Consider the following 57,671-nt stretch of genomic DNA (forward strand, 5'->3'; position numbering starts at 1 on the left):
AGTTAGGCAACGGCTTATTTAAAAGTAAGAGGATGAACGATAGAACGTTTGACAAATAAATAATACAAACGGTATGAGTATTACAATCTGATAGTTACATACACACTGAGGGATAGATTAATTTGTGTCTCTATTTTTATTTTATACAAATTATCCCTTAAATGCCATATAATATTTACACAAGAGGATAAGTAATACAAACTATTGAATAATCCAAGGTGTTACCTGAGGAATTTCAGTGGCTGTCTTAGCGTCAATTATAAGCTATGAAGTACATTGGAAGACTAAACAGGTCATTAACAGCCTAACTAGGTGTGCATTTGTATCTGAATAAAATGGTATGGAATGAAAAATATATATTATTAAAGATGCATTTTTTAATGGTTTTTTATTTATTCTTTTAACATTTGTCCTTATGGGTAGCAAACGCAAAGCATAATGAGGTATTGGCGGATGAGTTAGAAAGGGTTGATAATACATGAACATGTAGTAATGAGAACATGACGCTTATTTAAGATTTTACGATAATGTAGAAATGCTTTTTAAACAAATTGATGATTAAATCCAAATAGTTGTGAACGAAAGTATTTAGTAAGAAAGATTTATTCCAGGTACTCGAAAAAATGAGACTTGGTCTTTTTCAATTTCTTTAATTTAGAGGGGTTTTTATGCATAGAGAGCTAAAACAAAGAATAGTAAGTGAACCATCTGAATTCACTTCTTATGTGGAGAAACTAATTAGTACAAATAGATTTGACGATGGTGAAGTGTTGGAAATATCGATACTTGCCATAAAAAACGGACCGGGAAGATTATCAGATGAACAATGGCATGTCTTTATAGAAAATGGTTTATTACCTTATTGTTATGATAAATGTGAAAGATGTACAGATGATATTCCATGGTCATTTATGTTCAGTGCTATTTTTATAAATAGAGATCATCTTTGTCCTTTCTGTAATTATTTAGAAAATAAAAAATAAGTCTTTTGCCTTCCGTGTTGAGGAGGGCTTTGCTTCTATTTTACAAGAAATACAGACATGTCATTGGTGGGAGTGATTTGGTGTATTCAGAAGTAATGGAATTAGATTTATTTGGTGGCAAACGGACAGTAATAACTAACTATGTATCAAAAGCTTGATCATGAAGGAGGTAGATAGCTTTGCGATAGAACACATACATTTACACATTTGTCCTTTTAAATGCGTTCATACCTTCTATTAGATTATGATATATCGTATAAAATGATAATTTATTGAACTACACCAATTTCGCTTCTCTTAGAAGGGGGAGATTCCAAAGCACACCTTCTTAATCGAAGGTTTTCATTATCTTACTGCCCTTTATATTCCTTGAAATGGAGATTTCTGTCGGAAAATGAAAAAACAATCATAAAGACCTACAACAATTTAATAGGTTGTAGTTGCTTCATTGCTACAATATCGCTAGAATGATTATGTATCTTTTTTTGTTTTAGATTATACATACATATTTATTGTTGCATATGCGTTAAATGCATTTGGTTAGTTCTTAAAGTTGATATTCTGCTGCTATTCCAACCCCAAAGATTTACCACTACGAATATCAGTATAGGTAACTGTCAGTAGATGACTATTATTTCATCATATTTTCATGCCGTGCCGTCCAAAAATGGTACCACTTGTTATAGAAAATGAAAAACCTTGAACTCACCAAGGTAAGTTATGTTAGTGGGATTCAATTTTATCTACTGTATGAAAAACTATTTTGATAAGTACCTAGACTGTAAAGACCTGTTAGGTTTGCTACGAACTCACGTTGAAATGTAAAACAGTTAATAACTATATAAATATGTCATGTCAACTTTTTCAAAAGGTGATCATGATTATAAACAAGAGATGCATATGGAAAATTTATCTATCGGAGGTATGTTATGGGTAAGGGCTTGATAAGATCAGCCATATTAATAGTAGTAATTGTACTAGGTATAGGAAGTTATTATTTTATAACAGATATTAGAAGTGAAATGGCACATAAAAAACTTGTGAAAAACTATGAAAAACCAATTCCGAAAACGATAAATGACGAATATGATGTAATTGTCATTGGTGGAGAGCCAGAAGGAGTTGCTGCTGCAGTTTCAGCAGCTCGTAATGGTGCAAAAACACTTTTAGTAGAAAAGCGTGAGGAATTAGGTGGGTTATTTACGTATGGAATGCTCAATTTCCTTGATATACCTCGAAATGACTCTAAACGACCAGTCAGTATGGGTATTTTTAAAGAATGGCACGACCTAGTTAGAGGGAAAGATGCCTTTGGAATTTTAGATGCGAAAGCTGCCTTTAAAAAGCTTGTCGATGAAGAACCGAATTTAACGCTTTCTGTTCAAACCGAAGTTGTTAATGCCGGCCTTGATTCAAATCAGCTAACATCAGTAGAATTAAAAAATAAATATGGTACGTATATTGTAAAAGGCAAGACATTCATTGATGCTACACAAGATGCTGATTTTGCTACAATGTCAAAAGTTCCATTTTTCATGGGTGGAGAAGATATTGGTATTAAGGATAAGAGAATGGCTGTTACCTTGATGCTACATTTAAAAAATGTTGATTGGGATAAGGTGAAAAAAGAAGCAAACTCAAATACTTTTGGTGGTGCTCACCTAAATGATTCAGTTATGTGGGGCTTTACAAAGCTTCATGATGACTATAAGCCAGTACAAGAAGGTACGAGATTACGAGGCTTGAATTTAGCAAAAGTAGATGATGAATATTATATTAATGCTTTACAAATTTTCGGAATCGATGGTTTGAATGAACTTTCCAAACAGGAAGCAATTGAAAAAGGAAAGAAAGAGACTGAACATATTTTAAAATATTTACATGAGAAGTTTCCTGGTTTTGAAAATGCAGAAGTTGTAAGTTATCCGGAGGAACTATACGTCCGCGAAACAAGACATATTTGGGCAGAATACCAATTACCGATGTCTGATGTTTGGAAGAACAGTGATCATTGGGATAGCATTGGCGTAGCTGCGTATCCAGTTGATGTACAAGCGCAAACGCCTCATGATTATGGATATGTTATTTCAGCTCCAAAACAATATGCCATTCCTTTCCGTTCTTTAGTGCCGAAAGAAATCGATGGCTTGCTTGTTGTAGGTCGTTCTGCAGGTTATTCATCACTTGCAGCGGGGAGTGCACGTGTCGTTCCAACGGGTATGGTGACAGGTGAAGCAGCGGGAGCAGCAGCAGCATTAGCGATTAAAGAAGACGTAACCTTTAGAGCATTGAGCAAGGACAAAAAACTCATCAATACTTTACGGGAAGATTTGAAGAACCAAGGAGCCTTTGTAGATTCTTTTGAAATGGATTATCCTTATAAAGATGAATGGTATGATAAATCTATTCAAACTTTAATCAATTACGGTCTTGTTGTCGGTGGTTATTCGAATAACTTAAATGTTGAAGATATGGCAACAAAGATTAAGTTTGCGAAAATGCTAAAAGAGGGCGTTCAACGTGTTAGTCCAGAGAAAATGAACGAGCTAAAGGATAAGCTGGATGTCGTTATCTATAAAGTAGCTAAAAAAGAAAAAAGCCCAATTAAAAGAGATGAAGTTGCAGAATTCTTGACGGAAGTATTAGTAGGCAAGTCAAGTGATAATAACTGGGATGTATTGCTTGAAAAAGGGATTATCAGTGAAAAATTAGCAAAAAGATTAACAGAAAACAAGGAACTAAAATTAAAAGAGTTGTATGCCATAATGGCTGATGTCATCCATTATTCAGAAAAGGAACATACCCACTAATTAGTGGGGAATGTTCCTTTTCCTTATAGTTATCGCATTCATGTATTCGTAATATGCTCTATCACTTTAAGTGCTCCATTGGAATCGATTCAATTATTTAAAAATGAAAAGACGGTTGACTAAAAAAAAGAACTCCTGTAAAATATTTTGAAATTACAGATAAATTCGACGATAAAGAGAGTAGTTTATGGAGTTACTGGAAAGCGAATTAGGGATGGTGTGAGCCTAATGCAGAAGCCATAAATGAAACGCACTTTGGAGAAGGTTCTCGAATTAGTAGTAGAGAATATCGGGGAGTCACCCCGTTAACAATGGAAAGTGGTCATATTATATGGCAACTAGAGTGGTACCACGGGATAACTATGCTCTCGTCTCTATTTTAGAGACGAGGGCTTTTTTTATCTTCATTTAGTATGAATTGTGCGCACAATTCAAAATCCGGACACTTTGTTTGTCTACAAGAAAACGGGAGGAGAATGAATATGAATACACAAATTGCAAAAAGTATAGCTGTGGCATTAAATAATGTGCTGTCAGTTATTGAAATTCAAAATTTACTGGAGAAACCAAAAAAATTGGAATTAGGGGATTTGGCATTCCCGTGCTTTACATTAGCCAAAAAACTAAGAAAATCCCCTCACACTATCGCGTCCGACATAAAAAATAATATAAGCTGCGATTTCATACAAGAAATTCAAGTAGTAGGTGGTTATGTCAATATTTTTTATCATCAGCCAACGATTACTCAACAAGTTCTTTGCAAAATTGTAAAAGAGAAAAATTTATACGGGACTCAACAAGAGTCAAAAGGGAATATAGTACTGGATTTTTCTTCACCTAATATAGCGAAGCCTTTTTCTATGGGCCATTTACGTTCAACAGTAATCGGTAATGCTTTGGCTAATATTGCCGAGAAAAACGGCTACAAAGCAATTCGCATTAATCATTTGGGTGACTGGGGAACGCAATTTGGTAAATTAATCGTCGCATATCAAAAGTGGGGAGATCAAAAGACGATTGAAGCTGCCCCAATAGAGGAACTGCTAGAAATTTATGTAAAATTCCATGAAGAAGCGGAGCAGGATAATTCACTGAATGAACAGGCACGTACTGCGTTTAAAGCATTAGAAGATGGGGATGAAAAGACGTTAGCTCTTTGGCAATGGTTTAGAGATGCATCACTCGAAGAATTCAAAAACATTTACGAATTGCTTGGAATTGGCTTTGATTCATTCGCTGGAGAAGCGTTCTATAATGACAAAATGGCTGCTGTTGTTAAGGAGTTGGAAGAAAAAGAACTGCTTGTGAAATCCGAGGGTGCTCATGTCGTTGAAATAGACAATATGCCTCCATGCTTAATAACCAAAACTGATGGTGCTACGCTTTACGCTACACGTGATTTAGCAGCTGCTTTTTATCGTAAACAACAATATGGCCCTAAAAAATCATTTTATGTTGTAGGGCATGAACAGTCACTTCATTTTAGCCAATTATTTAAGGTCATTGAGAAGATGGGGTATGAATGGGCAAAAGACTTGCAACATGTGCCTTTTGGGATGATTTTAAAAGAGGGTAAAAAAATGTCGACGCGTAAAGGAAAGATCGTTCTATTAACAGATGTACTAACAGAAGCAATAGCTACGGCGAAGCGAAATATCGAGGAAAAAAATCCAAATCTAATGCATAAAGAGAGTATCGCACAACAGGTTGGTGTAGGAGCGGTCATTTTTAATGATTTGAAAAATGATCGTGTTCATGATATTGAGTTTTCTATTGAGCACATGATGAATTTTGAAGGTGAAACAGGGCCATATATTCAATATACGTATGCACGTATTGCATCTCTTTTGGTAAAAGCAGATGCACAAAGTTATGAAGTATCACTCGAACCATTAGGTGAGCAAGCATGGCCTGTTATTTTATTACTCGAACAGTTTCCGAAAGTAATTGCTAACGCCTTTGAACTAGCAGATCCATCACAAATTGCTAAATACGCTTTACAATTAGCGCGTCAATTTAATAAATATTATGCGCAAAATAAAGTATTGGTCAATGACAGCCAATTAAAATTAAGATTAGCATTTTGTCTATGTGTATCCATTGTGTTAAAAGAGTCGTTGGCATTATTAGGCATTGCCACACCTAAAAATATGTAAGTATGATTAGTGTGTCTACAACATCGTGCTAGCTATATCCTGCAACTAGTAATAGCTGTGGAAATTGACCATTACTAGAAAAAATGGTAAAAGAGTATAGTGAGAATTCAAAGGTCTTATCAAATTTCGTTGAATTTTTAACCGCATAATTAGAGAGAAGGTTTTTAGAAAGTATGGAGAAAAAGCAAAGGCGTGTTTCCATGGTACTTGTGGTTGTTTGTATTTTCTTAGTTGCGCTCAATATGCGCCCAGCAGTCACAGGAATAGGACCACTATTTAATGTACTTTTAGAATCACTCCATATATCAAATACGAAAATGAGCTTTTTAACATCTATTCCGGTGTTTTGTATGGGACTCTTTGCACCATTCGCAGTCCCATTACAAAGAAAACTTGGAACAAAAACAGCTATTACGCTCTTAATAATCATCCTAACAATAGCAAATGGTCTACGCTTTTTAAAAGAAAGTTATGTACTACTTGTAGTCACAAGCTTTGCGGCAGGATTTGCCATTGCACTGATAGGACCTATATTAAATGCCTATATTAAGAAAAAATTCCCGAGTCGTTTTACTACGGTGGTTGGTATTTATTCATTTGGAATAGGAACAGGTGCAACATTGAGTGCGGCACTAACATTACCATTTTATAATCATTTTCATGAGAGCTGGACGATGGCACTTGGCTCTTGGGCAATACTTGCTATTATTGCTCTATGTATATGGATCCTGACAATACAAAATCAAGAACTACCAGAGACAGCTGTATTTACAGAAAAAGTAGCACGGAATCCGTGGAAAAATGTCCGTGCTTGGACCATTTTAATTTACTTTGGCTTACAAACATCTTTGTTCTTCTCTATGATGTCCTGGTTAGCACCAATGTTACAGGATAAAGGCTTTTCCCTTGGCGCTGCAAGTACTATGCTAACATTTATGTCTATTGTACAAATGATTGGGAATATTTTGGTCCCTATATTAATGGAAAAATGGTCGAGTCGAATCGGCTGGCTCTTCTCCTTGGGGGTCTTTGGTATTTTTGGCTTTGTGTTGCTATGGGTAGGCTCAGGGGCTTTATTATGGATTGCGGTATTCATAATTGGTATTGTCTTAAGCGGCTTATTTCCAATCGGTCTATTACTACCATTGGATGAGGCAAGAAATGACGAGGAAGCAAATAGCTGGTCATCTATGGTGCTTTCAGGCGGCTTCATGATAAGCGCCATTATCCCTATACTGATTGGCTATTGCTATGATGTGACGGGTAATCATACATTTACTTATGCAATTTTTATCACTTTAATGCTAGGCATTATAGCTACTATCATTTTTCTTAAGAAAAAATAATGTGGACACATGCGCAAATGTACGCGCATGTTTTTTTATGCTGTTTTCATGATTGATTTTGCCAAATAGGAACTATTGTTCTATAATGTGGAAGAAGTGAAATGGAGGACTATTTTATGAGACCTAAACTAACGAAAGATATAAGTGTAGATAGTTTTAACGATTTTTATTGGTTAAAGGAAGAATTGCAATCTTTTTGTAGAAAGAACGGAATAAGTGCTTCTGGTTCTAAAATAGAGATTGCCAATAGGATTGAAACATTTCTGCAGACAGGGGAGATTAAGAAGCCTGTCAGAAAATCAAAAGCGAAAAAAATAGAACAGCAAGTAGACTTAAGTCTTGATACAGTCATTACCGAAAGTCATCGTTGTAGTCAAAATGTAAGGGCGTTTTTTAAGACAGTACTCCCAAAATTTCATTTTTCAACCTATATCCAAAACTATTTTAAAAACAATATCGGAAAAACTTATCGAGATGTCGTAGATGCTTGGAATAAAGAGGAGGAACGAAAGAAAGACCCTTCATACAAGAAAAACATTGCACCCCAATTTGAATATAATCAATTCATCCGTGACTTTTTTTCTGACCCGGAAAACCAAGGGAAAAGTCGTGAAGAAGCGATTGAAGCATGGAATACAATCAAGAAACTACCTGGAAACAATAAATATAAAAACAAATAATTAGTTTACGATGTTCATTATTATAGTGGTGTAATAATTAGTAAACAAGGTAGGTTGTTCTAACATGATTCGATGTTCAGCATATGGAATGATACATAATTTTTTAAGGGAAGCCTACCATTTATTTTCTAGAAGGGGACTGGGACCACCGTGTAAATAAAGTAATAGCGGGTTATCATAGTTAGTACCAGAATGAAAGATAGATACTATTAAACAAGACAAACTCCACAATAGTAATTACCTTCTTGGATTTATTTTAATCGACCATTCTCCCTAATTATGATTACTTCATATTTCAAACTATTTAAAGATCTTCAACTGAAACGTCATTTTGGTTTTAATCCATATCTAATTGAGGTGTCTTCTTCAAAACCACCTTTACATCAACATGAAAACGATATAACATCTTTTAAGACCCACTACATTGTCTCCAATTCACTTGTCGAAAAAACTTTAAATAGATCTACTAAAAATAAGTTCTTTTTTCAGCTACCTTGAACTCAACATGTCTTCCAAGCTCAGTAATTGAAGCGGGAGGCATCTTTTTTTATATCATTTTAACTGCAAACGATAAGTTATTTTCTATAGCAAAGATAATAAAGAGTCGTTTTTTATAGGTAGAACGAATTGAACATAAGACAAGAGCTTTATTTTAATATTAAATTTAAAATAATAATATTATTATGTAAACTTGAAACGTAGCGTAACCTTGTTTATGATAGAATAGAAAGATGTTTAACTTACTTTCAGTAATGAAACTTGCCACCTCTATAGGTGATGAGATGAATACGGGTTGAAGTTATTTTTCAGCACGTCCACTGAAAGAAGTTAAAGCCTTCGGACGCAATTATGCCAAGGCATAGTTGAATGATAGAAAGTTTTGGTGAACGTATGTGGAAAAAGATGCTCATTCTTGGAGCGACAACTTTACTTTTAACCGGCTGTGGCAATGAAACATTGGCAGAGGTAGTTCAAAGTAAAAAGAGTGATGTGAAATCGGAAAAGGCTGTGACGAAGCAGCAAGAAAAAATTGTTCCGGAAGTAAAAGTAGTTGGGGAGAACGGAATCGGTGCAGGGATTATTGTAAAAAAAGAGGATGGTAAACTTTATATTGTGACAAATGGGGCGCTCGTCGCTTCAAAGCCAACTGCGCTTGTACAATTTAATAATGATAAACTGAAGGAAGCCGAAGTTCACTATTTATCGACAGCTTATAATATAGCCATTTTAGAAGTTTCCTATAACGTATCGGTAAAGGTACCGACCGTTTATAATGGGGAATTAGATCAGTTAGCTGTTTATGTCGATAGCTTACCACACACTATTCAAAAATATAGTGACAGTGTAGCAGCTTATTACATAGATGCAAATCAAAATACACGTTTAGGGAGTCCTGTTCTAGAAGCAGAGAATGGCAAACTTGTGGGCATCTATTTTAAACGTAAGGAAAACGGTGGGTCACAGCCGTATATATTGCCATTTAAAGATATTGTGATGTTATTGGATGAATGGTGTGAAAGTGGCATGAAGCCAAGTAATAGACTAACTCAAGCCAAAAACTTGTATCCTTATATAGAACAGGGTAATAAGGAAGCCGTCCAGCAAGCAATTGATCAATATGGAAAGAACATTTTTGCTTTTAATACCGATGAAATAAAGCTATTTTTAGATACATTTCATAAGCAATTAAGAGCAGCTGTTGAGGTTCAAGATGCAAGTGTCATGAATTCTTTCGTAGGGTCAAACGATTTACAAAGCACCCTGGATAATATGGTTGCCTATTACGCTTCCAAAAAAGCGCAAATATATTTTTCCGATACGACGATAACAAATATCAGCATGGAAGGACAAAATATGATTGTTCGTGCCAAAACAGAATATGTCCTAACAAATTCTGCTGGTCAAGAGGCACTTGCAAACTCTATGATGGTATATGAAATAAATAAAAATGAACAGGGCGAGTATAAGCTTATTCGTCTAACAACTGAGGAGTGAAAAGTTGGATGGAGCAAGCAAGACAAATGCTACAACATCATTTTGGCTATGATTCATTTCGCAATGGACAAGAACCAATTATTGAACAAACATTACGAGGTCAATCAAGTCTTTGTGTGATGCCAACTGGCGGAGGTAAATCAATTTGCTATCAAATTCCGGCGCTCATGCTAGATGGCCTTACAGTCGTCATATCCCCTTTGATTTCTTTGATGCAAGATCAGGTAGAAGCATTACGTGCTGCAAATATTCCAGCGGCGTATATTAATAGTACATTAACCGTGCAAGAAGTGAATGAAACGATCCAGCTCGCTAGTGCGGGATATTTAAAGCTTCTTTATATAGCGCCAGAGCGATTAGAAAGTGCAAGTTTTTTACAAGTATTATCGAATTTATCTGTACCTTTGATTGCTGTGGATGAAGCACATTGTATATCTCAGTGGGGGCATGATTTTAGACCAAGCTACCGAGCAATCCAAAAATTATTTACGTTGTGGCCGCAAAAACCAACTGTCTTAGCACTTACTGCCACAGCAACACCAGCTGTTTGTGATGATATTAGACAATTATTAGACATTGACGAGCAATCAACTGTCATTACTGGTTTTTCTCGCGACAATTTATCATTTTCTGTGTTAATCGGTGAAAACAAAGAGCGCTACATTAAAAATTACTTAATGAAAAATAAAAATGAAGCGGGCATTATTTATGCGGCTACACGAAAGGCTGTAGACGCGATCTATGAGCTGTTAAGTCGTTCGGGCGAAGCTGTTGCAAAATACCATGCGGGATTATCAGAGGACATGCGTATGTCAGAGCAAGAGCGCTTTTTAAAAGATGAGGCGCGCATTATGGTAGCTACCAATGCATTTGGAATGGGTATTGATAAGAGTAATGTCCGCTTTGTTATTCATTATCAAATGCCACGCAATATGGAGAGCTATTATCAGGAAGCCGGACGTGCGGGGCGTGACGGCTTACCAAGTGCTTGTATTTTACTGTATGCATCAGGTGATGTTCAAACGCAGCGCTTTTTAATTGAACAGACGCAGGATGAAACACGGATTGCACAGGAATTAGGAAAGCTGCAAACGATGGTGGATTATTGCCATACAGAAGGCTGTTTACAAAATGCCATCTTAACGTATTTTGGAGAAGTACCAGGGGAGCCTTGTAGTCGTTGTAGTAACTGTAATGATGGACGAGAAGTGAAAGATGTGACGGTAGATGCACAAAAGGTGTTAGCCTGCGTCGTAAGGATGGGGCAAAAATTCGGTAAGACGATGGTAGCCCAAGTATTAATTGGCTCCAAAAATCAAAAGGTCATAGAATTTGGCTTTGCAAGGCTGTCTACCTATGGCATTTTAAAAGGACAATATTCCTCAAAGGATGTCTCAACCTTTATTGAGTTTTTAATTGCTGAGGGCGTTCTTGCCGTTAAACATGGCACGTTTCCAACCATTTATGTTTCAGAGGAAGGCAAAGAAGTTCTACTCGGAAATCAACAAGTCATGAGAAAAGAAGCTGTTACTGTGCGTAAGCTTGTAGACAATGATCCGTTATTTGAGCATTTACGATTATTACGTAAAGAGATCGCAGATGAGGAAAAGGTACCACCATTTGTTGTGTTCTCTGATAAAACATTACGTGATTTATGTGACAAAAAACCAAATGAGCTAGAAGATTTACGACATGTTAGCGGTATTGGTGAAGTAAAATTCGAAAAATATGGCGAGCGGTTCTTCGAGGCACTGCAGTCTTTTTTGAAAACAGTTTAAAGAGAAAAAGGAAAGTGCTTAATTCAACAGAATTAGGCACTTCCTTTATATTTGCAAAGTATTACAACCTGCTATTTCTCCCAAAGTTCGATTAGTCGACCTTCAGGATCTTTAATCCAAATAAACTTTCCAAATTCACTTATTTCTTTTTCCTTCTCAAGTGGAATACCAATTTGTTCGAGATGCTTAATTGTTTCGTCTATATCATGTACTTGGAAATTTAACATTACTTGTTGTTCAGTTGGAAAATAACTGTCATCTTCGGTAAAGAAAGAAAAGATCGTCTCATTTCCTAATTGAGGTTTAATCACTGCCCCATTCCAATTTTCCATTTCAATCTTCAACACTTCACTGTACCATTTTTTTACTACATCAAGATTGTTAGTTCTCCAAAATATTCCCCCGAAACCTTTTATCATTGTATCTAGCTCCTGTCTGACTTTCAATTTTTTCATTTTTCGAATTTAGGTATAGTTCCTTCTTCACTATACCGCTTGAATTGTTTAAGTACAATTTTTCACAATAGCGTAAATATCCATTAAATAAATTACCATAACGAATAACTAAAGAGGTGGTTTGTCGAACCTACAGTACCAAAATAAAAAAACCCGGAATATACATATTCCGGGCTTGATTCTCACTTACTTATAGTGCTCCATGACACACTGCCTCGCTTCCGCATTGATCTTAAATTTTTAAGACAACTGTGCTTTAGCTTCATTCAGTTTTGATGGTCCTTCTGAGTTACCGGTCAATCCCACTCATCGGGTTAACCCTCCTTGTCATTGGATTTGAAAGTGAAATCTTAAATAGTATAGACCGTTCATCATTTTCTATACACGTTTTTAAAAAGGAATAAGATCCAACGGCTAAATTTATACCCCTGCATAAATGCGTCCTGAATTACCTTAGAGTCGCATTTGTTCTTTTGCGTGAAAGCGAAGCGACAGTGCGACAGCAACAACATGTTTTCGTCTGTGCGAAAGGGAAGCGCAAGTAAACAACGTTTTGTCAGTTAGCTGTTATCGTATGAAGAATAACTAGAGAGGGGATAAAACAAAAAAATAACCCGGAATATAAATATTCCGGGCTTGATTCACTTACTTATAGTGCTCCATGACACACTGCCTCGCTTCCGCATTGATCTTAAAATTTTTAAGAAACTGTGCTTTAGCTTCATTCAGCTTTGATGGTCCTTCTGAGTTACCGGTCAGCCCCACTCATCGGGTTAACCCTCCTTGTCATTGGATTTGAAAGTGAAATCTTTAATAGTATAGACCGTTCATTATTTTTTATACACGTAAACAAAAAAAAAAATCCATTTCGAAAACGGCTAAACCTTGAGTTAAATAGGGGATTTGTCCATCAAAATGGAATTTCATAAAAGTTATTTCTCCCAATGCTCAGTGATGAACTGATCTCGGCCAGAAAGTGCTCGGTCTTTCTGATAATGCTCCGACTCTTTTTGATAATAGTCCTGATGATAATCTTCTGCAGGGTAGAAGTATTTAGCATCGCGAATTGTGGTTACAATAGGTTTATCAAAGCGACCACTGTTTTCTAGCTTTTCCTTAGAGGCTTCTGCAATGCGTTTTTGTTCATCTGAATAAGTAAAGATAGCCGTCGTATATGATTCACCACGGTCATGGAATTGACCAAAAGCATCTGTAGGGTCTATTTGCATCCAGTAAATATCAAGTAGCTGCTCATAACTAAAAACGCTAGGGTCAAATTCAATTTCGACTACTTCTAAATGCCCAGAAGTACCTTTTTTGACATCCTCATAAGTAGGATTGTCTATATGACCACCCATGTAGCCAGAAGTGACCTTATGTATACCATCCCATTCAACAAATGGCTTTACCATGCACCAAAAACAACCGCCAGCAAACGTAGCTTTCTCGATCATGTTCATCATCCTTTCTGTCGTGAAAATATTATAGCATTATTTGGTTCATTCCTGGCAAAAAGGGTGTAAAATAACCTTAAAATAGTTATTGAAAGGATTCGCAACATACTATAAAATGAACCTTTCTTAGATTGAATCGTTACATTACTATAAAAAATAGAGGAGTTAACAGTTATGGAAGAGCAAGATTATTCAAGACGCTCGCAGCGGCCACAAAAACGCCGCTTGCGTAAAGGGCGAGCATTGTTCACATTGTTATTACTTTTAGTCATCGTGATTGCAGGTTATTCCGTAATGCAATATCGAAGTGGACTTAAATTGGCAAGTGATACAAAGGTAGCCCAAGAGGCTTTCAAAGGCGATACAGTAAATGGCGATGTAGAAAACTATTTATTATTAGGGATCGATACTCGTGGTGAAGAAAAATCACGTACAGATACAATGATGGTATTATCGTGGAATAAGAAAACAAATGATATGAAGCTCGTGTCACTCATGCGAGATATTTATGCAGAAATTCCTGGTTATAAATCCTATAAGCTTAACACGGCCTACTATTTAGACGGTGTTCAATTATTAAAAGATACGATTACTAATATGTTTGGCCTACCGATTCATCATTATGCCATTATTGATTTTAAAAATTTCGAATCACTTGTAGATATTTTAGCGCCAAATGGTGTTGAAATCGATGTAGATAAAGATATGTCTGAAAATATCGGGGTTTCATTAAAACAAGGTGTTCATAACTTAAACGGTCAAGAATTACTTGGCTTTGCCCGATTCCGTCACGATGCTGAAGGGGATTTTGGTCGAGTAGCACGTCAGCAAAAGGTGATCGAAGCCTTAAAAAATGAAGTTTTATCACCTCAAAATATGATGAACTTACCAAAATTCGTTGGAGCAGCGCAAGGATATATAACGACGGACTATTCATCAGCAGAAGAGGTTCAACAAGTGCTGAAAATGGTGTCGAAAGGTAAAGTCAGTATAGAAAAAGCAACAGTTCCAATTGAAGGTAGTTATAATTTCCAAAGCTTTAGAGGTGTCGGGGATTCAATTGTTATGGATGTGGAGAAAAACAAAGAATTTTTACGTAAATTTTTAGGAATTCCTTTAGAGTGATTTTTCGCAAAATCCAACATCATCTTGTAAAATAAGGATATAGGATTGGTATTGGGGTGATTAGATGGAAAAAGACAGATCAGATGAGCGTTCAAATTTCTTTTCAACGAAGTTTATTCGCTTTATCGGTGGTAAAAACTTATTTTTTACACTGATTGTATTATTATTATTAGCATGCGTTATTTTTATGTTCCAAAAAGTTTCCTTTATATTTACCCCGTTAAAAGTTTTATTTGAGGTAGTTATTCTACCAGGGGTATTAGCCATTATTGGGTATTATTTACTTCGTCCAATATTGGGACTTTTCGAAAGATGGCGGATCCCAAGGGTTTGGGGTATCTTTCTTCTATATATTATTCTGATCGGCATCATTACGTTATTAGTAGTACTTGTCTATCCGTTTTTACGAGACCAGTTTACTAATTTAGCACAGGAATTCCCGGGATATTTTATGGCATTTACACAAAATATCGCTGAGTTTCTCAATAATGCACGCCTCAACGAGTACTTAGATAAAGTTAATTTAAATTATGATTCAATGGTAGAGAATTTTACTACAGATATGGTGGACACGGTAAAAGATACGGCTGCGAATTTAGCACAAGGTGTAGCCTCTGGAATTACTGGATTCGTATCAGCGTTAACTGGAATTGTTCTATCATTAGTGACGGTTCCATTTATATTATTTTACTTACTTAAAGATGGTAAAAAACTACCTAGTTTTATTATAAAAATTTGTCCGCCACGTATGCGTAAAGAAGTAACAGAAATCTTACAAGACATGGACAAGCAAATTAGTTCCTACATTCAAGGACAAATTTTAGTGTCCATGTGCATAGGTGCAATGGTGACTATCGGATTTTTAATTATCGGTATGAAATATGCCTTATTGCTTGGCTTCCTTGCTATGATTACGAGCGTGGTTCCATACTTAGGGCCTGTCATCGCCATTACGCCAGCGGTCATTATCGCTCTTGTTACATCGCCATTCATGCTTATTAAACTAGCCATTGTATGGACGGTTGTACAGCTCATTGAAGGGAAATTTATTTCTCCACAAATTATGGGGAAATCACTGAGTATCCATCCAATTACAATTATTTTCGTGTTATTAACGGCTGGTTCTTTATTTGGCGTACCAGGTGTCATTTTAGGGATTCCGGGTTATGCCATTTTAAAAGTGCTAGTAACACATTTATTTAAACTATATAAAAAGCGTTATAATCGTTATACGGATGATATGCATCAAAAATATGATGTATAAGAAGAGACAGCTACTGCGAACATGCAGTAGCTGTTTTTTATGGTTCTATAATATTTGTTGGGGTATTCACACAATTACACGCATAAAAAAAGCACAGATTCACCGATTTATATATACTTGAATTGTCGAGAAACAAGTAATAGAAAGGTGAACTGTGCAAATGAATTTTAACATGAATATCCCAGGATTAAAAGATGTAGAGATTACGAAAGTAGAAGAAGTAGGCGATCGAATCGCATTGTATGTACAATTGCCTAAATGTACGCATCAATGTCCAGTTTGTAAAAAAGAAACTTCGAAGGTTCACGATTATCGTATACAAAAGATCAATCATTTAAAGTGGTTTGAACGTTTAACTATTCTTTTCTATAAACGTCGTCGTTATGTTTGTAATTGTGGAAAGCGTTTCTCTGAAAAATCCCCCTTTGTAGATAAATATCAACGTTATTCAAAAGAATGGAATCAAGTAGTTAGTATACGTGCTATTAAAGCCAAAACATTTAAAGAAGCTGCAGAAGTACTGGGCACATCAACTACGACGGTCATTCGCCGTTTTAAAAAGGTAGCGAATAAACAATTAGTAGAGGGTGTACGTTTACCAAAAGCGATTGCGATTGATGAGTATAAAGGCGATACAGATGCAGGTACGTATCAGCTAATAATTGCGAATGCGGAGACGCGCGAACCGATTGATATTTTACCGAATCGTAAAAAAGAAACTATAAAAAATTACTTAAGTCAGTATGGAGCAGATGTTGAAATAGTGGTCATGGATATGAATCCAAGTTATAAAGCAGCTGTTCGTCAAGCGCTAGGTCGACCTGTTATTGTGGCAGATCGCTTTCATTTTAGCCGTTATATCTATTGGGCAATGGATGAAGTGCGCCGACAAGTACAAAAAGAATGGGACAAATACAATCGCACAAAGTGTAAACGTATGCGTCATGTGTTTTATAAACGTACATCTAAATTATCACCAAAACAACAGTGGTACTTACAGCGCTATACAGAAATGTCTGAAACATTAAAAGTAGCTCATGAATTAAAGGAAGCCTATTGTGAATGGTTTGATTGGGCAAAAACAAAGAATGATGTCGTAGAAGTAAAGAAGCGATTACTAGCTTTTTACCGTAAGGTAGAAGAGACAAGATTACCAGCTTTCTTAAAAGCAATTCAAACATTTAAAAACTGGCAAGTAGAAATCTTAAATAGCTTTAGTTTTGGTTATTCTAACGGCTTCTTGGAAGGTATTAATAATAAAACAAAAGTGATGAAACGGAATGCATATGGCTTTCGACGTTTCGATCACTTTCGAGCAAAAATCTTATTAAATTTAAAGTATAAAGAAATCGGGGTTCATCTGGGTTAATGTGCTAAAAGATCACACACCCCAACATTTGACTTAGAACCAAAATGATGCTACACAATAAAAATGGGTACGTGGCAAGCTATATATCATTATTCGTAGCGATTATTTCATGTTTAACTTGTTTAGAAGAAGGTAGGACTTGTTGTAGCTTATGAAGTTTATTTATGCGTTCTCGTTTCTAGAAGAGATTGAAGCTACATAATTGCCACTAGATAGGAGATGGGGAATTGTTATTTTTCGAAGGGGAAAACATACAAAATATTATATTTCAATCTTGGTCGATAGAATCAAGTTCTAGTTGGACTATAAAGAATCCTGCAAAAGGGCAATGTGGTGTAACAGCACTAGTGATAAATGATTTATTTGGAGGAGAAATAGTAAAGACAGAACTTGAAGATGGATGGCATTTTTATAATGAAATAAATGGAAAACGTTATGATTTTACAGAAAGCCAATTTCCTTGTTCTATTGAATATATGGATGTTCCTTCTAATAGAGAAGAAGCTTTTGCAGACACAAATGACAAACAATATAATCATTTAAAGCAAAGAGTAAACGAAAAAATAACAAATGAATAGAAATTACCTTCCTTCGAATATTTTTTTCGAAGGTTTTTTTGCAAGGCTATTCGTCGTATCCTGATTCATTTTTAAAATCAATAAAATTATGACTTAAAATACATCCATGCCTTTTACTAACGTCATGACTCACATTTACAATAGGAGGATTTATAGAAAAGCAATTATAGAATTAATAAATGATTCCAAGTAAACCACCCTAGACAACCTAGATTTTAAACAGTAATATTAAATGTTGATCATATTTGATAGCATAGAATAAATAGAAAAGGTGTTATTTTTGAAAATCAATAAAAAATTCGAACCATTAATTTTTAGTATCTTTATGATTTTAGGTATATCCTGTATTATCTCTTTCGTTATGACTTCAATGAATGTTGGATATACAGCTTTTTTCCTTAAATCATGGATGAGAGCATGGGGGATTGCTTTTGTAGTTGCATTTTTAGCTTCTAACTTACTACCTTTCGTAGTTAAAAGAATAATGAGAATATTTATATTTGTTGAGCATAAAGCTTAATAAAAAAGTGAAATACTACGTCGGATATAGTACCAGATATACTGTACAACCCCCATTAGTCGCCCCAATCTTTGAAAAGAACAACATATGCGTGTAAATCGGTTCCACGTATCAATTTCTTTTATGCTACTTTCATAGATCTGCACAAATTGTTGATCCATGAAAGTCTGCTTATTCTTCCGCACCCAACATATTAAAATCAATTTATCTATTGTTCGAAAGTGTATGAGAATAGGCTTTATAGATTATGAACAAGAAAAAATTCTTTTAAAAAAATATGATAAATGTTGCTATATAAGCTTTCTACAAGAAAATCCCTCTATTTTGAACGACATCGGAAAGAAAGATATGCTGAAGCAGTATCTATTCAATTTAAGTCTGCTGTAAAATAGGAGAGAGAAGTTGTTTATGGATATTTGTAGAAAGAGGTGTTTTATGAAAAAGATGTTATTAACAATCGGAATAATCATTTTCCTTGTTGGAGCATTCGTATTTTACAACAAACTTTATCTCCCTCCACTCCCAATAGAAAATATAAGTAAAAAGACAGTTATAGAAAAAATAAAGGATTCCAACATACAAATGGTTAAATTGTCGAAAGAAAATGGTCAAGAATGGTATGTAGTCAAGGAAAGAGATACATCTGTAGCTGATGAAATGATTAGAGAAATGCTTGATCAAAATGGATGGACTTTTAAACAAAAAGAGGGGAATGGACTCTTCTTTGAAAGACATGGCGAAAACTTGATTGTGTCGACACAAATGTGGACTGGAGACTATTTGTTAGTGAAAATTCCCGTCAATTTTAACGAATAAGAGCTTCATGAAATAAAGGAGAACTTTATAGGATATATAAAGGATTCAAACTAAGGCACAATGCTACAGTTTTTATTAGTTCTCCTGATAGGGGTAGCGTCAGGAAAATGGGGATTTACAACGATAAGGAAATTCCAAATTAAAAAGCCCAACTTCTCTGCAAAACAAAATAGAGAAAGTGAGCTTTTCAGTTACTTCATTATTTTTTTCGAACTAATAAAAAACTGCTAAGTTGATTTTTTAGCTCAGTTATTTATTGAATTCATTAACTGGAAGAAGTATTCAGGTTGATGAGTCTTATTTAGGTTATACCATGAATGTAATGTGTCGGGTGCAAATACATCTAATTTTTTCAGAATTTCCGTCGTAAATTCTAGAGGTGCTACTCCTGATGCAGTAATCAAATTTTCACCAGATACCGCAGGTCTCATCTCATAAAATTTTTCTCCTTTATAATTAGGACAGACCGTTTTAATATACTCTAAGTCATTGCTTGTGTGTTTTCTAGAATCTAAGTATCCCATATTTGCAAGGGCCTCAGTTGCACCACAAATTGCGGCAACAATAGTACCAAGCTTTAAAGCTTCGCCAATTTTTTTTAAGATAGGTTGATGAATATCTTCTCTCCAAGTAGTCCCTCCAGGTAAAATTAAAAGATCCTTACTTTCAAGTGTACATTCATCAGGAGAAATATCTGGTTTTATGCTCAGTCCTCCCATCGTAGTAATAATTTCTTTATTGGCTCCTACTGTAACTACTTTTAAAGGTGCTAAATCTTTTTTGAAATATCTTCCTGAGTTTAGTTCAGCAATTAAATATCCATATTCCCAGTCTGACATTGTATTAAAAACATAAAGATAAACTTTTTTTGTTTGCATCCAATAACACTCCAATCACAATTGATATAGCCTATTATAAGATAACTTCCCTGACAGTTAACGTCAGGGAAGTTATCATACTTGATGAAATTTTATTAATTCCGACAGCACTTCAATAAGTCTTTTCTTAAGACTTATTGGCTCAATAACTTTAATAGATTTACCGTACGATAAAAGTAAATAAGGTACATATGTATGTATCATATCTTTTTCAAGAAGAAAAACTGCTTGATTTGAAGTCCGTTCTTGTAAATAATGTCCTAAAAACCAATGTTGGCAAATGTCATCCAACGTCCTTTTATTTCCATTAATAACTAAAGAAATAATCCCTTCCTTATCTTCTATAGTTGGAAGGAGGTTTTTCATAAAAAAGTCACGAGCTGAAAAATTTTCTGGACGGTTAAACTTATTTTTGGTTAGCTTTAGACTTTCAATTCGATCTACTCTAAAACTACGGATATCGTTCCTAAGATGACAAAATCCAATCACATACCACTTATTATTCCAATAAATAATTCTGTACGGATCAACCAATCTATACTTTGATTGATCTTCGCCACTTTTATGGTAAAGAATTTTTAAAGAGTATCCGTCAGCTACGGCCTGCTCCAACTCCTTCAAGAAAGGTTCCATAGAGAGGGAACTTAATCGACTTATTACTTCAAGACTGGTCAAATGTTGGTTTATTTTTGTTTCCTGCTCTTGATTTGAATATTTGCTTAGCTTTGAAATAGCCCTATTTAGTGCTTCACCACCATAATATCCAGCTTCTTCTGCAAAAACAGCAGCATGATAAATTGAAGTTTGCTCCTCAAAATCAAAAAAAAGAGGAGCCTCAATAAAATTGTTCAATAAAGTGTATCCACCGTTATGCCCTGGTTCTGAAATTATAGGTACGCCACTTGTTGAAATTGTATCAATATAACGATACACAGTCCTTATATTCATCTCTAACTTTTCCGAAATTTGTTTTGCAGTAATTTTTTCACCTGAACGAAGCATCCATAGAATTGCTAACATATTGTCAATCTTAGGCATATAATTCCACCTCTATATGAAATTTATTTTCTATTATATATTTCCGATTTTTGGTATAACTCATCAACTGTTCTTTTCCGATAGCTTTCTATATAATGAGGCCCTAGACACATTTGTAATTTGACAAACTTGATTTACAGTCATATCTCCTTCTTTATAAAGCTTTACTGCATAATTCATTCCTACATGTTTTTTATGGTACTTCTTTAACCGACCTTTAAACTTTCCTTCTTTTTTAGCCAGTTCAATCCCTTCACGCTGCCGCATACGAATAAGATCACGTTCTAATTGGTTTACACCCGCCATTTAGCGTTGTAAATCCGCATTTTCCTGACGGTACCCCTGATAGACCAATACTTAAGAATTACATAATAATCTATAAAAACCCTTCCAACGATTAAAGTTAGAAGGGCTTTCATGTTGTTTAGCTCATGATTTTTGTGGTGCTAGTTGCACTTGTGCTAAGCGATCAACAGCTTCTTGCAACATTTCTTTCGGTTGTACTAACGCTAAACGTAAATAGCCTTGTCCAGCCGAGCCAAATACTGTACCAGGAACTGTCACGATGCCAGCTTGTTCAATTAGTTTAAAGGCTAGCTCTGTACAATCAATATCGTACGGATATTTTGCCCAGACGAACATACCACCTTCAGAAGGAGCGGCATCCCATCCTAAAGTATGTAAGCCATTCATTAATGTTTTATGGCGCTCAGAGAAAGTTGCGCGTAGGTCTGCAGTAATTTCCTCTGCATTATCAAGTGCTACGACCGCAGCATCTTGAATTGGTTCGAAAATACCGAAATCTAAATTTGATTTTAATTGTTTTAAAATCGAAATCATCTCAGCGTTACCCGCGATATAAGCGATACGTGTACCAGCAAGGCTAAAGCTTTTCGATAATGAGTTAATTTCCATCCCAACTTCTTTTGCGCCAGGAGTGGCTAGGAAGCTAATTGGGCCATCACCAGTAAAGTAGAACTCAGAGTATGCCGCATCATGTAGAATGATAATGTTGTATTTTTTTGCAAAGGCAATGACTTTTTCAAAATAAGCGATTGAAGGCATTGCAGGTACAGGATTACCTGGTAAGTTTAAAATTAATAGTTTTGCTTTTTGCGCAATCTCTTCGGGAACAGCATCTAGGTCTGGTAAATAATCGTTGTCAGCTGTTTGAGGCATATAGTAAGGTGTTGCGCCTGCTAGGTGAATTCCTGCATCATAGGCTACGTAAGCTGGGTTTGTAGATAGTACGATATCACCTGGATCACAAAAGGCGATTGGTAAATGCACTAATCCCTCTTGAGAGCCGATCGTTTGAATGATTTCAGAAGCGGGATCTAAATCTACATTACTACGACGTTTATAGTAGCGACTAACAGCTTCATAAAAACGTTGCGTGCCTGTTAATGTATAGCCGTAGGATTCTGCTAAACCCGCTCTATACGATAAATGCTCGCGAATTTTAGCATGAGGAGGAAGGTCAGGACTACCTAAGCTTAAATCAATCATTTTCATGCCTTTTGCTTCCTGTTGCTTAGCATGATTTTTTAAATCTCCGAAAATTGCTGGTGTAAATAAAGACATTTTTTTAGATGGTACGATTTTCAAACTAGTACACTCCTTATAGTTGTATAACAGAATAGTAGTTCACATTTTATCATACTAAAGCATATAAAGGGAAAGATATTCTGAAAAAAGAATATATTTTTATAATGGAGAAATTGTATGCGTAGACTAGCAGGAATAAATTAACTTCTTTCAGCTGTAGTCTCCCATCTTGATAGGTGATGTGATGTAATGTAACGAAAAGAATTTTCAGTTATTTTTCAGTGAGTGTGTAAAAACCAGCTGAAATAGAGGAACTCTGTCTAATAACGCCACGTCCTGTGGCATTATCGAAATGACCGACATCGTGTCGGCCCTCGTGCAGGCCTAAATACAAAGCCGATTCCGGACGCAATTATGCCGAGGCATAATTGATCTAATGCTGGAAACAATAATTTTGACGGAAAAAATGTACTGTTTCTGCTATCATAAAATGGAAAGGAGCTGTCAGTCATGGATGTTTATTCTTTGAGTGGTCCAAGTGGAACAGGGAAAAGTACAAGCGCACTAGTTTTCGCCCATAAAATCGGGGTAGAGGCTCTTATTGATGATGGTCTTCTTATTGTAAATGGAGTGAAAGTAGCTGGAATTTCCGCAAAATTTGAGAAGAATACGATTACAGCCGTTCGTCGAGCCATTTTTACAGATGATACACATCGTAATGAAGTAAAAAAAGCACTTGATACATATAAAGTACAGTCGATTTTGCTAATTGGTACGTCCAATAAAATGACTAAAACAATCGCTCGTCAACTTGAGCTAGGTCCTATCAATACATATTACTATGTTGAGGATGTACGTTCTCAAAAAGAAATTGCAAAAGCTCGCTTTATTCGACAGACGCAGGGGAAGCATGTGATGCCAATCCCGTACCGACAAGTCGAACAAAACTTTTTTAAACGACTCGTTCAAAAAGGGAAGGAGATTTTCTCTACAAAGCGTGAAAAAATAGGGGAGACGACGATTGTTCGTCCTGATTTTCAACAAGAGTATATTGAAATTGGTAAGCATGTTTATGTGCAGCTACTAACGTATTGCTGTGTAAAGCAAGATATCGTGCACAAAGTTGAGCACGTACAATTCGTGTTAGGCGACCTAGTACAAGCAACGATTACTTTACAGCTAAAGTTACCTATTACTTATTCCATACCAAATCGATTGTATGCATTACAAACATCGATTCAGGAGGAATTCTACCAGCATTTTGGGTATGAATTAGATGCGATTCATCTTCAAATTAAGTCGGTAGTACAAAAACGAAAATCCTAAAAACAGGTACTCCATTCGCAAGAGGGCGAGCGGAGTACCTATTTTCTATTTCGATTGACGTGTAAATTGCGGCTGACGTTTTTCTACAAAGGCACGGCAACCTTCTGCAAAATCCTTTCCGACAAACGGTGTTGAGCCTTGCCATAATGAAGGTACACTGTCCACACATTCTTGAACAGATTGTTTCACAGCTAGTAAAGATTCAGGTGACATGCCTGCAACAAGCTTACCCATGCGAATCATGTATTTATTTAAGTCTTTTTCAGTTACTAAATAGTTAAGCATGCCAAGCTTAAAGGCTTCTTCAGCTTTAAACATGCGACCCGTAAATACTAAATCCTTTGTTGTAGAAGGACCTACTAATTGAACTAAACGTTGTGCAAATTTGTTATTCAACGTGATGCCTAATTTACCGACAGGAATACCGAGCTTTGCTTTTTCAGAGCCGATGCGGATATCACAGGCTAATGCAAGCTCTAAACCAGCACCCATTGCGGGACCATTAATGACGCCAATTGTTGGAATTGGTAAACGCTCAATTGTGGAAATCGTTTTTTCCATATGTACAAACGCTTCTTCGGCTTTTTCAAGAGAAATGGCGTTGAATTCTTTAATATCTGAGCCAGCTGTAAAGTTTTCACCAGAGCCGCGTAAAATCAATACTTTATTTTTCGGATTATCTAATACTTGTAAGGCAATTTTAGCTAATTGATCCCACATATTTGCTGTAAGCGCGTTTTTAGCCTGTGGGCGATGGATCGTAATGATTGCCAGTCCAGCTGTTTCTTGATAAATAATTTTTGCGTCTTCTGCTTCAAGTCGAGTTGTTTTTACTTGCATACTTGAAAAGCCCCCTACATGTTATAGTTGTTACTCTTATTATATAACACAAACGGACATAAACACTAAATTATACGAATTTTCATGTAAATCAGCCTAGTTATACAAGAATAGAGGCATAGTAAAGAAATTGTATTACAACAAAGTGCGGAAAATTACTATTGTAAGAAAACAAAAGATGTGGGACACTGCTATAGGATCATTTGTTTCTTCATTTTGAAAGGATCATTTGAACACTGAAAGCAGGATAGTGTATGAATACTACAGATTATCCGACATAACAATTTAGATAATTAAATTATAAACTAACGCCCCAAAAATATAGTAAACTTAAATAAAACACGCACAGTTATTAAGGAGGTCATAAGATGGTCACTTTAGTGGAAGCATGGGACAGCTATTTTTTACTTTTAAACTCATTGAAAAAAAGTACTGCTACGAAAAAACAATACAATATAGATGGACATCAATTTTTAGCTTTTGCTCATGAGAACAACTACTCGAATGTAGATCATCATTTAAAAGAATTGTTATATATATATAGTAATTATTTAAAAGAGAGTTACGCGAATGTCAATACGTTTAATCATAAAATTGCAACTTTGCGAGGCTTTATAGACTTTGTCTTTTTAAGAGAATGGGTGGATCCATTTGACTATGAGGTTATTTTACAGCCTAAAAAGAGACAAAAAGAAGCTTTGACATTGTTGACAAAGAAGCAATTAATCCAAATTGCGAATGTCTGGCCAACTTATTTTCAATACGCTAAAACAATGGAGCATGCTTGGCTAGCAAGACGAAATGGCTGCATTGTCCAACTACTTATGGAGACAGGATGTAAACCAGCAGAACTTGTCCGTATGAAATGGTCTCATATTCAGTTTGACTCATCGATTATTTACATTGCTAATCAAAATGGGCGTAGAGAAATAAAGCTGACTTCAATTTTAATGAACATGCTGGCGCACTATAAAGAGGCAACAGAGGAATTACATGAAGAAAAGCTGGGAGAATGGGTTTGGGTAAGTGAGGCTAGTCAATCTAAATCCATCTCTACAAAAACAATTGAGCGAATTTTCCAAATGATATCAAAGGATATCGGCACAAATGTGAGAGCCACGGATTTGCGCTATACCGTCATGCAAAAGGCATTTCAAAGTGAAAAAACAATCGAAAATATTCAGGAAAAAATGGGCTATGTACGAAAATGGGTACTCACTGAAAGACAGGAGCGTTTTGAATAAAAATAGATCGTTTTTCGTCTTTATTGGATTGTGATTAAGCGTGTATAAATAACAATAGAAAATTTGTGCACGCTTTTATAAATTATTTAATAGTTTTTTAGTATATTTTTTAACAGTTCTATAATGGAGGTTATCATGGATTACTTTAAAAGTAAGGCATTTGAGGATCATAGAAAAAATACATATAACTTATTAGAACAAATACCTTCTGCTAAAAGTCCGGTTGGATGGACTTTTAAGGGTAATTTTAGTATTGGTGGTTTTGAATATTTCGGGTTTGATGAATCATCCGATTTGTTACTTGTCGTATCAAGTAACGGTAGGGGAATACTAGATTTAGCAAGGGCAGAAAAAATATCCCGAGATTATACAGATGACTTTGATTTAAATGAAACATTGTTAATTTGTGAAGGCTTCGACGTTTTAAAAGATAAATCGATTAAATTGGCAGGCAAATATGGTGGGAGCTTACTGCCAGTCAGTAATAAATTCGGGGATTGTTTACAAAGAGTATCTCCTCTGTACCCTTGTGAAGATATAATTTATCAACCTGCGTTTGAGGACTGTTTGGTCGAAGGACACAATAAAAATTGTATCCGCATTTATAGAGGTTTTTTGTATTGCTATGGGTTTTCATTTAGTGGCAATTATTTTGTAATTGCAGATGACGGCGGTATTTTATTTTGGGAGAGAAATAATGCTGAGGCATAATATAAAATGCGGTTTCATCCATTCCTTAATTAGATAATGAATAAATGTACTTAAAATAAGGGAGGGTGATTGTTCAATTAGTGCAATCGCTCTTTTACTAACGGCGCAAGTTAATTGAAGAAAAACGTCTGTTTTATCTTAGCAAAAGAGATAGGCCTACGCGCGAAAATAGGTCATACAATTTCATATTAGTTTCGGTGAACCGTATCATAAGTAAGTGAGGTTTTTTTGAAAAATAGTACAGCACCTCCCAAGATAGTAGAATAAGTGTTTTTTGTTGTTTGGCCGTATAACAAGAATAAAATATGAGAACAGAATAGTGGGAAAGCAGAGAATAGAAGTTCCTCTGGATAGCAAGGTTCTAAAAAATTGATTTAAACCAAAGAATTCCGTCAAAATGTCATTGATGATTCGCACTTATTGGAGCGATACGTGAACAATTTATTGGATAATGCGGTTAGACATACACCTCGCCATGGGGAGATTTTTATAGAATGCTATACGTAAAGATATTATCCAAATAATACTTTAGTTAAAATAATGTATTTGACTAAACCTAAATTTCTTCTTCGAATAAGATATATTATTCTAAATTGAAAAGAAGGTGGTATAATGTCAAATCAACGAAATCATAAAGATAGTAATGATGGGTCTAATTCCAAGGAATTACAAAACGGAGTGGAAAGTAAAAATGAAAAAGTAAGGATTATTGTAAAAAAAGATGGAGAAGAAATTAGGACTGATGCTCCTGTATCGGATAAGTTAAAGGTTGTAATTGTTATAAATAATCAGTTCACTAGTGCACCTAATACCACGCAAATTGCAAGTGGGGCAGGAAGAAATAGTGCAGCTGGTAGTAATGCTGCAATAGATTCCTCGAATACCGATCAACAGCAAAGTGTGGGAGCACAAGGGGTAGCTAGAAACAGCGGTATGAAGGGGAAGCAGACTGAACCTCACGAACAGCATAAAGACTGTGATGGTGACGAAGAAATTGTTATCATCATCAATAATCAGATAAATAAGGGGCAAAAACAGTCCTCAGCTACTCAGGTAGCAAGCGGCAGTGGTTTAGATAGTACGGGAGGAACTAATTCAGCCATAGGAAGTTCTAATACGAAGCAGCAGCATGCGGTTGGTGGAGAAGGTCGTGCAATAAATAAAGGTGAGAATGGTGATCAAGAGGAAACGTAAATGCTGTTCTGTTCTCTCTCTCTTTCTAGATGATTGTAAAGCAGCGACTAATAGCGAATAGCTGACATGCGTAGGGCCAGAATAATGTATGAGTACATTTGATCGAAAACCTCATTTAGTTACGTTACGGTGAACATCATAAATAAGTGCGTTTTTTTCACAGAAGTCATCAAGAACAGTTATTTTTCCTAACATCCCAAAAGGGCTATCCGGTTTGACTAAATATTTTTAACTAATCGCAACTCTTGGCTAACTACTACTACTTGTATTCGGGGGTTTGTAGTTGTTGGACCAAATTTGGTCCGAATCAAAAATTAAAATCCCATTTGGACTCATTATGGAGAAAAGTATCTTAAGTAAATAAAGTTTTTTTGAAAAACAGAGAAAGCACCATTCCATTACGTGTGGATGGTGCTGTTTTATGTAAACAGAATTATAAATTTGAACGATCATCAGCTTCGCTCCAGCTTTTCATTCAATATGTAAACATTGGAATATTATAAAAAAAGAGCCCCTAAAAACATCAAATGTAAGCTGGGGAAAAAATTGAATCAACAGTCATAGAAGTTGTTTCTAAATAACAAATACTTATATTTATTGTGTATGAGAAATATACAAAGGACTGTCATAAAAGTGAATTTTGTGACAGCCCTTATTCTATCCATGGTTTTCAATAAGAATGGATGTAACTTCATAGAACTCTATAATGACGTAGCGCTCACATTTTAACGAGAATATAAGCTAAGAAAATTTCTACATAGAAAGAGTTTAAGAAAAATTTATTCCTTTTTGGGATTACAAAACCTCTAAATGGGTTGTGACTTTTTAATGTTTATTTAAAGTCTATAATTATGTTGACAGAGTAGGACCGAATATTTAAGCTACAAGGCATTTTTTATAATTATATTTCCTAGTCGCCTCGTTTCTCTAGATTTTTAACAGTTTTACTTTGATCAACATCCTTTTGGTTTTTAAAGGTACCCATGAGAAAATCATAAGCTGGGTTCGTAACGCCATACCAGTAATTTTCATTTTTGAAATGATGCCATAAATGAACCTTTTTCATCCAACGACCCCATGGAGATATTGGCTGAAGGGGACGATGGGCGATATAATGCTTCCACTCATAAAATAATAAAAAGAGCATGATACCTGCAATAAATGCGTTTGTCATTACTAAGCTAGATGAAAAAAAATTAAAAATGGCTGCTGCAATTGCAATGTTTGGCACACTATACCATAAGGGTAAAAATAATAAATGCAATTCATTCGGATTTGTATGGTGGTCATAATGTAAGCGTTTAAGCATTTTTAACAAAAATGCATTCTTTGGCGGTTTCAGATGAAAAAGAAACCTGTGTGTTACATACTCAGCTAAGGAATACATAATCATTCCCAAAATAAAAGCACCCAAAATTCCGATAGAGGTTAAATGTAGAATCATAAATACAAAACTAATAAGGAATAGACAGGTCATGATTAATATATCAGGATAGAAAAAATATTCTTTAAAATATTTCAACTTCATTTATCACGCCTCCAGTATTCTTTATTTTTTTCTATCTTTCCAGAGTTCTAAGCTTTTCGCCATTGTTGTCGTAGATAACCTTTCCGCTTCCATTACATCTCCTTTTAATGCAGCTTTTAATAAGCCGTGGTAAAAGTCGAAGGACAACAGACGATGTTCTTTTATAGAAAAATATCTTTTTGCCATATCCAGATAAATAGAATCGAAGCTATTTAAAATGAGTAAGAAGATTGGATTGACTGCAAGGCCAGCACACCTTTTTTGCAAATTCCAATCAAATGCAGCATAGCTTTCTGCACTATCTTCGAGTTGCTCTAGATTGGCAAGGAGAGCAACCACTTTAGGTTGATTAAACGTGACAGCATCACGAATATAAGTCGGAGCCAAAGAACTTCTTAATTCTAATAAATACATGATAAATTCATCTGTTAAGGTATGATGATTCTCAATAATATTAACAAGTGTCGTTAAATTCCCATTGCGCCAATAATCATTAACAACCGCAGGCATTCTTTTTCTCCCTGTTATCCATCCACCCCTTCCTAAACGTTGAAGTACCTCCCGAATAGTTGGCCGACCTACACCAAATTCTTTTGCAAGCTCTCTTTCTGGTGGTAAAGTACTTCCTACAGAATAAACACCAGCCACTATTGATCTAATTAATTCATTCTCAATTTTATCTGAGGAGCGTTCCTTTTCTTTCAAAACCTTGTCCCCTTTACTATGTGGTAATACAACTTAAATAAATTGGTAATACCAAGAATTATATACCAAGTCTGAATTTTCTGTCAACGATACGTAGAAATTTTATAATTGGACATATCAAACAAGCCGTAAAATTCTTAGTAGAATGCAATATATATTTAAATTATTTGAATCAGACAATTGGTGGAAAGAGGGAAAAGGCATTAAATAAACCTTCGCTAAGACAAATGAATTTCTCATTTCATAACTTTGATGTCCATAGTGGTTTTAAAGATAAGGAAAGATATGTGAGATTATCCGTAGACAAAATCAACCTAGCAGTTTTGATAAATGTGGTTAAAATTAGCTAATCAACATACCAAGTTTGAACCAAAGAATCGTCATGTTCTTCTTAGAATTGACCGAAAATAATAGTCTGAATTATAGAAATTTAACGGATTTCTATAAATAAAAGACGCTAAAAATACCTGAATTTTCTTTGCTAATTTAAAAATTTTTTTGCTTACAATATGTTAATTTGACACATCTATTTACAAATTTAATAGGAGTTCGTTCTATTATTAATATAAAAAACCTTCGTGTGTATTTTTATTCATTTATTAGAATAAAAATTAACATCTTGTGAAATGTTACACTAAGTATTTTTTGGTTCAAAAGGGTAAATGAATTAATTTTCATTGCGATTCATTATAAAAAAATATTAAAAAATAAATTGACACTCAATTGTTTATGACTTAATATGAGTCTCAGCATAATAATATAGCTCTTATTAATAACCGTTGAGACGAGGGGTCGAAGATACGGTGGCCAAACAATTTAGTTCATAATGAACTGAATCCAGTGGGCCGAACCTGAGCACAAAATTAACTTTTGTGAACAATAAGAGGAACAGCAGCTGATAGTATTCGAAGCTTTCCTTAAAATTGGGTGAGCTTTTTTTTATGCCCTAAAAATCTATAATTTGTTAGGGGTAGTTAAAATTGTCAGAAAAAGTATTATTCACATCGGAGTCTGTTTCGGAAGGACATCCAGATAAAATTGCAGACCAAATCTCAGATGCAGTATTAGACGCAGCATTATCGCAAGATCCGCTATCACGTGTGGCATGTGAAGTATTCACAACTACAAACACAGTAATTGTTGGTGGAGAGATCACTACAAAAGCAGAACTAGATATCGAAAAAATTGCCCGTAATACCCTAATCGGCATTGGTTACACAGATGATAAGTTCGGTATTGATGGTCATAACTGTAATGTACAAGTTTTAGTACACACGCAATCTCCTGATATCGCAATGGGTGTTGATTCTTCAAGCGATACAAAAGAAGTTGGTGCAGGTGACCAAGGTATTATGTTCGGTTTTGCGACTAATGAAACTGAAAACTATATGCCATTAGCAATTGAAATGGCACATATGCTTGTAAAACGTGCAACTGAGTTACGTAAAAATGGTCAATTCAAATGGGCTCGACCAGATATGAAATCACAAGTAACAATTGATTATACGGATAGTATGCAACCTAAAATTGATACTGTTTTAATGTCAATTCAACATGATGATGATTTTGACCGAGTAGAATTCATTGATTACGTTACAGAAAATGTAATTAAAGCTGTTGCGAAGCAATTTGGTATGAATGAAGACTTCCGCATTTTAATTAATCCTACTGGTCGTTTCGTAGTAGGCGGACCACACGGAGATGCAGGTTTAACAGGACGTAAGATTATTGTTGATACTTATGGCGGCGCAGCTCGTCATGGTGGTGGCGCATTCTCTGGTAAAGACTGTACAAAAGTTGACCGTTCAGCGGCTTACGCAGCGCGATACGTTGCAAAAAATATTGTTGCAGCAGGCTTGGCAGATAAATGTGAAATCCAATTATCATATGCAATTGGTGTAAGTGAACCAATTAGTATCGCTTTAGAAACATTTGGTACAGAAAAAGTAGCGAAAGTAGAAATTTTAAAAGCGATTCGTCAATTATTCGACTTAACGCCAGATGGCATTATTAACATGCTAAATCTACGTAAACCTCAATATCAACAAGTTGCAGCTTATGGTCACTTTGGACGTAGTGATGTAAACGTAACTTGGGAAAAAACAGACAAAGTTTCAGAATTAGAGCAACTTTTAACAGTTGCTATGGGACAATAATGCAATGCGTGCAAAATCGAGTGGCTACTGAGGAATTTTTAGCCACTCAAGACCGCATGCCATTATTTGAAGCTTTAGTCAATTATACTAAACAAGATGTTACGCCGTTTGATGTACCTGGACATAAAATGGGGCTACATGAAAACCCATTAAAATGGACGCTTGGAGAAATGACATTAAGAATGGACGTAAACTCGATGAAGGAGCTTGATTTATTAAGTCACCCGGAATCGGTTATTAAAGAAGCTCAACAATTAGCTGCACAAGCATTTAATGTAGACTACGCTTACTTTTTAGTAAATGGAACTACTGTAGGAATTTTGGCGATGATTTTAGCGACATGTAAACAGGGCGATACATTGATCGTACCTCGTAACTGCCATAAATCAGTTATGAACGGCATTATATTAAGCGGAGCAAAACCAGTATTTATTCAACCTGAAGTTGATCAACATTTTGGCATTGCACACGGAATTTCAGTTGAAAATGTAAAAGCGGCACTTGCAGAAAATCCACAAGCGAAAGCTTTACTAGTAACGTATCCAACATATTTTGGTTCAATGAATCAACTGCAAGAAATTTGTAAGCTCGCACATGAACAGAATGTAACAGTTATTGTTGATAGTGCACACGGAGCGCATTTAACATTTTTACCTGATGCTAACGATGCGATTAGTGCTGGGGCAGATGCAGTAACAGTCAGTATGCATAAAACTGGGGGTTCATTAACACAAAGTTCGCTTCTATTACTACAAGAAAAACGAATCGATTCGAAGCATTTGCAAAAAGTATTAAATATGCTTCAAACGACGAGTGCAAATTATTTATTAATGAGTTCTTTAGATGTAGCGCGAAGAGAATTAGTAATGTATGGACAACAACGTTATAGCCAATTAAAGTCAGTTGTTGATGTAGCAATTGAAGAAATTGAAAATAATTCACGCTATGAAGTGCTTAAAGCTGATTATGTACAACAAAATTTCAATCAATCCTATGATTGGACGAAACTTGTTATTCGTGTGAACGATCTCGGTTTGACTGGTTTCGAAGTTTACACAATATTGAAACAACAGTATGGCATTCAATTAGAACTTGCTGAAGGATATGTCATAATGGCAGTCATAAGTCATGTTGATACAAATGAAACAATCGGTAAATTAGTACATGCGTTAAAAGATATTGAATTTAATCACACAAAAAAAGATGCGATTCAGTCAGCTTATGTGACAGCGAATCAAATTAATAAATTAGCAATGACACCGCAACAGGCGTGTAATGCAGAAACAGAAACAATTTTAATTTATGATGCGGTAGGTCGGATTAGTGCAGACTCATTAATGATTTATCCACCGGGAATACCACTAATTATCCCTGGTGAAGTTATTTCAGAGGAAGTAGTAGAATTATACAACTTCTATTTTCTTAATTTTGGGAATGTTCTGTTCGAAACGAAAGAAGAAAATTATATTACAGTCGTAAGGGAGACAAATAAATGAGCATTGAATTATCAACATTAGGTAGACACGTATTAATTGAATTTTATGGTTGCCCAAGTGAAATTATTGAGCAAAACGCATTAATCGAGCAGTTTATGAATGAAGCTGCTGACTATTCTGGGGCAACAATTGTAGAATCTTGCTTCCATCATTTCAACCCATATGGTGTTTCGGGTGCAGTAATTATTGCTGAATCACATTTAACGATTCATACTTGGCCAGAATACGGATTTGCTTCTGTAGATGTTTACACATGTGGTGACTCAGTAAGTCCTTGGAAGGCAGCAGAATATTTAGAACAAAAACTACAAGCGAAAAAGACAGAATCATTTGAAGTACCACGTGGAATGGCAGATAAAATTCGCCAATTTGCAGAACAAGAAATTGATACAATTCTAGTGAAACAAGAAGTATTAGAGGACGTGATTTAATGAAATGGTATACAGAACAATGGAGCGATAACTGTAAATTTTCAATCGGATACAACGAAGAAATTCATAGTGAACAATCTCCGTTCCAAAAAATCGATTTTTATAAAAGTGAAGAGTTTGGTACTTTCTTCACGTTAGACGGTTTGATGATGGTTAATGAAAAAGATGAGTTCGTTTATCACGATATGATTACGCACCCAGCATTCGCTACTAACCCAGACATAAAAAAGGTATTAATTATCGGTGGTGGTGATGGTGGTACTGCTCGTGAAGTACTACGTTACGAATCAGTAGAAAAAGTAGTAATGGTAGAAATCGATGAGTTAGTATTCCGTTTGAGCCAAAAATATCTTCCAATTACAGCTGCTGATGTTGAAGAAGATCCACGTATGGAAATGATTTTCGATGATGGCTTAGCTTATGTTCAAAACGCAGCTGATCAGTCATTCGATTTAATATTAGTAGATTCTACTGATCCAATTTCAGTCGGTGAAGGTTTATTTACAACAGCTTTCTATAAAGAATGTTACCGTGTATTAAATGAAAAAGGAATTTTAATTAACCAACATGAATCTCCATACTTTGCCGAGTATGCAGAAAACATGCGCAAAGCACATAAAAAAATTAAAGGTATTTTCCCAATCGCGAGCGTATATCAATTCCATATGCCAACATACCCATCTGGACACTGGCTATTCGGATTTGCTTCAAAAGCATTACATCCAATTAAAGATATTCAAGTAGATTCTTGGGATAAATTTGGCCTAAAAACGAAATATTACAATACAGATTTACACGTTGGTGCATTCGCACTTCCTACATTTGTGAAAGAGTCACTTGATCGTGATGAATAAGAGGCTGGGACAGAACTAAATCGTTCCTTTCTAAAGCCGAATAAAATCTTGATTAACAAAACAAGATGAATATAAAATCCGAACGATTTCAAAAAACTTTATAAAAGTTTCATTGGATAGTTCGGTTTTTTTGTTGGGTCTGAAAGAAAATGTTCATAAGGGCGAGGTCATCCTGAGGTAAGAAATTAATAAAGGGTTACTCTACTTGAAGTGACCCAAAGTATAACTAAAAGATTCTATTTGAACTTATCTAGTTTCTTAACTTTCATTGAAGCTACTTCTCCACAATTCTTACAAATAGTCAAAATCATTGGTGAACCTGTAATATTTAGCTTATCGATCCTAGTTCGTACGCTACAGCAAACTAGTGAGCAATTTGGAAATAAGACTAAATAAGGTAATCCACAACTTATGACGAATCTCCAAGATTTTATGAGAAATCATAATCAAAACCAAAAGAAAGCGTGCATTCTCTGCGCATTTTGTAAAATTAATCTGTTCTTATGTTTTTATAGCAACAATCTTTTAGAAACAGCCTTTAAAAATCCATTTGACGTTTTCTACTATTTTTTGTATTATATTTGAGAAAAGAATGCCCGGACTAGAACGGGAGAGGTTCATAGCTGATACCCTCTATAAAAAACTATGGAAACATGATAATTATGCCATGTCCATATCGGACGTGGCTTTTTTTATGTTTTTACTTACGTTTTATTAGAACGATTGGTGATGCCTCTCTTGAAAAGTGTTGGGAAACATTTTACAAGGAGGTTTTTTTATGTCTGGCCGAAGCCATACAGAAGGACTGTAGGATTTACCATTATTGAGTAACCAAAGTACACAATATTTTAATTCGGAAAAATTGATTATCGATAACTACGGTATTGAATCGTTCAATTAAGAAAGAGGTATTTAGCTACCCTCTAAAAAAAACTAAAAGAAGCAGTACTTTTTCTTATAGTGCTGTTTTCTTGAAACAAGGGAGTTTTTACAGATGAAGCAGGAAAAAGCAATTGTTGTATTTAGTGGAGGTCAGGACAGTACAACTTGTTTGTTCTGGGCAAAAGAACGTTTTAAAGAGGTTGAAGCAGTAACTTTTGATTATGGCCAAAGGCATCGTCTTGAAATTGAATGTGCAAAGATGATAACAGAAGAGCTCGGTATCAAGCATCACATTCTTGATATGTCACTCCTGAATCAGCTTGCTCCGAATGCATTGACACGACAAGACATAAAGGTAGAAGACGGAGAAAATGGTGAGCTTCCATCGACTTTTGTACCTGGTCGAAATCTTCTCTTCCTTTCATTTGCGGGCGTTTTAGCGAGCCAAGTAGGAGCTAAGCATATTGTAACTGGCGTTTGTGAAACGGATTTTAGCGGATATCCGGATTGCCGAGATGTGTTTATTAAATCCTTGAATGTAACGTTAAATTTATCGATGGATGATTCCTTTGTTATTGATACACCGTTGATGTGGCTGAATAAGGCACAAACATGGGAACTTGCTGATCAGTTTGGAGCACTTGAATTTGTTCGGGAAAGAACGTTAACTTGCTATAACGGTGTAATAGCAGATGGCTGTGGTGAATGCCCAGCATGTAAACTGCGGAAAAAAGGGCTTGATGAGTATTTGAGTTACAGGAAGGAGTCATAAGGCATGTCAGATTTTAGAATCGTCGATAAGCTCCAAAAACTAAATGTAGATATTCAAAGAAATCAATTGAACTATCATGCAAAGCGCGTTCTCGTAAGTAAAGAATTTACCTTCGATGCTGCTCATCATTTACATAACTATGAGGGGAAATGTAAAAACCTGCACGGTCATACGTATCGCGTAATATTAGGACTGAGTGGTTACACTGATGAACGGGGTTTGATGATTGATTTTGGTGATATTAAAGGAATATGGAAAGAAAAGATAGAAATTCAATTGGATCACCGTTATTTAAATGAAACGCTTCCACCAATGAATACGACGGCAGAAAATATTGTTGTTTGGATTTACGAAAAGTTGGCTGCGGCCTTGCTTGATGAACAAAGATATAACGGTGCGCGTGTTGAGTTTATCCGCTTATATGAAACACCGACTAGCTATGCAGAAGCGAGACGGGAGTGGATGGAAGTTGAGTAAGATACCTGTTATCGAGATTTTTGGACCGACGATTCAAGGTGAAGGAATGGTAGTTGGCCAAAAGACAATGTTTGTGAGAACGGCCGGCTGTGATTATTCCTGTTCTTGGTGTGATTCATCATTTACGTGGGATGGCAGCGGAAAGCATCTTATTGTTCAAATGACAGCTGAGGAGATTTGGTCTGAGCTGAAACGTCTCGGAGGCAGCGGTTTTTCATTTGTTACGATTTCAGGAGGCAACCCTGCACTCATCCAAAATTTGGAGAAGCTCATTGCCATTTTAAAAGAAAATGACATAAAGGTCGGGGTGGAAACACAAGGTAGTAGGTGGCAAAAATGGATGTATGAGATTGATGAGTTGACAATTTCCCCAAAGCCACCTAGCTCTGGTATGACGACAAACTATTCGATGCTCTCTGAAATCTTCGAAAAACTTGAAAATCGAAACAGTAATCATCATGTATCTCTTAAAATAGTCGTTTTTAATCAAGAGGATTACGAGTATGCTAAACAAATTCACCATCGATATCCAACGATTCCTTTTTATCTTCAGGTCGGTAATGATGATCTCACGACGACTGACAATTCAGGATTAATACTACATTTATTAGATAAATATCATGCACTGATAGATAAAGTGATGAAGGATGAGGAATTAACAGATGTCAAAGTACTGCCACAGTTGCATGCCCTTGTTTGGGGGAATAAAAGAGGGGTATAGTACACTTATGGATTTAAGACATATTCTATTTGAAGTAGAAAATACTATTTTAATAGGAAGGAAATAATTCCCTTATGTAGAATAATCTATATAAGAATAGAAAGTATTCTAGATGAGGTGTTCGATTGAATAAAATAAGAAATGAAACGGAAAGATTAGTTATTCGATTTCTTGAAGAAGGTGATTATTCTTCTTGGCTAGCCCAGTATGAAAATCGTTTACCTTCTCAACATAAATACGATCAAGGTAAATTAGATATGAGCATCTGTACGAAAGAATGGTTTCGTGATTTAGTTACTAAACATCAGCAAATGGCTGAAGATGACAAGGTCTATGTATTTGGAGTGTTTAGAAAAGAAGATAATACTCATATTGGTTTTATAGACTTTTCGACAATTATGAGGGAAGAATTTCAATGGGCCAGGTTCGGATATACAATTCATAACCAGTTTTGGAGAAAAGGTTATGGGAAAGAGGCTGTAAAAGCTGCCTTAGATCTAGCGTTTAAAAAATTACATTATCATCGAATAGAAGCTCATATAAACCTTGATAATATAGCATCTATAAAGTTAGCAGAAAGTGTTGGAATGGTGTATGAATGCACGAGGCAAGGATTCATATTCGAGGACGACAAATGGACTGATCATCTAGTTTATTTTATAAACGCAAAATAAGTTTATAAGTAGACAAGAACGAAGAAGTTTTTTGTATACGTTCTCTTATGCAGATTAAAAAGCAGTAGATTTTAATAAAACCCCTGATTCTTCTGCTTAGCGTAGAAAAATCAGGGGTTTTTATTTAAACCTTTGATAAGTAACAAAAACTATTTTCATAAATAATAAAAAATCCTACCATTTTATCTACTTTTCAACCTTGATTTGTGTTAACTTAATATAAAAAATAAGTTAACGCAAATAAAGAATAGGAGGAAATAACATAAAGTTATTACATGTTAATTTAAAAAGTAAGATGGAGGAAAAAAATGACCCGAAAGTTTTCTACTTATGATCTTGCTCAGATTTCATTGCTAGCATGTCTTATTATCATTACAGGCATGTTTAAAATTCCAACAGGTATTCCTGGGTCTGAATTTCAATTATCAGCACCCATAGCAGTTGCGATTGCAGCGGTATTTGGGTTTAAGCGTTATTTTCTAGCGGGGATTATTGCAAGTTTAATCTTATTTTTACTAGGGATACACTCGATCTTAAATGTGGAGATCGCATTGATTTTTCGATTGACTGTAGGCCTACTCATTGTTTTATTTGGGACTTCAATTCCAGTACTCGTTTTGGCAGGCCCAATTGGAACAACGATTGCTAGATTTGGTTTGGCTTATACGTTAGGGACTCCATTTTTACCGTTATTAGCTGTGGCTATTCCAGGTATGGTAATCACAGCTGTTAGTGTCTATCCCATAACGAAAATGTTACATACAATTAATAAGAAAGTAGCAGGTAATCATCATGTTAAAAGCGTGTTATAGCATTCGAATGCGTGCAGCTGAAAGAAGTCCTGAACTAGGGGAAAAGCATATATCTGGTGGTGAACGGATAGGTAGTAAATCTCAGATAGAGCCAATTGTAAAACAGTTATTGAAGAAAGCAAGTAATCATTCACGTGGCGATGCTGACTTTATTCGAATTACCGTTGAAAAAATTGCGCCTGACCAGATTCAGTATATATCACCATTAGAAATTACAACAGTTGAGGAGACTTCGATCGAAAAGGCACGTAGTGAAGCAAAAAAGATACTAACCTCATTAGGTGTTTCAGAGCATGCACTGGATGTTGCTTTTCATCAACTTAGTAGTAATCAAAATCTCCGTGGGGCAATCATCCTAAATAGTAAAACTGGCTTACGGCTTGACGATCGAGGACAAAAGGGTGTGCGTGTATCACGAATCGATTGGCAAGATGCTGATGGAGACCTTAATGAACGGGTAGGTGAAGCGTTGGCTCTGGCGTCGAAAGTGGCAAATTCTCCGTTTACAATTGCAGAATTATGTTGGTCTGATGATCCAGATTACGTGACTGGATATGTAAGTAATCGTGGCATTGGCTATGTCAGAATTACTCCGTTAAAAAGGGATGGCTGTGAAAGTGGAGGTCGTGTTTATTTTGTGTCTGATGAAGTTGAACTAGAATCTTTTATAAACTATTTAGAAAGCGTACCGGTTCTCATTAGGAGGGATTAAAAAATGGATCATTGGTTTCAACGGGAACTACAATTAATAGAAGAGAAAGGATTGACAAGAAAGTTACGTTCGTTTTCAAATGGCAATGAGAGCGAGGTAATCATAAGTGGTAAGAAATTCTTGCTTTTTTCATCTAATAACTATTTAGGTCTTGCAACAGATTCTCGGTTGAAAAAGAAAGCATCGGAAGGTATTAGTAAATATGGTACAGGAGCTGGTGGTTCGAGATTAACAACTGGAAATTTCGATATTCATGAACAGCTTGAATCTGAAATTGCGGATTTGAAAAAAACTGAAGCTGCCATTGTTTTCAGCAGTGGTTATTTAGCGAACATTGGTGTGATTTCGAGTGTGATGAAGGCAGGTGATATTATATTTTCTGATGCCTGGAATCATGCGAGTATTATAGATGGTTGTCGCCTCAGTCAAGCAAAAACAATTGTTTATGAACATGCTGATATGTTGGATTTAGAGCATAAATTGAAGCAATCACGTGGAGATGGAAAGAAGTTAATTGTGACGGATGGCGTCTTTAGTATGGATGGTGATATTGCTCCACTTCCCGAAATCGTTGCGCTAGCAAAGGAATACAATGCTTACATAATGATTGATGATGCGCATGTGACAGGTGTCTTAGGAACTGATGGTCGTGGTACTGCTGATTATTTTGGGTTGAAAGATCAGATTGATTTTACAGTGGGCACGTTGAGTAAAGCGATTGGTGCAGAGGGTGGCTTTGTGGCGACGTCCGCAATTGCAAAGAACTATTTACTAAATAACGCTAGATCATTTATTTTCCAAACAGGTTTATCTCCAAGTGCGATTGAAGCCGCGCGAGAAGGGATATCCATTATTCAAAATGAGCCCGAACGAAGGGAGCAATTGCTGAATAATGCTACGTATTTACGTTTGAAATTGGAGGAATCCGGTTTTGTAGTTAATGAGGGGGAAACGCCAATTATAACGCTTCTTATTGGTGATTCCCATGAAGCTGTGCAATTTTCTGAGAAACTTATGGATGAAGGTGTCTTTATTCCAGCGATTCGACCACCAACTGTGCCAAAAGGGTCAAGCCGATTACGGATTACAGTGATGGCTACACATACAATGGAGCAGCTCAATACAGTTATAAATAAAATGAAGAAAATAGGAAAAGAAATGGGTATTGTATAAAAGTCTTATAACACTTAATAATGTTGAAAATATGTAAATAATAGTTGGATTACCGAGATTTACCGTTTTCAAATCAATAGTTCATAACAAAACCCCTGATTCTTCTACTTAGATAGAAAAATCAAGGGGTTAATTTAAACCATTACCGTTATTTGTCACAAATGACTCAATGCTTTGACACTCACTTTAACTGTTAAATTATGCTTTCCACCTGAATAAACACCTTCAACAGGGCTTATATCGGAATAATCACGGCCAATGCATAAAATAATGTGATGTTCTAATACTTCAACATTATTAGTTGGATCTAGACCAATCCAGCCGATTCCCGGTATCATGACTTCTACCCAAGCATGGGTTGCAATATCTCCGATCAAGGCAGAGTTTTCGTCCACATATAAATAACCGCTCACATAACGCGCTGGAATTCCTTTAGCTCTTAGCACGGCCAGCATGACATGTGTGAAATCCTGGCAAACACCTCGCTTCAGGGCGAAGGCTTCACTTGCCGTAGTTTTCACATCGGTTGCACCCGGATCGTATTCAAAAGTTGAGTATAAATATTGCATTAAATTTAATGAAAATAGTACAGGATTTTCAGCATGACCAATGGCATGATAAACTTCCTCTAACTGATTTTCTGTCATATACGTAAATTGTGTAAACTTTATATAGGGCAAATAATGTTCATAAAACAATTGCGAGTGAAAAATCGTCTGCATCTCTGGTGAATATTGAATACGATGAATAAATGGTGCACGTTGAATGCTGACAATAGAGGTTGTTTGAATTTCTAGTTCTTGATGCTGCTCTGGTATATAAAAAGTGCCAACTGTATTGCCCCATATATCAGTATGCTCACGTGTTAAAGATGAAGGTGTAATGGCAATGCGATAGGATAATAAGCGCTGACGCTCATCGCCTCTTGGCTTTAAGCGGATTGTATTTAAGCTTTGATCGACTTCAGACTCATATTGAAAAATATTAGTATGTTGAATTTCAAATTTCATAGTGTCCGCTTCCTTTGAATTACTGACTTGCTTGTTGATAGGGAGCTGTCGTTGATTCCTTTCAAGGTTGTACGCTGGGTTCATATAAATGATATATTGTTGAAAATGTATTGCCTAAATCAATACATTGACACAATTTTTCCTCCATTAATAAAATTGTTTCTTCTAATGTACTATTCCAAACATCTACATTCATGATAGCAAACAATAAATTTTCTAATGGAGCATGAAGCTCTAAAAATCTAGCTGAAAGAGGATCGTTTTCTAAAGAAATAAATGCTTCCTCTAATTTTTGTAAGCAAAACATCACTGAACGTGGAGAATGCTTATCTTGTAATAAATATTGGAGCACACATAGTAAGTTAGTTTGGCGATGCTTTTGTAAATAAGACTCTGTCGCCTCTGATAAATCGAGTAAAAACGAACCGTCCGCTTCTACTAAGGAGATAGCTATCTCCTTATGTTGCTCCAGTATAATTAAAGCCATACGAATCGTTTTTTCTGCACGCTCTAACCATTTCCCAACTTGTATGAAATAAAACGGTACATCTCGATCCATCGAACCTTCGATAAGCCCTGTCACCGTTAATGAAGTTTTACGAACATTTTGTAAAAAAGAGTTAAGAACAATAAGTGGAATAGGTCTTTCACGTTCCAATAGTTCTTGCTGTAAGGATAAATAAAAGTCATTTTGCAATTCCCAAAGCTCAATGGGAATGCTATCTCGAGTTACACGCGCATTTTCTCTAACGGCACATAAAGTAGCATGAAGAGCGTTACAGTTATTAGTAGAAAAGAGTAGATATTCGATAAGTGGATTAACTCGAATCGACTCATATAAGGTCAAGTATTCTTCCTTCGAGGCGCAAATATTCAACACCGCTTCCCAATGATCGATGTATTCATTTTCATTGCCAGATTGCTCCAACATATTCAACAGCTGTACTTGTAATATATGTGCATTCGATTGTGATCGTTCACTATATCGTGCCATCCAGTATAGTGCATCGGCTACTCGACTTAGCATATTGCAATTCCTCCTTTAATATCCACGTATCTTTTGCTCCTCCACCTTGTGAAGAATTTACGACTAAAGATCCTTCTTTTAATGCTACACGTGATAAACCGCCAGGAAGCACATAAATATCTTCACCCTTCATCACATATACACGTAAATCAACATGACAAGGATAAAATCTTCCATCCTGGAAAGCAGGTGCTCTAGATAAACTAATCGTTGGCTGTGCAATGTATTGATGTGGGTTTTCCATAATTTTTTCTTTATAAATAGCGATTTCTTCATCACTCGCATGCGGACCAATAAGCATATCATAGCCACCAGAGGCACTAACATTTTTTATAACAAGTTCTCTTATATGCTCAAGAACCCAAGTTAATTGACGATGATCAGCTAGATGATAAGTTTTCACATTACGTAAAATAGGTTCCTCATTCAAATAGTAACGTATCATATCCGGTACATAGGCATACATCGCCTTATCATCAGCAACACCGTTACCAACTGCATTTAAAATAGCAATATTTCCAGCTTTATAAGCCTCCATAATATGCGGTACCCCGAGTAAAGAATCCTTACGAAAAACAACAGGATCTAGGAAATCATCATCAATTCGACGATAAATAATATCGATTTGTTCTAGACCGTAGATAGTCTTCATGTACACCTTATCATCTCGGACCACTAAATCACGGCCTTCAACTAGCTGAATATTGAGCTGTTGTGCTAAAAAAACATGATCGTAATAGGCCGAATTATACATGCCGGCTGTTAAAAGGACAGCTTTAGGTTCTCTATTCGGCTCCATACAAGGTGGCCGATGAGCAAGGAGTGCCTTCTTCATAAAGGCCATTTGTTTATCGAGTGACTGGATCGTATGTTTAGAGAAAAATTCAGGATACACTTCCTTCATCACAGATCGATTTTGAAAAACGTAGGAAATACCTGAAGGATTGCGTAAATTATCTTCTAACACGTAATAAACACCATTTTCATCACGAATCAAATCGATACCAGCTAAAAAAATATGATTATCGATAGGTACTTTTACACCAAGCATTTCTTTATAATAATACGGATTGTTTTCAATGAGCTCTCTCGGAATAAGCCCATCCTCAAAAATAGATTGTTCATTGTAAACATCATGTAGAAAGCAATTTAACGCTTTTACACGTTGCTTCATCCCAGCTTCTATTTCTTGCCACTGTTCATGTGGAATAATAATAGGTATAAAATCAAAGGGCATTGTCCTTTCTGTTCCACCTTGTGCTCCATATACGGTAAATGTAATGCCTTGTTTAAGGAATCTAGATTGTGCTTGCTGATATTTTTCCTCTAATTGCTCCTTTGTGAATGCATTGAGCTTATGGTGGAAAGACCGATAATGAGGCTTCGGTTGATTGCCATCTAACATTTCATCAAAAAACAAACCAGATTCGTAAAACTTCATCATATGGATCGCCCTCCGAATTTAAGTAGTAGAGAAAACGTGTTACACTAAATATGAATCAATTTCGCCATGGCGTAATTGTAGTAAATGGGTACCAATTGAAAAGGAACCACATCCGCATTCATCTCATCATTTTTAGAGAAATGTAGATAAATACATAAAAGGAGCTAGTAAAAATGACAATCATTAATTTAATGCAAGCTTATGAACTAGACAAGCTTTCGAAATTAGATTTTACTAATGAGGAGATTGTGCGTACATTGCAAACAGGGGATTTATCAGTTTGGCAGGAAAAAGTACCAAACTATGAATTTTCCGAAACAATGGCACTTTTTCAAGAAGGGGAACAATTATTTTTGGACGCTTTGCATGGTAACTACCGTATCAAATATGTAACTTTGCCAGGCATTCAACGTCTACTGTATCTTCGCTTCCAATTAGAAGAAGGTAAGGATTATCAATTATTAGAAACAGGAATCCAACATTTAACTTGTAATGAGGAAACAATCGAGAAGCTTCAACGTATGCTATCAACAAATTGGTCTTTAACAAAACAAGTAGATGGGACATATAGCATCTTTATTTCGTAAACGGATTTTGTCCTGGCGTAATGGACGCTTCACTGCCTTACAGGTAAAAAATGCGGCCGGAATTGATGAAATCCAAATAATTCCACGCGTGTTATGAGAGGAATCGACATGTACAGTTACCCATCTTTTCATTTTTCGAATCGTCTCACAGCGCATAGTTCATTTAGTCCACTAGATTTAAATATTCATTTTTTTTGTGATTTATGCCTAAAAAGTGAAAACTTCTAAAAAACTTTTAAAAAAGGTGATTTTCTTTCAAAAAGAGAATCATCTTTTTTATTACCTGAATAAAGAACATTTGTTCTTTTAAGCGAAAAATATCATTTATTTCACCATAAAGTTCCCAAATTTATATTTGGGAACGTTTTTTCGTGATAAAATAGAGCAAATAGAGGTGATTTTATGGAAAAGCCTAAGCTACCAAAAATAATGAGAGATTTCCTAGTTTATTTAACAACGATTAAAGGGAAGTCTCAACGTACTAGAAAAGAATATGAATATGATTTGACATTATTCTTCCGTTTTTACATAGCCATTCAGAATGAACATGAACTATCAGATTTAACGAAAATAGATATTTCTACTATTTCAATTGAAGAAATTCGTGAGATGACCTTAGAAGATCTATATTTATTTATGGAATATTGCGAGGTGCAGCGTGGAAATTCTGCATCAGCAAGAGCGCGTAAAGTAGCAACGTTGAAGTCATTTTTTAAATACTTGAAAGGCAAACGTCGCCTTGTAGAGGAAAATCCGGCAGATGAATTAGAAACACCAAAAATAGGACGGAAAAGACCAATCTATATGAATATCGAGGAAGCGACGCAATTTATCGACGGAATCCAGGCAAATCGAGCTTCACCGAGAAACTATTGTATGATGATGTTTTTCTTGAATTTAGGAATTCGTGTGACAGAGCTTTGCCAGCTAAATAAGTCATCCATACAAGGGCGCTACTTAACAGTTGTTGGGAAAGGGAATAAAGAACGGACTGTTTATTTGAATGATAGCTGTGTACAGGCACTTGCAGACTATGAAAATAGCGGCAAGACAATATTTAAAGGTGAAGGAGAGGAGCCCCTTTTCATCTCACAAAAAGGAACACGATTTACTCGTCAAACCGTCGCTAAAATCGTTAAACGAATTAATCAACAATCTGGACTCCAAAAAGAACGACTGACACCACATAAGTTACGTCATACATCCGCAACAATGATGTATAAATCAGGAGCGGATATTCGAAGTCTTCAGCACATACTGGGGCACTCAAGTGTGGCAACAACACAAATCTATACACATATTGAAAATGAAGAGCTGCAACATGTACTCGAAAACAATCCATTCAATATTGTTCGTAGTAGAGAGCAATTCATTGAATAAATAGGCAACTAAAAAAAGCCGATTATGCTTACTTGTAGGAATCGGCTTTTTGGCACTATTATCTGTTGTTAGCTTCCATTTCATCAGTAGAGTTTGTTAGCTCAATAAACTGTCTTTCGATTGCCGTAATACTTTAGCATCTATACATATCCAAGGCGGAGTTTATCCGGCTTTTCAATTAGAAATCAGGGGAGAAAAGGGTGCATTTCACTTAACACAAAAAAAATCCTATGGCCATGTCCAATTTGGTCATCTTATCATTGAAAAAATGACACACCCTACTAATTTGTTTAATTCTAAAGATGTTTTATATGAAGAACTAAAAATGTAATCATAACTAAATAATGACGCTGATGCAGTTCGAAAATCTGCAAAGACCGGAAAACGAATACTGATATGAACAAATATAGAATACTTCACATCATATAAAACATATACAGAAAAGGGAGTAAAAAACACTAAGTGGAGGAGATATCATATGAGTCAATTAATTAACGATCAACTATGTGAAACAAGAAATAACTTAGTAGAGGAGATCAAATTATTAAGTGATACTCAATTCAACGTTAAGCCTGATGCAAACAGTTGGAGTATAGCACAGGTTTGCCATCATTTAACTTTAACGGAGGCATCTTTCATAAGATTGATTGCATGGGCATTAAAACAAGAAAATAGTAAGCAAGCGGAACGTAAAAATATTCATATTATCGCAGATAGAACAAAGAAAGTCCCAGCTCCAGAATTTGTTGTTCCAGCTGAAGACTTTTTTACAGTTCAGCAAATTATTGAGTTACTTGACGAATCGAGAGATAAATTTACAGCATTCCTTGATACAATTGAAGATCCATCTTTATTAGCAGAAAAATCCTATAAACATCCTTTTCTTGGCGATTTACCCCTCGATCAATGGGTAGAACTAGTTTCTATTCATGAACAACGACATATTGAACAAATAAAAGAAATAAAAAACATTCATCAAAGTTGAGCACTATTGAACTTCTAGGAGACTAAATACAAAGAATGAAAATAAGCAAAGCTCGAAATTATATTAAAGAATTAATACAAAGAATGAAAAAAAGCAAAACTCGATATTATATTAAAGAATTTATTATAGCAATTAAAAATTCAATCGTATCAGAAATAATTTGGAACATTTTAATATTTATCCCTAAAATGATCTTCCGATTATTGAAAAATTTATGGTGAATGGTCCAATTTCTCGATAGTAATATTGAGAATTTGGGCTTTTTTGAAGTTCTAAAGAAGGAAACAAGTCACAAAAAGAAAGTAAGGACATAGAGCATTCCATTCTTGATTAATGGTATAATTATCATTGTTTACTATTTTTAGTTAGGAGAAGTTATGAGAATTTATAAGTTAATTATTATATGCACTTCTATTATACTCTTATCTGGGTGTACTACATTTTCATCTAAAACAGAAGTACCCTCTAAAAATGAAACTTCAGAGGCTGTAAAAAAAGACCCTGTTGTTTTGGATAGCAAACATAAGGAGAAAGACGATAAACCTGTTGTCGTAGATATCACCAATACGGATAAAGGCGATGAATCAATAGGTTCTCGTCCTACTAAAATATATGAAGAGGTATCGTCTCCTATAGGTGAAAGTAAATCATATTTTACTTATGAGGAAGATTTTCCATTTAGAGTGTCCGTATCAAATACTGGAACGAAAAGGTTTTATTACAAAATTCAAAATGTAGGTAAAGAAGAAAAAATTGCAAATGGTATTTTAAACGGTAACGAAAGTTTTGAAAAGCTATTTAAAGGATTTCCCAAAGGAGCTTATGTCATAACTTACCGAGTAATAGAGGAAGAGCATCCAGTAGATATCAAACTAAAAGTAAAGGTAGAGATAATTCCTGAAATATAATATTCGAAATAAAGAGAGCCATTGTTTTGATTAATCTTTTTCAAAACAATGGCTTTTATTATTAAATTAATACTTCACGGATATTTTTAAATTGTAAAGCTTGACGAAATGAATCATCTGTTATATATTAATAAAAAATAATAATAACTGTTATAAAACAGTTTAATTTTAGGAGGAATTCAAATGTCAAAGTATCGTGATGGTTATGAGTTTTATTGTGAGATGTGTGAGCGTTATGGTTTAGAGCCAATTTCTTTCCGCTATTATGTGCTACAGTTATCACAGCAGCAACTTTCAGCTTATAATATGCAAGCAAAACAACTAGGTATTTAAAAGGTTTAAGATTAAAGGATGTGATTATAACGGACGCCGACGTGAATATTTTATGAAAAGCCCAGCCATACTAACTATAATGGACTGGGCTTTCAACTATTTGAAAGAAATATCAGATAATTCATTGACATAGTAAAGTAACTGTTATATATTATTAAAAAATAATTAATCTGTTGTATAACAATGTAGGGAGAATGCGAATTTCTCAATATAAAAATGGATACGAAATTTTATCTTTATTCAGTAGAAGACATTCACCTTTGAAGATGTGATGTCACTGATTTTCAAAGTAATGAAATGTGCGATCACAATTCAAAATTCAGACTCAATTACGCCAAGGTGAATTTGGTTGAAAGAATTGTTAACAATTGATTTAGAACCCATCAATTCCCATTTTAAAGTAAATCAATTATCAAAAGAACAATTAGACTATTATAATGAAGTGCACAAATGGAAGGAAGTATTAGGATGACAAAATATCGCGAAGGCTATGATTTTTACCGACAAATATGTGAGAAACACGGTTTAGAGCCCATTAATTTTCACTATTATATGTTGAACTTATCTCAGGAGCAACTTGATGCCTACAATGAACGAGCCAAAACATTGGGAGGTCCAATAGAATATGAAGTCTCTTAGCTTATAAAATACCTTACTGCCTAGTTATGACAGTAAGGTATTTTTGGTAACTATCATAAATGAAGTAATTATTCAAGTATCTAAAAATACAGAACAATCATTCAGCTGGAAGATAAATAGGCTAAACATAACATATAAATAGACTAAGGTACTTAGTGTATTTCAAAACAAGCGTATTAAATGAGTTAAAAGACCTTTTTTTTGAGTCAGTTCTAACAAAAATCATTGTAATATAGATTTAAACGTTTGAATATTTGGGTTGAATTAACTGCTTTTCTAATACTATAATGTAATTACATAATAAAGGGCGATATCCCATAACTTTATACCCCGCTTTTTATAAAGCAAAAGTACCAAACCCTTCTAATGAACGGAGAATGTAAATGATGAATATCACGCCTAGTAGTATTAATCAAGTTAACTATAGTCTGAAAGAATTACAAGATATTTTTTCTGCAATGAATAGTTCAATCATTGTGGCAATCACAGACCGAACTGGGAAAATTACGTTTGTTAATGATCATTTTTGCAAAATTTCTAAATATACACGTGAAGAATTATTAGGGCAAGATCACCGTTTACTGAATTCAGGTTACCATCCACGATCTTTCTTTAGAGAGATGTGGAAAACGATAGGTAAAGGTGACATGTGGAATGGCGAGGTATGTAATCGCGCAAAGGACGGTAGTCTATATTGGGTGAAGACGACGATTTTTCCTTTTCTTGATGACAATGGTAAACCATATCAATATATTGCTATTCGAGTCGACATAACTGCACAAAAAGATATCAAAAAGATTACTCATATTGCCTATCACGATGAATTAACAGGGCTACCAAATCGTCGTAAGTTAGAGCAACGTTTAGAAAACGAATTTCATCAATCTCGACGTACAGATGAGAAGTTTGCGTTATTTTTTATTGATGTAAATCGTTTTAAAAACATTAACGATGGACTTGGTCATATCATCGGGGATCTGTTCTTAGTGGAAATGGCGCATCGCCTACGCAACATTGATTACACATCGAATTCTATCTACCGCCACAATAGTGATGAATTTGTAATTATACTAAACGATGTTGAACGTATTGAAGAGAAGGCTGAGGAAATAATTAGCGTCTTTAATGAGAGTTTTATTGTGAATACGTATGAATTTTACGCAAGTATTAGTGTTGGAATTAGTATTTTTCCAGACCATGCAAACTCTGTAGAGGAATTATTGAAAAATGCAGATATCGCAATGTATGCTGCGAAATCTTCCCGTGGAAATCAATATCGCTTATATCGTCCAAATATGGATGAAGTCAATGATAAATGGCTATTACTTGAAACAAAATTACATCAAGCGTTAAAGAAGGATATTTTAGAATTACATTATCAACCAAAGATTGATTTAAAAACGAATACAATGATTGGTATGGAGGCTTTACTTCGTTGGCATGATCCTGTACTTGGGCATATACCTCCAGATCACTTTATTCCATTTGCTGAGGAATGTGGGCTTATAAATGATATAGGGGTATGGGTGTTAAGAAAAGCATCCGCCCAGGCACGCGCTTGGAACGAGGTACATAATTTAAACTTACGTGTTGCCGTAAACATTTCTCCGATTCATATAAGTACGACAGGCTTTGTCGAAATGGTACGCGAAATTATGACAGAAACTAAAATCGATCCTCACTTATTAGAAATTGAAATTACAGAAATGAGTATGTTGGATTATACTGAAGACTTGCTCAATACTATTCATCAATTAAGAGCACTTGGTATTACGATTTCATTAGATGATTTCGGAACGGGTTACTCATCGCTCAATTACTTAAAATCATTTCCCGTAGATGTTTTAAAAATAGATCGGGCATTCGTCCGTGATATTTTACCTGAAAAATCAGGCATTGCCATGATTTCAGCTATGATCTCTCTAGCACATGCCCTAAATCTTCAAGTAGTAGCTGAAGGCGTCGAGGAAGAAGCAGAATTAAAAGTGCTGCGTGAACATGGCTGCGAGTACGTACAAGGCTATTATTTCAGTAAACCACTATCGGTAGATGACTTTACGCAGTTGATAGTTGAGAGTAATAGTTAGTCGTTAGAAAGGATCTTGTCATTAATTTGGACAAGATCCTTCAATTGTTAGAGATGATTTTCTATCGTGGAAGTATAGTTTTAACAGCCGGATAAAAATTGAACTGGGGGTATCCTGTAAGTTTATAAATGATTTCTTCTAAAACATAATGGGATACTGCTCGTATTGTATAACAGCATTAGAAGCAATTGAAATTGAAAACAGCTTTAAACGAAAGCTACAAGCCATTCCTTTTGGCTATAATCGCAATTAATCAAGAAAAATAACGATTTTCCAAAAGTGTGTATCCTAAATCAAATGATGAAAATCCTTTACTATTGAAAGAGATCTTTAGTACGAAAAGTAATGTCAATTTTCAGATATTTCCCGAAAAATAATTATTAATATTTGAAATTTTTTTACTGTTTTGCTAAAGTTATATACAATATTAATTGATGATGTGGCCAAGTAAGGTAGAATTGTGAAACAGAAAATATAGCAATTGTTGAGAGCTATATCACCGCTTCTATCTGAAACCTACCACGGAGATGTTATGCAAACATAACCGAGTCGTTTTCGTTACAAAACGTTTGAGGGTTTTAAGATGTTCTTAAAACTAAATTCAAGGTGGTACCACGTTAATTCGGCACAAAGACGTCCTTATTTTAAGGACAGCTTTGTGCTTTTTTGTTTTTATTCAATAGGTGACAAACACCCTTATCGAAATGGAGGAAAGAACATGACAACTCAACAAAACGATTTTTCAAAATGGTACATTGAGACAATTCAAAAGGCAGACTTAATGGATTATACACCGGTCCGAGGCTGTATCGCATTTAAACCGGACGGCTATGAGATTTGGGAACATATTCAGGAAGAAATGGACCGCCGTTTTAAAGAAACAGGCCATCGCAACGCTTATTTCCCTATGCTAATCCCTGAATCTTTTTTCCAAAAAGAAAAAGATCATATCGAAGGTTTCTCACCTGAGCTTCCTTGGGTAACAGAGGCAGCAGGCGAGAAATTAGAGGAACGTTTAGCACTTCGCCCGACATCTGAAACGATGATAGGACACTTATATTCAAATTGGATCAAAAGTTATCGTGATTTACCAGTCCTCATTAATCAATGGGCAAATGTTTTTCGTTGGGAGAAAAAAACACTTCCGTTCATTCGAACTTCTGAATTTTTGTGGCAAGAAGGCCATACAGCGCATGTTGATGAAGAAGATGCACGTAAAGAAACAATGCAAATGTTAACGATCTATAAAGAGGTAGTGGAGGAATTACTTGCAATCCCTGTCTATGATGGACAGAAAACACCTTCAGAACGTTTTGCAGGAGCGGTTGATACATTTTCAATTGAAGCAATGATGAAAAATGGCAAGGCAGTACAAGCTGGGACTTCTCACTATTTAGGGACAAAATTCGCTGAAGCATTTGATATTAAGTATTTAAACAAAGCTAATCAGCATAAACATGTACACACAACATCTTGGGGGACTTCTACACGCTTAATCGGTTCTGTCATAATGGTTCACGGTGATGAACAGGGGCTTGTTTTACCTCCACGAATTGCACCAACCCAAGTTGTCTTAATACCTGTAGGTCCATGGAAAAAGAACCCTGAAATTTTAGAGAAACTAGATGACATCTTCGCAGCCCTTAAGAAGAATGGAATTAGAGTTCGTTTAGATGATTCAGACCAATCACCCGGCTTCAAATTTAACGAATGGGAATTAAAAGGTGTACCGATTCGTATTGAATTAGGACCTCGTGATTTAGAGAAAAACCAGGCAATGTTAAAAGCACGAGATGAAGATAAAAAGCAATCCATTGATCTGAATGACATTGTTTCGGCCATTGAGGTAGAACTTACAACGATGCAATCACGTTTATTTGAAAAAGCACGAACATTCCGCGATGAAAATGCTCATACAACGATTGATACACTGCAGGAATTACAGCAGCATATTAACTCGTCCAAGGAAAACGGAACTATACCAGGCTGGATTCTTGCTGGATGGTGTGGAGATGATGCATGCGAGGAAAAAGTGAAAGAAGAGACAAAATATACTTCTCGTAATATTCCATTTAACCCACCAACTACGAAGACTACTTGTATTTGCTGTGGAAATGAAGCGAAACAAACTGTTTGGTTTGCTCAGGCATATTAATCATTGAAGAGATAAAAAAGAAAATATTACAAATATAATAAGCTTGCTTCTCGCATTTTGAGAAACAAGCTTATTTTTTGTTCCTTTAATATTTAAATCTCTAGATAAACTCCGCAGTATCTCCATATAAACTACATGTTACCCCTATATAGTATAGCTATCAAGGAGGTAAGGAAAATGAATTTTATCAAACGAGCATTTTTAAGTGTTAAAGCAAGGAAAGGGAAATCGCTAATATTATTTACTGTATTTTTAGTAGTTTCCAATTTAGTATTAGCGGGTTTCGCTATTCAAAATGTCTCACAAAAGGCAAATGATCACGCTAGACAAACATTAGGTGTTGACGTGAGTCTTAGAATGGACGAAGAGAAGCTTATGGAAAATGTAGCGAAACAGCGACAAGAGAATCCAAATGGAAAAATACAACACCCTGAGCTTTTTGCTGACGAAGCAGACCAGTTAGCTAAATCACCTTATGTAATAGACTACAACTATCTTAAAAGTGACATGCTTGTAGCAGATGATTACACGCCTATTAATGGTGACAAAGATGATGAAGGGGTAGTTGGAGCAGTAGGTGGTAGTCACTCTGGAAATATGAAAATGCCTAATACATTTATCCAAGGCGTAAAAAGTTCCGATTTATTGCAAGAATTTACAGATGGAACGAATGAAATGATTGACGGTCGTTCAATTGCATCAGAGGATACGAATAAGAAAGTAGCTCTGATTGAAAAACGGCTAGCCGAACAGAACGAGCTTCAAGTTGGTGATAAGTTAAAGATTAAATCAACTGATGAAACATCGGAAGTTGAATTAGAAATAATAGGGGTATACAAAAATTCAGGGATAACTGACTTTGAGGAAAATTTACCTGCTATGATGCATCCGTCTAACAAAATATACACAAATTATGACGCGACGAAAGAAATGTCTGAAGAAAGTGATACAAAGGGTGTATCTATTAACGAAGCAATTTACTACTTAAATGATCCAGAAAATATTGAGGATTTTAAAGCAGAGGCAAAGAAATCAAATATTGATTTCGATTTATTTAAGCTAGATGCGCATGATGCTTTATATCAAAAAATGGTAGGCCCTATCGAAAATATTGCCGCTACTTCCAAAATGATCGTTTATTTAGTATCCATAGCAGGATCCATTATATTAGGTCTTATTATTATGTTGACCATAAAAGAGCGACGTAAGGAATTAGGTATTCTATTGGCAATCGGTGAAAAAAAGAGGAAATTAATAGGACAACTGTTAGTAGAAGTTCTATGTATAGCTATACTAGCATTTGGCATTTCTATCATTACAGGTAAAACAGTGTCTCAAAAAATGGGCGACAGTTTATTACAGCAAGAAGTGATTGCTGCCGAAGATCAACAACAAGAATCAAATACTTTAGGATTCACGTTTGGAAGTATGAATAAACAAGATAAGGATGTAGAGCCTATCGACGATATTGATGTAAGTATATCATCACAAGATGTGTTGAATTTAGGTGGATTAGGGTTATTAATCGCGATTCTATCAACACTTATTCCAGCATTATCAATTCTTCGTTTAAATCCAAAAGAAATTCTATTAAAAGATGAGTAGGAGGAGTCATATGGACACGATATTACAATTTAAAAATCTATATTACTATTATCAAAGTAATAATAAGAAGAATACTTTATTAGAGAATGTAAATTTCACCTTTGAAACAGGATGTTTCTATAGCATTTTAGGTCCATCCGGTTCAGGAAAAACAACCGCACTTAGTTTAGCAAGTGGATTAGATAACCCAAAAGAAGGACATGTACTTTACAAAGGAAAAGATATACGGAAAATTGGTTTAGATAAATATAGAAATAAATATGTTTCGATCATCTTTCAATCTTATAATCTCATTACGTATATGACGGCACTTCAAAATGTCGTCACGGCAATGGAGATTACAGGAGTTAACATAAATGATAAAAAGAGAAGAGCACTTGAATTATTAGAAATGGTTGGCTTGTCGGAAATCGAAGCAAAAAGAAAGGTGTTACAGCTTAGCGGCGGTCAACAACAGCGTGTAGCCATAGCTCGTGCATTATCTTGTGAAGTAGATTTATTAATTGCGGATGAACCGACCGGTAATTTAGATGAGAATACTTCGGATGAAATTGTAAAATTGTTTAAAGTACTAGCTCATAAAGAAAACAAATGTATTATCGTTGTCACCCATTCCCAGGAAGTCGCTAAACAATCTGATAAGGTAGTGTATCTTGAAAAACAAAATTTGGTTTGTAAAAGTTTGAAGAAGAAACGGGAATAAAATTTTATCGAAAATCTTTTATAAAAATGTAAAATTGGAGTGAAAAAAATGTGGACGAAAATAGCACCATCCATTGCCTTAGTAACAATAGGAATAGCAATTGGTTTATTTGCGAATTTGATTAATTTAGGTGGAAACCTGGATCAAAGTGAAACGAATATGGACCAAGATTATAACACGTATTCAGAAGAAAATACACCCGATCAGCGACAGTGGGAATCTCCAAATCCAAGAGGAGAAATGACGCCAGAACAGTGGGAGGAGTTCACAACAAAACCAGGTGAACGGACACCAGAACAGAGGGATCCTTACTCATCTAATTCAGAAGAAGAAATGATACAAGGTTCTACATCGGGTTCTACATCTCCTAATTGAATTCTTTCATGCAGTAAATAAATTCTATGACATTATAGCTCGACAGATTTACAACCAGGCATAAATGAACAGTTATGAATAGCATAAGTTCCCCCAAGGATAAACAGGTGAAAATTAAACAGTTTATCTTAGGGGGAACTTTGTGTCTTTATCAATATTTTATGTAAAAATCCATCAGTAGAAATTTTTAAAATCGAAAATATGACAAATAAATCTTTAAACGACAAAAAAAGAATCCAACTTTTTCTAAATGGATTCTTAATTATTATCATATTAAAAAACTTTTAAGCTATTTTAATCATTATCGTATTAACAAATGACTTCGTACACTTAAAGAAGATTTCCTCTGCTCCTAAAGCTTTAAGGGATACGTATGTCAAACACGAACACAATACCAACATAAATACGACCATTAACAATAATGGACGTAGATTAATTTTATACATAAAACCTTCTCCTTAGTTGAATAAGTTGAAAGAAAAATACTGTATAGATATATACATCTCTAGACGCTTCATTCTATTGAAAGTACACATAAAAGAATTAATTTTCTTCCTAACAACTAATGTATATGACCAATCTGGTATTTGTATGGAGATATAGAGGAGTTTATGTAGAGAAGATAAAAATTAGCGTCAGTAACATTTATTATTTTGTTCATTTTCAAATAAGTACATATAGATATATCTATTCCATGTCAAAATGAATATTTAAGAGGATAGTATAGCTTTCAAAGGGAATATGAGGTATCTTCACATAAACTACAGATTGAAAGGTTATAATGTGCTTCGAGGGGGATATATCGATGAACTATCATATTCTTGTAGTAGAAGACGATTTAGAAATTCAGGAATTAATTAAACAGTTTTTGATGACACAAAATTATACGATAGAGGTTGCTTCTGATGGGTTAGAGGGAATGAAACGATTTA

52 protein-coding genes, 2 pseudogenes, 1 riboswitch and 2 other annotated features (1 of these 57 cut by a window edge) are annotated in these 57,671 nt (G+C 35.2%); of the genes and pseudogenes, 41 read left to right on the top strand and 13 right to left on the bottom strand.

Features of this window, described 5'->3' with window-relative positions; translation table 11 throughout:
• Positions 1 to 668 precede the first annotated feature (668 nt).
• The 7 genes from ACVYAD_RS02585 (at position 669) to recQ (ending at position 11,748) form a co-directional block, all read left to right on the top strand.
• On the top strand, positions 669 to 983 hold the full coding sequence (locus ACVYAD_RS02585) for a hypothetical protein (RefSeq protein ID WP_476424383.1): 315 nt from the start codon (positions 669 to 671) through the stop codon (positions 981 to 983).
• Between the two features lie 929 nt (positions 984 to 1,912).
• A complete protein-coding gene (locus ACVYAD_RS02590; protein ID WP_476424384.1) occupies positions 1,913 to 3,793 on the top strand; it encodes an FAD-dependent oxidoreductase in 1,881 nt (626 codons plus the stop codon).
• 159 nt (positions 3,794 to 3,952) lie between these two features.
• Positions 3,953 to 4,172, top strand: a binding site (T-box leader).
• A gap of 103 nt (positions 4,173 to 4,275) precedes the next feature.
• The gene (argS, locus tag ACVYAD_RS02595; RefSeq protein ID WP_476424386.1) at positions 4,276 to 5,949 is read left to right on the top strand and encodes an arginine--tRNA ligase; all 1,674 of its coding nucleotides are present in this window, start codon (positions 4,276 to 4,278) and stop codon (positions 5,947 to 5,949) included.
• Positions 5,950 to 6,122: 173 nt separating this feature from the next.
• Positions 6,123 to 7,295: an MFS transporter gene (locus ACVYAD_RS02600; RefSeq protein ID WP_476424388.1), complete on the top strand. Its 1,173-nt coding sequence runs from the start codon at positions 6,123 to 6,125 to the stop codon at positions 7,293 to 7,295.
• 116 nt (positions 7,296 to 7,411) lie between these two features.
• Positions 7,412 to 7,975 carry a DUF6434 domain-containing protein gene (locus tag ACVYAD_RS02605; RefSeq protein ID WP_476424389.1) on the top strand — a complete coding sequence of 188 codons (564 nt, stop codon included), beginning with the start codon at positions 7,412 to 7,414 and terminating at the stop codon, positions 7,973 to 7,975.
• A gap of 867 nt (positions 7,976 to 8,842) precedes the next feature.
• Positions 8,843 to 9,970 carry a TcaA NTF2-like domain-containing protein gene (locus ACVYAD_RS02610; protein ID WP_476424391.1) on the top strand — a complete coding sequence of 376 codons (1,128 nt, stop codon included), beginning with the start codon at positions 8,843 to 8,845 and terminating at the stop codon, positions 9,968 to 9,970.
• 8 nt (positions 9,971 to 9,978) lie between these two features.
• Positions 9,979 to 11,748: a DNA helicase RecQ gene (recQ, locus tag ACVYAD_RS02615; RefSeq protein ID WP_476424393.1), complete on the top strand. Its 1,770-nt coding sequence runs from the start codon at positions 9,979 to 9,981 to the stop codon at positions 11,746 to 11,748.
• Positions 11,749 to 11,819: 71 nt separating this feature from the next.
• Here the strand turns inward: recQ and ACVYAD_RS02620 are convergent, their stop codons facing one another.
• Both ACVYAD_RS02620 and msrA read right to left on the bottom strand, forming a co-directional pair.
• Positions 11,820 to 12,167, bottom strand: a complete 348-nt coding sequence (locus ACVYAD_RS02620) for a VOC family protein (protein WP_476424394.1) — start codon at positions 12,165 to 12,167, stop codon at positions 11,820 to 11,822.
• A gap of 968 nt (positions 12,168 to 13,135) precedes the next feature.
• Entirely contained in the window at positions 13,136 to 13,657 is a 522-nt protein-coding gene (gene msrA / locus ACVYAD_RS02625; RefSeq protein WP_476424395.1) for a peptide-methionine (S)-S-oxide reductase MsrA, read from the bottom strand.
• A 174-nt stretch (positions 13,658 to 13,831) separates the two neighbouring features.
• Between msrA and ACVYAD_RS02630 the strand changes: the two genes are divergently transcribed.
• From ACVYAD_RS02630 to ACVYAD_RS02655, 6 genes are all read left to right on the top strand, one after another.
• On the top strand, positions 13,832 to 14,782 hold the full coding sequence (locus ACVYAD_RS02630) for an LCP family protein (protein ID WP_349657875.1): 951 nt from the start codon (positions 13,832 to 13,834) through the stop codon (positions 14,780 to 14,782).
• Between the two features lie 64 nt (positions 14,783 to 14,846).
• Positions 14,847 to 16,046, top strand: a complete 1,200-nt coding sequence (locus ACVYAD_RS02635; protein WP_349657876.1) for an AI-2E family transporter — start codon at positions 14,847 to 14,849, stop codon at positions 16,044 to 16,046.
• A gap of 154 nt (positions 16,047 to 16,200) precedes the next feature.
• Positions 16,201 to 17,415, top strand: coding sequence for an ISL3 family transposase (locus ACVYAD_RS02640; protein ID WP_476424397.1), 1,215 nt, complete (start codon positions 16,201 to 16,203; stop codon positions 17,413 to 17,415).
• Positions 17,416 to 17,642: 227 nt separating this feature from the next.
• Positions 17,643 to 17,993 carry a YunG family protein gene (locus ACVYAD_RS02645; protein ID WP_476424399.1) on the top strand — a complete coding sequence of 117 codons (351 nt, stop codon included), beginning with the start codon at positions 17,643 to 17,645 and terminating at the stop codon, positions 17,991 to 17,993.
• 280 nt (positions 17,994 to 18,273) lie between these two features.
• A complete protein-coding gene (locus ACVYAD_RS02650; RefSeq protein WP_349657879.1) occupies positions 18,274 to 18,513 on the top strand; it encodes a DUF2798 domain-containing protein in 240 nt (79 codons plus the stop codon).
• 435 nt (positions 18,514 to 18,948) lie between these two features.
• On the top strand, positions 18,949 to 19,329 hold the full coding sequence (locus ACVYAD_RS02655; protein ID WP_476424401.1) for a hypothetical protein: 381 nt from the start codon (positions 18,949 to 18,951) through the stop codon (positions 19,327 to 19,329).
• A 245-nt stretch (positions 19,330 to 19,574) separates the two neighbouring features.
• Here ACVYAD_RS02655 and ACVYAD_RS02660 read toward each other — a convergent pair whose 3' ends face one another.
• From ACVYAD_RS02660 to ACVYAD_RS02675, 4 genes and pseudogenes are all read right to left on the bottom strand, one after another.
• Positions 19,575 to 20,207, bottom strand: a complete 633-nt coding sequence (locus ACVYAD_RS02660; protein WP_476424403.1) for a type 1 glutamine amidotransferase family protein — start codon at positions 20,205 to 20,207, stop codon at positions 19,575 to 19,577.
• A 75-nt stretch (positions 20,208 to 20,282) separates the two neighbouring features.
• On the bottom strand, positions 20,283 to 21,245 hold the full coding sequence (locus tag ACVYAD_RS02665) for a helix-turn-helix transcriptional regulator (protein ID WP_476424405.1): 963 nt from the start codon (positions 21,243 to 21,245) through the stop codon (positions 20,283 to 20,285).
• Between the two features lie 63 nt (positions 21,246 to 21,308).
• Positions 21,309 to 21,551 (bottom strand): annotated as a pseudogene (locus tag ACVYAD_RS02670) (helix-turn-helix domain-containing protein); the annotation flags it as partial.
• Positions 21,552 to 21,674: 123 nt separating this feature from the next.
• Positions 21,675 to 22,853: an aminotransferase class I/II-fold pyridoxal phosphate-dependent enzyme gene (locus ACVYAD_RS02675; protein WP_476424407.1), complete on the bottom strand. Its 1,179-nt coding sequence runs from the start codon at positions 22,851 to 22,853 to the stop codon at positions 21,675 to 21,677.
• A gap of 450 nt (positions 22,854 to 23,303) precedes the next feature.
• Here ACVYAD_RS02675 and ACVYAD_RS02680 point away from each other — a divergent pair, with 450 nt between their 5' ends.
• A complete protein-coding gene (locus ACVYAD_RS02680) occupies positions 23,304 to 24,119 on the top strand; it encodes a hypothetical protein (RefSeq protein ID WP_476424409.1) in 816 nt (271 codons plus the stop codon).
• A 45-nt stretch (positions 24,120 to 24,164) separates the two neighbouring features.
• Here the strand turns inward: ACVYAD_RS02680 and ACVYAD_RS02685 are convergent, their stop codons facing one another.
• Positions 24,165 to 24,959, bottom strand: a complete 795-nt coding sequence (locus ACVYAD_RS02685; RefSeq protein WP_386828395.1) for an enoyl-CoA hydratase/isomerase family protein — start codon at positions 24,957 to 24,959, stop codon at positions 24,165 to 24,167.
• Positions 24,960 to 25,327: 368 nt separating this feature from the next.
• On the opposite strand from ACVYAD_RS02685, the gene ACVYAD_RS02690 reads away from it, so the two are divergent.
• From ACVYAD_RS02690 to ACVYAD_RS02700, 3 genes are all read left to right on the top strand, one after another.
• The gene (locus ACVYAD_RS02690; RefSeq protein WP_476424411.1) at positions 25,328 to 26,203 is read left to right on the top strand and encodes a tyrosine-type recombinase/integrase; all 876 of its coding nucleotides are present in this window, start codon (positions 25,328 to 25,330) and stop codon (positions 26,201 to 26,203) included.
• Between the two features lie 135 nt (positions 26,204 to 26,338).
• A complete protein-coding gene (locus ACVYAD_RS02695; RefSeq protein WP_476424412.1) occupies positions 26,339 to 26,914 on the top strand; it encodes a hypothetical protein in 576 nt (191 codons plus the stop codon).
• 678 nt (positions 26,915 to 27,592) lie between these two features.
• Entirely contained in the window at positions 27,593 to 28,108 is a 516-nt protein-coding gene (locus ACVYAD_RS02700) for a hypothetical protein (protein WP_476424591.1), read from the top strand.
• Between the two features lie 910 nt (positions 28,109 to 29,018).
• Here the strand turns inward: ACVYAD_RS02700 and ACVYAD_RS02705 are convergent.
• A complete protein-coding gene (locus tag ACVYAD_RS02705) occupies positions 29,019 to 29,636 on the bottom strand; it encodes a sterol desaturase family protein (RefSeq protein WP_349657888.1) in 618 nt (205 codons plus the stop codon).
• Between the two features lie 21 nt (positions 29,637 to 29,657).
• Positions 29,658 to 30,341 carry a GntR family transcriptional regulator gene (locus tag ACVYAD_RS02710; protein ID WP_476424415.1) on the bottom strand — a complete coding sequence of 228 codons (684 nt, stop codon included), beginning with the start codon at positions 30,339 to 30,341 and terminating at the stop codon, positions 29,658 to 29,660.
• Between the two features lie 179 nt (positions 30,342 to 30,520).
• Here ACVYAD_RS02710 and ACVYAD_RS02715 point away from each other — a divergent pair.
• The 12 genes and pseudogenes from ACVYAD_RS02715 to bioF all read left to right on the top strand — a co-directional run.
• Positions 30,521 to 30,634 (top strand): annotated as a pseudogene (locus ACVYAD_RS02715) (radical SAM protein); the annotation flags it as partial.
• 687 nt (positions 30,635 to 31,321) lie between these two features.
• Complete coding sequence (metK, locus tag ACVYAD_RS02720; protein WP_349657890.1) at positions 31,322 to 32,497, top strand: methionine adenosyltransferase; 1,176 nt, start codon at positions 31,322 to 31,324, stop codon at positions 32,495 to 32,497.
• Positions 32,497 to 33,993 (top strand): aminotransferase class I/II-fold pyridoxal phosphate-dependent enzyme, encoded by a 1,497-nt coding sequence (locus ACVYAD_RS02725; RefSeq protein ID WP_476424418.1) that lies wholly within the window; start codon positions 32,497 to 32,499, stop codon positions 33,991 to 33,993. Before metK ends, ACVYAD_RS02725 begins: the two co-directional genes overlap by 1 nt.
• Positions 33,990 to 34,424, top strand: coding sequence for an adenosylmethionine decarboxylase (speD, locus tag ACVYAD_RS02730; RefSeq protein ID WP_082172725.1), 435 nt, complete (start codon positions 33,990 to 33,992; stop codon positions 34,422 to 34,424). The genes ACVYAD_RS02725 and speD overlap by 4 nt, the downstream gene beginning before the upstream one ends.
• Positions 34,424 to 35,278, top strand: coding sequence for a polyamine aminopropyltransferase (gene speE, locus ACVYAD_RS02735; protein ID WP_476424420.1), 855 nt, complete (start codon positions 34,424 to 34,426; stop codon positions 35,276 to 35,278). Before speD ends, speE begins: the two co-directional genes overlap by 1 nt.
• A 606-nt stretch (positions 35,279 to 35,884) precedes the next feature.
• Positions 35,885 to 35,931, top strand: a riboswitch (PreQ1 riboswitch).
• 341 nt (positions 35,932 to 36,272) lie between these two features.
• The gene (gene queC, locus ACVYAD_RS02740; RefSeq protein WP_476424422.1) at positions 36,273 to 36,932 is read left to right on the top strand and encodes a 7-cyano-7-deazaguanine synthase QueC; all 660 of its coding nucleotides are present in this window, start codon (positions 36,273 to 36,275) and stop codon (positions 36,930 to 36,932) included.
• A gap of 3 nt (positions 36,933 to 36,935) precedes the next feature.
• The gene (queD, locus tag ACVYAD_RS02745) at positions 36,936 to 37,409 is read left to right on the top strand and encodes a 6-carboxytetrahydropterin synthase QueD (RefSeq protein WP_476424424.1); all 474 of its coding nucleotides are present in this window, start codon (positions 36,936 to 36,938) and stop codon (positions 37,407 to 37,409) included.
• The gene (gene queE / locus ACVYAD_RS02750; RefSeq protein WP_476424426.1) at positions 37,402 to 38,130 is read left to right on the top strand and encodes a 7-carboxy-7-deazaguanine synthase QueE; all 729 of its coding nucleotides are present in this window, start codon (positions 37,402 to 37,404) and stop codon (positions 38,128 to 38,130) included. The genes queD and queE overlap by 8 nt, the downstream gene beginning before the upstream one ends.
• Positions 38,131 to 38,255: 125 nt before the next feature.
• Positions 38,256 to 38,804 (top strand): GNAT family N-acetyltransferase, encoded by a 549-nt coding sequence (locus ACVYAD_RS02755; RefSeq protein ID WP_476424428.1) that lies wholly within the window; start codon positions 38,256 to 38,258, stop codon positions 38,802 to 38,804.
• Positions 38,805 to 39,112: 308 nt separating this feature from the next.
• On the top strand, positions 39,113 to 39,616 hold the full coding sequence (locus tag ACVYAD_RS02760; protein WP_349657899.1) for a hypothetical protein: 504 nt from the start codon (positions 39,113 to 39,115) through the stop codon (positions 39,614 to 39,616).
• Positions 39,597 to 40,328, top strand: coding sequence for a 6-carboxyhexanoate--CoA ligase (bioW, locus tag ACVYAD_RS02765; RefSeq protein ID WP_476424430.1), 732 nt, complete (start codon positions 39,597 to 39,599; stop codon positions 40,326 to 40,328). Before ACVYAD_RS02760 ends, bioW begins: the two co-directional genes overlap by 20 nt.
• A 3-nt stretch (positions 40,329 to 40,331) precedes the next feature.
• Complete coding sequence (bioF, locus tag ACVYAD_RS02770; protein WP_476424432.1) at positions 40,332 to 41,501, top strand: 8-amino-7-oxononanoate synthase; 1,170 nt, start codon at positions 40,332 to 40,334, stop codon at positions 41,499 to 41,501.
• 155 nt (positions 41,502 to 41,656) lie between these two features.
• Here the strand turns inward: bioF and ACVYAD_RS02775 are convergent, their stop codons facing one another.
• The 3 genes from ACVYAD_RS02775 to ACVYAD_RS02785 form a co-directional block, all read right to left on the bottom strand.
• A complete protein-coding gene (locus tag ACVYAD_RS02775) occupies positions 41,657 to 42,511 on the bottom strand; it encodes a transglutaminase family protein (protein WP_349657902.1) in 855 nt (284 codons plus the stop codon).
• 61 nt (positions 42,512 to 42,572) lie between these two features.
• Positions 42,573 to 43,538: an alpha-E domain-containing protein gene (locus ACVYAD_RS02780; protein ID WP_476424434.1), complete on the bottom strand. Its 966-nt coding sequence runs from the start codon at positions 43,536 to 43,538 to the stop codon at positions 42,573 to 42,575.
• Entirely contained in the window at positions 43,492 to 44,982 is a 1,491-nt protein-coding gene (locus ACVYAD_RS02785) for a circularly permuted type 2 ATP-grasp protein (protein ID WP_476424436.1), read from the bottom strand. Before ACVYAD_RS02785 ends, ACVYAD_RS02780 begins: the two co-directional genes overlap by 47 nt.
• Positions 44,983 to 45,155: 173 nt before the next feature.
• Here ACVYAD_RS02785 and ACVYAD_RS02790 point away from each other — a divergent pair, with 173 nt between their 5' ends.
• The 11 genes from ACVYAD_RS02790 (at position 45,156) to ACVYAD_RS02840 (ending at position 56,739) form a co-directional block, all read left to right on the top strand.
• Entirely contained in the window at positions 45,156 to 45,569 is a 414-nt protein-coding gene (locus tag ACVYAD_RS02790) for a hypothetical protein (protein ID WP_349657905.1), read from the top strand.
• 402 nt (positions 45,570 to 45,971) lie between these two features.
• Complete coding sequence (locus tag ACVYAD_RS02795) at positions 45,972 to 46,949, top strand: tyrosine recombinase XerC (RefSeq protein ID WP_476424438.1); 978 nt, start codon at positions 45,972 to 45,974, stop codon at positions 46,947 to 46,949.
• 478 nt (positions 46,950 to 47,427) lie between these two features.
• The gene (locus ACVYAD_RS02800; protein WP_476424439.1) at positions 47,428 to 47,934 is read left to right on the top strand and encodes a DinB family protein; all 507 of its coding nucleotides are present in this window, start codon (positions 47,428 to 47,430) and stop codon (positions 47,932 to 47,934) included.
• A gap of 377 nt (positions 47,935 to 48,311) precedes the next feature.
• Positions 48,312 to 48,842, top strand: a complete 531-nt coding sequence (locus ACVYAD_RS02805) for a hypothetical protein (protein WP_476424440.1) — start codon at positions 48,312 to 48,314, stop codon at positions 48,840 to 48,842.
• A gap of 183 nt (positions 48,843 to 49,025) precedes the next feature.
• Complete coding sequence (locus tag ACVYAD_RS02810) at positions 49,026 to 49,175, top strand: hypothetical protein (RefSeq protein ID WP_004230023.1); 150 nt, start codon at positions 49,026 to 49,028, stop codon at positions 49,173 to 49,175.
• Positions 49,176 to 49,643: 468 nt separating this feature from the next.
• Positions 49,644 to 49,814, top strand: coding sequence for a transcriptional regulator (locus tag ACVYAD_RS02815; protein ID WP_349657909.1), 171 nt, complete (start codon positions 49,644 to 49,646; stop codon positions 49,812 to 49,814).
• Positions 49,815 to 50,197: 383 nt separating this feature from the next.
• Positions 50,198 to 51,901 carry a putative bifunctional diguanylate cyclase/phosphodiesterase gene (locus ACVYAD_RS02820; RefSeq protein WP_476424443.1) on the top strand — a complete coding sequence of 568 codons (1,704 nt, stop codon included), beginning with the start codon at positions 50,198 to 50,200 and terminating at the stop codon, positions 51,899 to 51,901.
• A gap of 425 nt (positions 51,902 to 52,326) precedes the next feature.
• Positions 52,327 to 52,545: a binding site (T-box leader), on the top strand.
• A gap of 74 nt (positions 52,546 to 52,619) precedes the next feature.
• Positions 52,620 to 54,056 (top strand): proline--tRNA ligase, encoded by a 1,437-nt coding sequence (gene proS / locus ACVYAD_RS02825; protein WP_476424445.1) that lies wholly within the window; start codon positions 52,620 to 52,622, stop codon positions 54,054 to 54,056.
• 177 nt (positions 54,057 to 54,233) lie between these two features.
• Positions 54,234 to 55,661, top strand: a complete 1,428-nt coding sequence (locus ACVYAD_RS02830; RefSeq protein WP_476424447.1) for an ABC transporter permease — start codon at positions 54,234 to 54,236, stop codon at positions 55,659 to 55,661.
• A gap of 10 nt (positions 55,662 to 55,671) precedes the next feature.
• Entirely contained in the window at positions 55,672 to 56,364 is a 693-nt protein-coding gene (locus ACVYAD_RS02835; RefSeq protein WP_476424449.1) for an ABC transporter ATP-binding protein, read from the top strand.
• Positions 56,365 to 56,412: 48 nt separating this feature from the next.
• Positions 56,413 to 56,739, top strand: coding sequence for a hypothetical protein (locus ACVYAD_RS02840; RefSeq protein WP_476424451.1), 327 nt, complete (start codon positions 56,413 to 56,415; stop codon positions 56,737 to 56,739).
• A gap of 284 nt (positions 56,740 to 57,023) precedes the next feature.
• On the opposite strand, the gene ACVYAD_RS02845 is transcribed toward ACVYAD_RS02840, so the two are convergent.
• Positions 57,024 to 57,185, bottom strand: coding sequence for a hypothetical protein (locus ACVYAD_RS02845; protein ID WP_349657915.1), 162 nt, complete (start codon positions 57,183 to 57,185; stop codon positions 57,024 to 57,026).
• Between the two features lie 335 nt (positions 57,186 to 57,520).
• Between ACVYAD_RS02845 and ACVYAD_RS02850 the strand changes: the two genes are divergently transcribed.
• Positions 57,521 to 57,671 carry the 5' end (the start) of a response regulator transcription factor gene (locus ACVYAD_RS02850; RefSeq protein WP_349657916.1) on the top strand. It continues 536 nt past the right edge of the window, so the window shows 151 of its 687 coding nt (coding positions 1-151); it begins with the start codon at positions 57,521 to 57,523; its stop codon lies off the right edge, out of view.

Source organism: Lysinibacillus sp. G1-3, from assembly GCF_056322905.1.

What these genes read in the sequence shown, in the direction of transcription:
- ACVYAD_RS02585 (WP_476424383.1), top strand. Translation starts at nt 669, where the DNA reads ATGCATAGAGAGCTAAAACAAAGAATAGTAAGTGAACCATCTGAATTC.
- ACVYAD_RS02590 (WP_476424384.1), top strand. Translation starts at nt 1,913, where the DNA reads ATGGGTAAGGGCTTGATAAGATCAGCCATATTAATAGTAGTAATTGTA.
- argS (WP_476424386.1), top strand. Translation starts at nt 4,276, where the DNA reads ATGAATACACAAATTGCAAAAAGTATAGCTGTGGCATTAAATAATGTG.
- ACVYAD_RS02600 (WP_476424388.1), top strand. Translation starts at nt 6,123, where the DNA reads ATGGAGAAAAAGCAAAGGCGTGTTTCCATGGTACTTGTGGTTGTTTGT.
- ACVYAD_RS02605 (WP_476424389.1), top strand. Translation starts at nt 7,412, where the DNA reads ATGAGACCTAAACTAACGAAAGATATAAGTGTAGATAGTTTTAACGAT.
- ACVYAD_RS02610 (WP_476424391.1), top strand. Translation starts at nt 8,843, where the DNA reads ATGATAGAAAGTTTTGGTGAACGTATGTGGAAAAAGATGCTCATTCTT.
- recQ (WP_476424393.1), top strand. Translation starts at nt 9,979, where the DNA reads ATGGAGCAAGCAAGACAAATGCTACAACATCATTTTGGCTATGATTCA.
- ACVYAD_RS02620 (WP_476424394.1), bottom strand. Translation starts at nt 12,167, where the DNA reads ATGATAAAAGGTTTCGGGGGAATATTTTGGAGAACTAACAATCTTGAT.
- msrA (WP_476424395.1), bottom strand. Translation starts at nt 13,657, where the DNA reads ATGATCGAGAAAGCTACGTTTGCTGGCGGTTGTTTTTGGTGCATGGTA.
- ACVYAD_RS02630 (WP_349657875.1), top strand. Translation starts at nt 13,832, where the DNA reads ATGGAAGAGCAAGATTATTCAAGACGCTCGCAGCGGCCACAAAAACGC.
- ACVYAD_RS02635 (WP_349657876.1), top strand. Translation starts at nt 14,847, where the DNA reads ATGGAAAAAGACAGATCAGATGAGCGTTCAAATTTCTTTTCAACGAAG.
- ACVYAD_RS02655 (WP_476424401.1), top strand. Translation starts at nt 18,949, where the DNA reads ATGAAAAAGATGTTATTAACAATCGGAATAATCATTTTCCTTGTTGGA.
- ACVYAD_RS02660 (WP_476424403.1), bottom strand. Translation starts at nt 20,207, where the DNA reads ATGCAAACAAAAAAAGTTTATCTTTATGTTTTTAATACAATGTCAGAC.
- ACVYAD_RS02665 (WP_476424405.1), bottom strand. Translation starts at nt 21,245, where the DNA reads ATGCCTAAGATTGACAATATGTTAGCAATTCTATGGATGCTTCGTTCA.
- ACVYAD_RS02680 (WP_476424409.1), top strand. Translation starts at nt 23,304, where the DNA reads ATGGATGTTTATTCTTTGAGTGGTCCAAGTGGAACAGGGAAAAGTACA.
- ACVYAD_RS02685 (WP_386828395.1), bottom strand. Translation starts at nt 24,959, where the DNA reads ATGCAAGTAAAAACAACTCGACTTGAAGCAGAAGACGCAAAAATTATT.
- ACVYAD_RS02690 (WP_476424411.1), top strand. Translation starts at nt 25,328, where the DNA reads ATGGTCACTTTAGTGGAAGCATGGGACAGCTATTTTTTACTTTTAAAC.
- ACVYAD_RS02695 (WP_476424412.1), top strand. Translation starts at nt 26,339, where the DNA reads ATGGATTACTTTAAAAGTAAGGCATTTGAGGATCATAGAAAAAATACA.
- ACVYAD_RS02705 (WP_349657888.1), bottom strand. Translation starts at nt 29,636, where the DNA reads ATGAAGTTGAAATATTTTAAAGAATATTTTTTCTATCCTGATATATTA.
- ACVYAD_RS02725 (WP_476424418.1), top strand. Translation starts at nt 32,497, where the DNA reads ATGCAATGCGTGCAAAATCGAGTGGCTACTGAGGAATTTTTAGCCACT.
- speD (WP_082172725.1), top strand. Translation starts at nt 33,990, where the DNA reads ATGAGCATTGAATTATCAACATTAGGTAGACACGTATTAATTGAATTT.
- speE (WP_476424420.1), top strand. Translation starts at nt 34,424, where the DNA reads ATGAAATGGTATACAGAACAATGGAGCGATAACTGTAAATTTTCAATC.
- queC (WP_476424422.1), top strand. Translation starts at nt 36,273, where the DNA reads ATGAAGCAGGAAAAAGCAATTGTTGTATTTAGTGGAGGTCAGGACAGT.
- queD (WP_476424424.1), top strand. Translation starts at nt 36,936, where the DNA reads ATGTCAGATTTTAGAATCGTCGATAAGCTCCAAAAACTAAATGTAGAT.
- ACVYAD_RS02760 (WP_349657899.1), top strand. Translation starts at nt 39,113, where the DNA reads ATGACCCGAAAGTTTTCTACTTATGATCTTGCTCAGATTTCATTGCTA.
- bioW (WP_476424430.1), top strand. Translation starts at nt 39,597, where the DNA reads ATGTTAAAAGCGTGTTATAGCATTCGAATGCGTGCAGCTGAAAGAAGT.
- bioF (WP_476424432.1), top strand. Translation starts at nt 40,332, where the DNA reads ATGGATCATTGGTTTCAACGGGAACTACAATTAATAGAAGAGAAAGGA.
- ACVYAD_RS02775 (WP_349657902.1), bottom strand. Translation starts at nt 42,511, where the DNA reads ATGAAATTTGAAATTCAACATACTAATATTTTTCAATATGAGTCTGAA.
- ACVYAD_RS02780 (WP_476424434.1), bottom strand. Translation starts at nt 43,538, where the DNA reads ATGCTAAGTCGAGTAGCCGATGCACTATACTGGATGGCACGATATAGT.
- ACVYAD_RS02785 (WP_476424436.1), bottom strand. Translation starts at nt 44,982, where the DNA reads ATGATGAAGTTTTACGAATCTGGTTTGTTTTTTGATGAAATGTTAGAT.
- ACVYAD_RS02790 (WP_349657905.1), top strand. Translation starts at nt 45,156, where the DNA reads ATGACAATCATTAATTTAATGCAAGCTTATGAACTAGACAAGCTTTCG.
- ACVYAD_RS02795 (WP_476424438.1), top strand. Translation starts at nt 45,972, where the DNA reads ATGGAAAAGCCTAAGCTACCAAAAATAATGAGAGATTTCCTAGTTTAT.
- ACVYAD_RS02800 (WP_476424439.1), top strand. Translation starts at nt 47,428, where the DNA reads ATGAGTCAATTAATTAACGATCAACTATGTGAAACAAGAAATAACTTA.
- ACVYAD_RS02805 (WP_476424440.1), top strand. Translation starts at nt 48,312, where the DNA reads ATGAGAATTTATAAGTTAATTATTATATGCACTTCTATTATACTCTTA.
- ACVYAD_RS02810 (WP_004230023.1), top strand. Translation starts at nt 49,026, where the DNA reads ATGTCAAAGTATCGTGATGGTTATGAGTTTTATTGTGAGATGTGTGAG.
- ACVYAD_RS02815 (WP_349657909.1), top strand. Translation starts at nt 49,644, where the DNA reads ATGACAAAATATCGCGAAGGCTATGATTTTTACCGACAAATATGTGAG.
- ACVYAD_RS02820 (WP_476424443.1), top strand. Translation starts at nt 50,198, where the DNA reads ATGATGAATATCACGCCTAGTAGTATTAATCAAGTTAACTATAGTCTG.
- proS (WP_476424445.1), top strand. Translation starts at nt 52,620, where the DNA reads ATGACAACTCAACAAAACGATTTTTCAAAATGGTACATTGAGACAATT.
- ACVYAD_RS02830 (WP_476424447.1), top strand. Translation starts at nt 54,234, where the DNA reads ATGAATTTTATCAAACGAGCATTTTTAAGTGTTAAAGCAAGGAAAGGG.
- ACVYAD_RS02835 (WP_476424449.1), top strand. Translation starts at nt 55,672, where the DNA reads ATGGACACGATATTACAATTTAAAAATCTATATTACTATTATCAAAGT.
- ACVYAD_RS02840 (WP_476424451.1), top strand. Translation starts at nt 56,413, where the DNA reads ATGTGGACGAAAATAGCACCATCCATTGCCTTAGTAACAATAGGAATA.
- ACVYAD_RS02845 (WP_349657915.1), bottom strand. Translation starts at nt 57,185, where the DNA reads ATGTATAAAATTAATCTACGTCCATTATTGTTAATGGTCGTATTTATG.